The sequence below is a fragment of the Schumannella sp. GW821-FHT10F01 genome, from assembly GCF_058809295.1.
Genome location: NZ_JBXASM010000010.1, coordinates 57,067 through 111,635 on the forward strand (window position 1 = coordinate 57,067; position 54,569 = coordinate 111,635).

General features: G+C 73.6%; 54 protein-coding genes, 1 tRNA gene and 1 other RNA gene (1 of these 56 running past the window's edge). 29 read left to right on the forward strand and 27 right to left on the reverse strand.

Translation table 11 applies throughout. The features are described from left to right. Both AC1RSJ_RS12365 and AC1RSJ_RS12370 read right to left on the reverse strand, forming a co-directional pair. On the reverse strand, positions 1-498 hold the 5' portion of the coding sequence (locus AC1RSJ_RS12365; RefSeq protein ID WP_493118690.1) for a hypothetical protein. 252 nt of this gene lie to the left of the window's left edge; only the first 498 of its 750 coding nucleotides appear in the window; its start codon is at positions 496-498; its stop codon lies beyond the left edge, outside the window. 93 nt (positions 499-591) lie between these two features. Further along, positions 592-673, reverse strand: a tRNA-Leu gene (locus tag AC1RSJ_RS12370). 53 nt (positions 674-726) lie between these two features. Here AC1RSJ_RS12370 and AC1RSJ_RS12375 point away from each other — a divergent pair. Then, the gene (locus tag AC1RSJ_RS12375) at positions 727-1,626 is read left to right on the forward strand and encodes a DNA-3-methyladenine glycosylase family protein (protein WP_493118691.1); all 900 of its coding nucleotides are present in this window, start codon (positions 727-729) and stop codon (positions 1,624-1,626) included. A 12-nt stretch (positions 1,627-1,638) separates the two neighbouring features. Here the strand turns inward: AC1RSJ_RS12375 and AC1RSJ_RS12380 are convergent, their stop codons facing one another. Further along, the gene (locus AC1RSJ_RS12380) at positions 1,639-2,472 is read right to left on the reverse strand and encodes a helix-turn-helix transcriptional regulator (RefSeq protein WP_493118692.1); all 834 of its coding nucleotides are present in this window, start codon (positions 2,470-2,472) and stop codon (positions 1,639-1,641) included. 139 nt (positions 2,473-2,611) lie between these two features. On the opposite strand from AC1RSJ_RS12380, the gene AC1RSJ_RS12385 reads away from it, so the two are divergent. After that, positions 2,612-3,385 carry an SDR family NAD(P)-dependent oxidoreductase gene (locus AC1RSJ_RS12385; protein ID WP_493118693.1) on the forward strand — a complete coding sequence of 258 codons (774 nt, stop codon included), beginning with the start codon at positions 2,612-2,614 and terminating at the stop codon, positions 3,383-3,385. A 94-nt stretch (positions 3,386-3,479) separates the two neighbouring features. On the opposite strand, the gene AC1RSJ_RS12390 is transcribed toward AC1RSJ_RS12385, so the two are convergent. After that, on the reverse strand, positions 3,480-4,175 hold the full coding sequence (locus AC1RSJ_RS12390; RefSeq protein WP_493118694.1) for an alpha/beta fold hydrolase: 696 nt from the start codon (positions 4,173-4,175) through the stop codon (positions 3,480-3,482). A gap of 110 nt (positions 4,176-4,285) precedes the next feature. Between AC1RSJ_RS12390 and AC1RSJ_RS12395 the strand changes: the two genes are divergently transcribed. Genes AC1RSJ_RS12395 through AC1RSJ_RS12405 form a run of 3 tightly spaced genes read left to right on the forward strand, consistent with a single transcriptional unit; the run spans position 4,286 to position 7,310 of the window. Then, complete coding sequence (locus tag AC1RSJ_RS12395) at positions 4,286-5,518, forward strand: TadA family conjugal transfer-associated ATPase (RefSeq protein ID WP_493118695.1); 1,233 nt, start codon at positions 4,286-4,288, stop codon at positions 5,516-5,518. Next, on the forward strand, positions 5,515-6,375 hold the full coding sequence (locus tag AC1RSJ_RS12400) for a type II secretion system F family protein (protein ID WP_493118696.1): 861 nt from the start codon (positions 5,515-5,517) through the stop codon (positions 6,373-6,375). Before AC1RSJ_RS12395 ends, AC1RSJ_RS12400 begins: the two co-directional genes overlap by 4 nt. After that, positions 6,372-7,310 carry a type II secretion system F family protein gene (locus tag AC1RSJ_RS12405; RefSeq protein WP_493118770.1) on the forward strand — a complete coding sequence of 313 codons (939 nt, stop codon included), beginning with the start codon at positions 6,372-6,374 and terminating at the stop codon, positions 7,308-7,310. Before AC1RSJ_RS12400 ends, AC1RSJ_RS12405 begins: the two co-directional genes overlap by 4 nt. Here AC1RSJ_RS12405 and AC1RSJ_RS12410 read toward each other — a convergent pair. Next, positions 7,307-7,921 carry a hypothetical protein gene (locus tag AC1RSJ_RS12410; protein WP_493118697.1) on the reverse strand — a complete coding sequence of 205 codons (615 nt, stop codon included), beginning with the start codon at positions 7,919-7,921 and terminating at the stop codon, positions 7,307-7,309. The two genes, AC1RSJ_RS12405 and AC1RSJ_RS12410, sit on opposite strands and share 4 nt — an antisense overlap. A gap of 469 nt (positions 7,922-8,390) precedes the next feature. Between AC1RSJ_RS12410 and AC1RSJ_RS12415 the strand changes: the two genes are divergently transcribed. From AC1RSJ_RS12415 to AC1RSJ_RS12440, 6 genes are all read left to right on the forward strand, one after another. Then, entirely contained in the window at positions 8,391-9,395 is a 1,005-nt protein-coding gene (locus tag AC1RSJ_RS12415; RefSeq protein ID WP_493118698.1) for a glycosyltransferase, read from the forward strand. Continuing rightward, positions 9,392-10,414, forward strand: coding sequence for a glycosyltransferase (locus AC1RSJ_RS12420; RefSeq protein WP_493118699.1), 1,023 nt, complete (start codon positions 9,392-9,394; stop codon positions 10,412-10,414). The genes AC1RSJ_RS12415 and AC1RSJ_RS12420 overlap by 4 nt, the downstream gene beginning before the upstream one ends. A gap of 98 nt (positions 10,415-10,512) precedes the next feature. Continuing rightward, positions 10,513-10,710 (forward strand): hypothetical protein, encoded by a 198-nt coding sequence (locus tag AC1RSJ_RS12425; protein WP_493118700.1) that lies wholly within the window; start codon positions 10,513-10,515, stop codon positions 10,708-10,710. 2 nt (positions 10,711-10,712) lie between these two features. Then, entirely contained in the window at positions 10,713-11,132 is a 420-nt protein-coding gene (locus tag AC1RSJ_RS12430; RefSeq protein WP_493118701.1) for a TadE/TadG family type IV pilus assembly protein, read from the forward strand. After that, entirely contained in the window at positions 11,107-11,592 is a 486-nt protein-coding gene (locus AC1RSJ_RS12435) for a hypothetical protein (RefSeq protein WP_493118702.1), read from the forward strand. Before AC1RSJ_RS12430 ends, AC1RSJ_RS12435 begins: the two co-directional genes overlap by 26 nt. Continuing rightward, positions 11,589-12,038 carry a pilus assembly protein TadG-related protein gene (locus tag AC1RSJ_RS12440; protein ID WP_493118703.1) on the forward strand — a complete coding sequence of 150 codons (450 nt, stop codon included), beginning with the start codon at positions 11,589-11,591 and terminating at the stop codon, positions 12,036-12,038. The genes AC1RSJ_RS12435 and AC1RSJ_RS12440 overlap by 4 nt, the downstream gene beginning before the upstream one ends. A gap of 18 nt (positions 12,039-12,056) precedes the next feature. Here AC1RSJ_RS12440 and AC1RSJ_RS12445 read toward each other — a convergent pair whose 3' ends face one another. Both AC1RSJ_RS12445 and AC1RSJ_RS12450 read right to left on the reverse strand, forming a co-directional pair. Further along, on the reverse strand, positions 12,057-12,374 hold the full coding sequence (locus AC1RSJ_RS12445; protein WP_493118704.1) for a hypothetical protein: 318 nt from the start codon (positions 12,372-12,374) through the stop codon (positions 12,057-12,059). Positions 12,375-12,527: 153 nt separating this feature from the next. After that, positions 12,528-13,766 (reverse strand): MFS transporter, encoded by a 1,239-nt coding sequence (locus AC1RSJ_RS12450; protein ID WP_493118705.1) that lies wholly within the window; start codon positions 13,764-13,766, stop codon positions 12,528-12,530. Positions 13,767-13,885: 119 nt separating this feature from the next. Here AC1RSJ_RS12450 and prfB point away from each other — a divergent pair, with 119 nt between their 5' ends. Next, entirely contained in the window at positions 13,886-14,989 is a 1,104-nt protein-coding gene (gene prfB / locus AC1RSJ_RS12455) for a peptide chain release factor 2 (protein WP_493118706.1), read from the forward strand. Between the two features lie 177 nt (positions 14,990-15,166). On the opposite strand, the gene AC1RSJ_RS12460 is transcribed toward prfB, so the two are convergent. After that, on the reverse strand, positions 15,167-15,997 hold the full coding sequence (locus AC1RSJ_RS12460) for an SDR family oxidoreductase (RefSeq protein ID WP_493118707.1): 831 nt from the start codon (positions 15,995-15,997) through the stop codon (positions 15,167-15,169). 219 nt (positions 15,998-16,216) lie between these two features. Next, positions 16,217-16,642 carry a MarR family winged helix-turn-helix transcriptional regulator gene (locus AC1RSJ_RS12465; RefSeq protein ID WP_493118708.1) on the reverse strand — a complete coding sequence of 142 codons (426 nt, stop codon included), beginning with the start codon at positions 16,640-16,642 and terminating at the stop codon, positions 16,217-16,219. A 106-nt stretch (positions 16,643-16,748) separates the two neighbouring features. On the opposite strand from AC1RSJ_RS12465, the gene ftsE reads away from it, so the two are divergent. The 3 genes from ftsE (at position 16,749) to smpB (ending at position 19,241) form a co-directional block, all read left to right on the forward strand. Continuing rightward, positions 16,749-17,777: a cell division ATP-binding protein FtsE gene (gene ftsE / locus AC1RSJ_RS12470; protein ID WP_493118709.1), complete on the forward strand. Its 1,029-nt coding sequence runs from the start codon at positions 16,749-16,751 to the stop codon at positions 17,775-17,777. Further along, entirely contained in the window at positions 17,774-18,691 is a 918-nt protein-coding gene (gene ftsX / locus AC1RSJ_RS12475; protein WP_493118710.1) for a permease-like cell division protein FtsX, read from the forward strand. The genes ftsE and ftsX overlap by 4 nt, the downstream gene beginning before the upstream one ends. 70 nt (positions 18,692-18,761) lie before the next feature. Continuing rightward, entirely contained in the window at positions 18,762-19,241 is a 480-nt protein-coding gene (smpB, locus tag AC1RSJ_RS12480; protein ID WP_493118711.1) for an SsrA-binding protein SmpB, read from the forward strand. Between the two features lie 6 nt (positions 19,242-19,247). Here smpB and AC1RSJ_RS12485 read toward each other — a convergent pair whose 3' ends face one another. Then, positions 19,248-20,315 (reverse strand): LLM class F420-dependent oxidoreductase, encoded by a 1,068-nt coding sequence (locus AC1RSJ_RS12485; protein WP_493118712.1) that lies wholly within the window; start codon positions 20,313-20,315, stop codon positions 19,248-19,250. Positions 20,316-20,395: 80 nt separating this feature from the next. Between AC1RSJ_RS12485 and AC1RSJ_RS12490 the strand changes: the two genes are divergently transcribed. Then, positions 20,396-21,895 (forward strand): MFS transporter, encoded by a 1,500-nt coding sequence (locus AC1RSJ_RS12490; RefSeq protein WP_493118713.1) that lies wholly within the window; start codon positions 20,396-20,398, stop codon positions 21,893-21,895. A 70-nt stretch (positions 21,896-21,965) separates the two neighbouring features. Here the strand turns inward: AC1RSJ_RS12490 and AC1RSJ_RS12495 are convergent, their stop codons facing one another. After that, positions 21,966-22,628, reverse strand: a complete 663-nt coding sequence (locus tag AC1RSJ_RS12495; protein ID WP_493118714.1) for an SIMPL domain-containing protein — start codon at positions 22,626-22,628, stop codon at positions 21,966-21,968. Positions 22,629-22,763: 135 nt separating this feature from the next. Between AC1RSJ_RS12495 and msuE the strand changes: the two genes are divergently transcribed. Both msuE and ssrA read left to right on the forward strand, forming a co-directional pair. Continuing rightward, positions 22,764-23,354 carry an FMN reductase gene (gene msuE / locus AC1RSJ_RS12500; RefSeq protein ID WP_493118715.1) on the forward strand — a complete coding sequence of 197 codons (591 nt, stop codon included), beginning with the start codon at positions 22,764-22,766 and terminating at the stop codon, positions 23,352-23,354. A 125-nt stretch (positions 23,355-23,479) separates the two neighbouring features. Then, positions 23,480-23,849: a transfer-messenger RNA gene (ssrA, locus tag AC1RSJ_RS12505) on the forward strand. Between the two features lie 60 nt (positions 23,850-23,909). On the opposite strand, the gene AC1RSJ_RS12510 is transcribed toward ssrA, so the two are convergent. Beyond that, positions 23,910-24,419 (reverse strand): septum formation family protein, encoded by a 510-nt coding sequence (locus tag AC1RSJ_RS12510; protein WP_493118716.1) that lies wholly within the window; start codon positions 24,417-24,419, stop codon positions 23,910-23,912. Positions 24,420-24,556: 137 nt separating this feature from the next. Here AC1RSJ_RS12510 and AC1RSJ_RS12515 point away from each other — a divergent pair, with 137 nt between their 5' ends. After that, positions 24,557-25,168, forward strand: coding sequence for a CYTH domain-containing protein (locus AC1RSJ_RS12515; RefSeq protein WP_493118717.1), 612 nt, complete (start codon positions 24,557-24,559; stop codon positions 25,166-25,168). A 72-nt stretch (positions 25,169-25,240) separates the two neighbouring features. Here the strand turns inward: AC1RSJ_RS12515 and AC1RSJ_RS12520 are convergent, their stop codons facing one another. From AC1RSJ_RS12520 to AC1RSJ_RS12545, 6 genes are all read right to left on the reverse strand, one after another. Then, the gene (locus tag AC1RSJ_RS12520; RefSeq protein ID WP_493118718.1) at positions 25,241-26,515 is read right to left on the reverse strand and encodes a glycosyltransferase; all 1,275 of its coding nucleotides are present in this window, start codon (positions 26,513-26,515) and stop codon (positions 25,241-25,243) included. 66 nt (positions 26,516-26,581) lie between these two features. Next, positions 26,582-28,783 (reverse strand): glycoside hydrolase domain-containing protein, encoded by a 2,202-nt coding sequence (locus AC1RSJ_RS12525; RefSeq protein ID WP_493118719.1) that lies wholly within the window; start codon positions 28,781-28,783, stop codon positions 26,582-26,584. Between the two features lie 98 nt (positions 28,784-28,881). Beyond that, on the reverse strand, positions 28,882-29,700 hold the full coding sequence (locus tag AC1RSJ_RS12530) for an inositol monophosphatase family protein (RefSeq protein WP_493118720.1): 819 nt from the start codon (positions 29,698-29,700) through the stop codon (positions 28,882-28,884). Then, the gene (rsgA, locus tag AC1RSJ_RS12535; RefSeq protein WP_493118721.1) at positions 29,697-30,725 is read right to left on the reverse strand and encodes a ribosome small subunit-dependent GTPase A; all 1,029 of its coding nucleotides are present in this window, start codon (positions 30,723-30,725) and stop codon (positions 29,697-29,699) included. Before rsgA ends, AC1RSJ_RS12530 begins: the two co-directional genes overlap by 4 nt. A gap of 22 nt (positions 30,726-30,747) precedes the next feature. After that, entirely contained in the window at positions 30,748-32,121 is a 1,374-nt protein-coding gene (gene aroA / locus AC1RSJ_RS12540) for a 3-phosphoshikimate 1-carboxyvinyltransferase (RefSeq protein ID WP_493118722.1), read from the reverse strand. 43 nt (positions 32,122-32,164) lie between these two features. Further along, positions 32,165-33,358 (reverse strand): hypothetical protein, encoded by a 1,194-nt coding sequence (locus AC1RSJ_RS12545; RefSeq protein ID WP_493118723.1) that lies wholly within the window; start codon positions 33,356-33,358, stop codon positions 32,165-32,167. 189 nt (positions 33,359-33,547) lie between these two features. Between AC1RSJ_RS12545 and AC1RSJ_RS12550 the strand changes: the two genes are divergently transcribed. Beyond that, on the forward strand, positions 33,548-34,249 hold the full coding sequence (locus AC1RSJ_RS12550; RefSeq protein WP_493118724.1) for a sigma-70 family RNA polymerase sigma factor: 702 nt from the start codon (positions 33,548-33,550) through the stop codon (positions 34,247-34,249). A 51-nt stretch (positions 34,250-34,300) separates the two neighbouring features. Continuing rightward, positions 34,301-34,531 (forward strand): anti-sigma factor family protein, encoded by a 231-nt coding sequence (locus AC1RSJ_RS12555; RefSeq protein ID WP_493118725.1) that lies wholly within the window; start codon positions 34,301-34,303, stop codon positions 34,529-34,531. 24 nt (positions 34,532-34,555) lie between these two features. Here the strand turns inward: AC1RSJ_RS12555 and AC1RSJ_RS12560 are convergent, their stop codons facing one another. The 4 genes from AC1RSJ_RS12560 to AC1RSJ_RS12575 all read right to left on the reverse strand — a co-directional run bounded on the left by AC1RSJ_RS12560 (position 34,556) and on the right by AC1RSJ_RS12575 (position 42,072). Next, on the reverse strand, positions 34,556-35,599 hold the full coding sequence (locus tag AC1RSJ_RS12560) for a hypothetical protein (protein WP_493118726.1): 1,044 nt from the start codon (positions 35,597-35,599) through the stop codon (positions 34,556-34,558). After that, positions 35,596-36,858 carry a tetratricopeptide repeat protein gene (locus AC1RSJ_RS12565; protein ID WP_493118727.1) on the reverse strand — a complete coding sequence of 421 codons (1,263 nt, stop codon included), beginning with the start codon at positions 36,856-36,858 and terminating at the stop codon, positions 35,596-35,598. The genes AC1RSJ_RS12560 and AC1RSJ_RS12565 overlap by 4 nt, the downstream gene beginning before the upstream one ends. Positions 36,859-36,885: 27 nt before the next feature. Next, positions 36,886-38,163, reverse strand: a complete 1,278-nt coding sequence (locus tag AC1RSJ_RS12570) for an ATP-binding protein (RefSeq protein WP_493118728.1) — start codon at positions 38,161-38,163, stop codon at positions 36,886-36,888. A 69-nt stretch (positions 38,164-38,232) separates the two neighbouring features. Then, a complete protein-coding gene (locus AC1RSJ_RS12575) occupies positions 38,233-42,072 on the reverse strand; it encodes a multifunctional oxoglutarate decarboxylase/oxoglutarate dehydrogenase thiamine pyrophosphate-binding subunit/dihydrolipoyllysine-residue succinyltransferase subunit (protein WP_493118729.1) in 3,840 nt (1,279 codons plus the stop codon). Positions 42,073-42,233: 161 nt separating this feature from the next. Between AC1RSJ_RS12575 and guaB1 the strand changes: the two genes are divergently transcribed. The 5 genes from guaB1 (at position 42,234) to AC1RSJ_RS12600 (ending at position 47,765) form a co-directional block, all read left to right on the forward strand. Continuing rightward, the gene (gene guaB1 / locus AC1RSJ_RS12580) at positions 42,234-43,682 is read left to right on the forward strand and encodes a GMP reductase (RefSeq protein ID WP_493118730.1); all 1,449 of its coding nucleotides are present in this window, start codon (positions 42,234-42,236) and stop codon (positions 43,680-43,682) included. 32 nt (positions 43,683-43,714) lie between these two features. After that, complete coding sequence (locus AC1RSJ_RS12585; protein ID WP_493118731.1) at positions 43,715-44,521, forward strand: hypothetical protein; 807 nt, start codon at positions 43,715-43,717, stop codon at positions 44,519-44,521. 141 nt (positions 44,522-44,662) lie between these two features. Then, entirely contained in the window at positions 44,663-46,003 is a 1,341-nt protein-coding gene (locus AC1RSJ_RS12590; protein ID WP_493118732.1) for a hemolysin family protein, read from the forward strand. After that, positions 46,000-47,034, forward strand: a complete 1,035-nt coding sequence (locus AC1RSJ_RS12595; protein WP_493118733.1) for a hemolysin family protein — start codon at positions 46,000-46,002, stop codon at positions 47,032-47,034. The genes AC1RSJ_RS12590 and AC1RSJ_RS12595 overlap by 4 nt, the downstream gene beginning before the upstream one ends. A gap of 122 nt (positions 47,035-47,156) precedes the next feature. Then, on the forward strand, positions 47,157-47,765 hold the full coding sequence (locus AC1RSJ_RS12600) for a class I SAM-dependent methyltransferase (RefSeq protein ID WP_493118734.1): 609 nt from the start codon (positions 47,157-47,159) through the stop codon (positions 47,763-47,765). Between the two features lie 10 nt (positions 47,766-47,775). Here the strand turns inward: AC1RSJ_RS12600 and AC1RSJ_RS12605 are convergent, their stop codons facing one another. After that, the gene (locus AC1RSJ_RS12605; protein WP_493118735.1) at positions 47,776-48,936 is read right to left on the reverse strand and encodes an NADH:flavin oxidoreductase/NADH oxidase; all 1,161 of its coding nucleotides are present in this window, start codon (positions 48,934-48,936) and stop codon (positions 47,776-47,778) included. After that, positions 48,933-49,631, reverse strand: a complete 699-nt coding sequence (locus AC1RSJ_RS12610) for an HAD family hydrolase (RefSeq protein ID WP_493118736.1) — start codon at positions 49,629-49,631, stop codon at positions 48,933-48,935. The genes AC1RSJ_RS12605 and AC1RSJ_RS12610 overlap by 4 nt, the downstream gene beginning before the upstream one ends. A 22-nt stretch (positions 49,632-49,653) precedes the next feature. On the opposite strand from AC1RSJ_RS12610, the gene AC1RSJ_RS12615 reads away from it, so the two are divergent. Further along, the gene (locus AC1RSJ_RS12615; protein WP_493118737.1) at positions 49,654-50,475 is read left to right on the forward strand and encodes an ADP-dependent NAD(P)H-hydrate dehydratase; all 822 of its coding nucleotides are present in this window, start codon (positions 49,654-49,656) and stop codon (positions 50,473-50,475) included. Between the two features lie 5 nt (positions 50,476-50,480). Here AC1RSJ_RS12615 and AC1RSJ_RS12620 read toward each other — a convergent pair whose 3' ends face one another. Genes AC1RSJ_RS12620 through AC1RSJ_RS12630 form a run of 3 tightly spaced genes read right to left on the reverse strand, consistent with a single transcriptional unit; the run spans position 50,481 to position 52,911 of the window. Continuing rightward, positions 50,481-51,227 (reverse strand): amino acid ABC transporter ATP-binding protein, encoded by a 747-nt coding sequence (locus AC1RSJ_RS12620; RefSeq protein ID WP_493118738.1) that lies wholly within the window; start codon positions 51,225-51,227, stop codon positions 50,481-50,483. Further along, a complete protein-coding gene (locus tag AC1RSJ_RS12625) occupies positions 51,224-52,075 on the reverse strand; it encodes an amino acid ABC transporter permease (RefSeq protein ID WP_493118739.1) in 852 nt (283 codons plus the stop codon). The genes AC1RSJ_RS12620 and AC1RSJ_RS12625 overlap by 4 nt, the downstream gene beginning before the upstream one ends. After that, entirely contained in the window at positions 52,072-52,911 is an 840-nt protein-coding gene (locus tag AC1RSJ_RS12630) for an ABC transporter substrate-binding protein (RefSeq protein WP_493118740.1), read from the reverse strand. Before AC1RSJ_RS12630 ends, AC1RSJ_RS12625 begins: the two co-directional genes overlap by 4 nt. A 90-nt stretch (positions 52,912-53,001) precedes the next feature. Between AC1RSJ_RS12630 and AC1RSJ_RS12635 the strand changes: the two genes are divergently transcribed. Continuing rightward, entirely contained in the window at positions 53,002-54,246 is a 1,245-nt protein-coding gene (locus AC1RSJ_RS12635) for a glycosyltransferase family 87 protein (RefSeq protein WP_493118741.1), read from the forward strand. Next, complete coding sequence (locus AC1RSJ_RS12640) at positions 54,243-54,557, forward strand: thiamine-binding protein (RefSeq protein ID WP_493118742.1); 315 nt, start codon at positions 54,243-54,245, stop codon at positions 54,555-54,557. The genes AC1RSJ_RS12635 and AC1RSJ_RS12640 overlap by 4 nt, the downstream gene beginning before the upstream one ends. The last annotated feature ends 12 nt before the right edge of the window (positions 54,558-54,569 follow it).

A 54,569-nucleotide genomic window follows, 5' to 3' on the forward strand; every position in this document is an offset into this window, starting at 1 on the left:
GCCGACGGCGTAGGCCGAGCCGTAGCTGTAGGCGGGCGCGTAGGTGGCCGCGGGGGCGTACGGCGCCGCCGGGTTGCCGTACTGCGCGGTGCCGTAGCCGTAGGGCTGGGCGACGGCGCCGGTGTACGGGGGCGCCGCGGGTGCTGCGGGCTGCTGGGGTGCGCCGTAGGCGGGTGCTGCCGGCTGCTGGGGTGCGCCGTAGGCGGCTGCTGCGGGCTGCTGGGGCGCGCCGTAGCCGGGTGCTGCCGGCTGCTGGGGCGCGCCGTACTGCGGCGCGGCCTGGGTGGGCTCGACCGAGGCGAAGCCCGGCGCCGTCGGGATGGCGGGCACGTCGGGCGCGGACTGCGCGGACTGCGCGGGTGCAGCGAGTCCGGCGCCGGTGACGGCATCCGCGGACTCGGCCCAGGCCGTCCCGGTCCACCAGCGGTGCTGGCCGTCGGGTCCGGGGTACCAGCCCGGCTGGGCCGACCCGGCAGGGGCGTATCCGTACTCGCTCACAGTGCTCTCCCTCGGGTGGCGACGGTCGATCATCGCCGGGCTCGGCGTCGCCAGACGAGCCCCATTTCGGGGCGATGCGGCAGGGGCCGACGGTGCGGGAGAAGGGACTCGAACCCTCACGCCTCTCGGCACAGGAACCTAAATCCTGCGCGTCTGCCAGTTTCGCCACTCCCGCGAGCGGAACGAGTCTAGGGCGGGGCGTCGGCGGGGACGGGCAGGATCGGAGTCGTGCGCACCGAGCTCCCCGCCCCGTCCGGCCTCGACCTCGCCGGCGTGCTCGACTTCCTCCGGGTGCGAGCCGTCCCCGGCATCGAGGAGGTGGACGGCGACCGCTACCGGCGCACGCTGCGGGTCGGCGGCAAGGTGGCGATCGTCGAGATCCGGATCGCGGCGCAGGGCGGCGCTTCCGGGTCGGACCGGGTGATCGTGGAGTCGAGCTCCGACGATCCCGTGCTCCACGCGGAGCTCGAGCGCCGCGCGCGCCGGCTCCTCGACCTCGACTCCCCGGCGGCGGAGATCGACGCCCTGCTCGCCGCGCACCCCGCCACGGCGGCGGCGGTCGCGGCGCACCCCGGCATCCGCATCCCGGGCAGCCTCGACGGCGGTGAGACGCTGGTCCGCGCCATCGTCGGGCAGCAGATCTCGGTGGCCGCGGCGCAGCTGCACCTGCGCGAGCTGGCGGAAGCCGGCTCGGCGCTGCCCGAGGTGCGGGGCACGCTGACCCGCCTGTTCCCGACGCCGCGGCAGCTGCTCGCGGGCGGCGCGGAGCTGCTGCGGGGTCCGGAGTCTCGTCGCGCGACCCTGCGCGGTGCGGCGGCCGCGCTGGACTCGGGGGAGCTCGACCTCGATCTCATCCCTGAGGATCCCGCGGTGCTGCGGGCCCAGCTGATCGGGATGCGCGGCATCGGCCCGTGGACCGCCGACTACCTCGCGATGCGCATCCACGGCGCGCCCGACATCGTGCTGCCCGGCGACTCCGCCATCCGGCTCGGACTGCGGCGGCTCGGGGAGGAGGAGTCGGATCCGGCGGCCGTCGTCCGCTTCGCCGAGGCGTTCCGGCCGTGGCGGTCGTATCTCATGATGCAGCTCTGGCGGAGCGCGGCGGGCGGCACGGCGGCTCGGGGCTGAACGGGTCAGGGCTCAGCCCGCGCGCACCCCGAGCACGCCGAGCAGCTCGAGCTTGTCCGCATCCTCGGTGCCGGGCGTCGCCGTGAACACGAGCAGCCGCTGACCCTGTTCGTCGTCGACGAGGTTCTGGCAGTCGAGCGAGAGGATGCCGAGGTCGGGGTGCGCGATCCGCTTGCGGCGGGCGTGCTTGTACGACACCTCGTGGTCGCTCCACAGCTCGGCGAATTCGCGGCTCGTGGCGAGCAGCGCGTCGACGATCTCGGCCGCGCGGCCGGAACGGCCCGTCCGCGCGTACACGGCGCGGAGCTCCGAGACGAAGCTGCGGGCGTGGGTCGGCTGGTCCTCGACCGGGTAGACGTCGCGCGACGAAGGATCGTCGAACCAGCGGTAGACGGTCGAGCGCGAGAGCCCGGTGAAGCGCGTGTGGTCGCCGAGCAGCGCCGCGGCGCGCGGGGTCTGCACGAGCGCCTCGCCGACCTCGCTCATGACCTGCGCGGGGGTGTCCTGCAGCCGGTCGAGGATCCGCATCATGCCGGGGGAGACGTGATCGCTGCGCCGCACTCGCTCCGGCGCGCTGTGCCCGGCCAGGCGGAACAGGTGGTCGCGCTCGTCGAGGTTGAGGTGCAGGCCGCGCGCGATCGCCGCGATCATCTGCTCGGACGGCTGCGGTCCGCGCTGCTGCTCGAGCCGCGAGTAGTAGTCCGAGCTCATCCCGGTCAGCGCCGCCACCTCCTCGCGCCGGAGGCCGGACGTGCGCCGGCGCGGACCGCGGGTCAGCCCGACGTCCTCCGGCTGCAGCGACTCCCGCCGCGTGCGGAGGAAGTCGGCGAGCTGCTCACGATCCATGCGTCCATGGTGCGCGCCGCGCGGCCGGCGCATCAAGGGATCCCTGATCCGTGGATGAGCGCACCCTTCCCCGGCGGCCCGGGCGGCGGGAGCGTGGGGTCAGCGCCGCGGAGCGACCCGGCGTCGGAAGGACACGATCATGACCCTCGCACTCATCACCGGCGGCAACCGCGGACTCGGCCGCTCGGCGGCCCTCGCCCTCGCCGCGACCGGCACCGACATCGTCGTCACCTGGCGCTCGAGCGAGAAGGAGGCCGGCGGCGTCGTCGCGGAGCTCGAAGCCCTCGGCGTCCGTGCGGCCGCGCTGCGGCTGGACACCAGCGCCCCCGACACGTTCGACGGCTTCGTCGCGGCGCTGCGCGCGGTGCTCCGCGACACGTTCGAGCGCGACACCATCGACCAGCTCGTCAACAACGCCGGCGTCTCCGGCGACACCCCGCTCGGCTCGATCACGGGCGACGCGATCGACGCGCTGTACCTCGTGCACCTCAAGGGCGTCATCCTGCTCACCCAGGCGCTCGAGCCGCTCATCGCGGATGGCGGCCGCGTGCTCAACGTCTCGACGGGTCTGACCCAGAACCTCGTGAACCCGGCGTACTCGGTCTACGCGTCGATGAAGGGCGCGGTCGAGGTGTGGACGAAGTACCTCGCCAAGGACCTCGGCGACCGCGGCATCGCCGTCAACACCATCGCGCCCGGGGCGACCGCGACCGACTTCGGCGGCGGTGTCATCCGCGACAGCGAGGCGTACCAGCAGCGCATCCAGGCGACCAGCGCCATGGGCCGCGTCGGCCAGCCGGAGGACATCGGCGGCGCGATCGCCGCGATCCTCTCGCCCAGCGCCGCGTGGATCACCGGCCAGCGGATCGAGGCGTCCGGCGGCCAGGGCATGGGCCGCGGCGTGCGCGGCTGAGCCGGACGCCGACGCAGGACGCGCCGGGCAGGTCGGAGCCCGGATCCGGCCTGCCCGCGCGGTCGTCCCACGGGCGCTCGGCATCGCACGAGACCTAGCGCAGCGCCTGCACCAGCGCGGCGGCCAGCTCGCGCGGCTTGGTGAGCTGGGGCCAGTGGCCGGTCGGCACGTCGATCCACTCGACGTCGCGGGTCGCCGCGAGCTCGGCGAAGAACGGGGCTCCGCCGTCGAGGTACTGCCGGTACTCGGAGACGGGGCGCGAGGTCGCGATCACGGTGCTCGGCACGGCGTGCCGGCGCTCGTCGGTGTAGTGATTCGGGTCCGTGGCGACCCGCGCGGGCTCGGGCACGGCCATCTCGCGGAACCGGGCCCGCACGTCGTCGTCGACGTCGATGAGGTCCTCGTCGTCGAATGCGCCCCAGTCCGGCAGCGGCACCTCGCCGTCGACCTCGTCGAACCCGTCGTTGACGCAGCCGCCCTCGGATCCGGGCCACGAATCGACGTACACCGCACGGGCGACGCGGTCCGCGCGCGCGTCGACGGCGAGCCCCGCCGCCGCACCGCCGCCGGAGTGGCCGACGAGCGCGACCGGCTCGCCGGCGGCGTCGATCCAGTCGACGATGGCGGCCACGTGGGCGGCCATGCCGATCGACGCGCGATCGACCGCGTCGCGGGTGAGGCCGGGCAGCGTGATCGCGGTCACGTCGTGTCCGGCCGCCCGCAGGGCATCGGGGATGTCGCCCCAGGAGTCCGCATCGAGCCAGAAGCCGGGGATCAGGAGAACCTTCATGCCGCGACCGTAGAGCGGGCCACGGACATCGCGGATGGACTCCCGGGAAGCGCGGACCAGCCTGTGGAGAACTCGCCCGCGGCGTCGTCCGCGCCGCGCATCCTGTGCCGATGGACTCCCCGCTCGCCGCCATCACGGAGGGGGTGCGCGCCCGCGTCCGGCGAGACGGGGTCGACCTCGCGGGGGACCCGGGACTCGCGGGCCGGTACGCCAGGGACGAGGTGCGGCGCTGGACCGAGCGCGCGCTCGGCGGGTCCGTGCCGATGCTCGCCGACGAGGGCGGCACCACGCGGCAGGTCGTCGCCGCGCTGACCGGGTACGGCGTGCTGCAGCCGCTCCTCGACGATCCCGACATCGAGGAGGTGTGGATCAACGGCCCCGACGCGGTGTTCGCGGCGGCGGACGGCGTGAGCCGGCGGGTCGACCTCCGACTGGACGCCGGCGAGATCCGCCGGCTCGTCGAGCGGATGCTCACCAGCACGGGCCGGCGGGTCGATCTCAGCTCGCCGTTCGTCGACGCCTCGCTGCCCGATGGATCGCGACTCCACGTCGTCATCCCGGATGTGAGCCGCACCTGGGCGGTCAACATCCGCAAGTTCCGCAGGTCCATCCGCGATCTCGACGGGCTGGTGGCGCGGGGATCGCTCCCGTCCACCGCGGCGCGGTTCCTGGGGGAGTCCGTGCGGGCCGGCGTGAACGTGCTCGTGTCGGGAGCGACCCAGTCCGGCAAGACCACGCTGCTCGGCGCCCTGCTCGCCGCGGCGCCGGACCGCGAGCGGATCGTCACCGTCGAGGAGACGTTCGAACTCGACCTCGACGCGCCGGACGTCGTCGCGATGCAGTGCCGGCAGCCGAGCTTGGAGGGCACCGGCGAGGTGCCGCTCCGCCGGCTGATCAAGGAGGCCCTGCGGATGCGGCCGGACCGCGTCGTCGTCGGCGAGGTGCGTGAGGCGGAGGCGCTCGATCTGCTCATCGCTCTGAACTCCGGGCTTCCGGGGTCGTGCTCGATCCACGCGAACGGCGCGGCGGAGGCGCTCGTCAAGCTCGGCACGCTGCCGCTGCTGGCCGGGCGCAACATCGACGCCGGGTTCGTCCTCCCGACCATCGCCGCGACGATCGACCTCGTCGTGCACTGCGAGCTCCTCGGCGACGGTCGACGCCGGGTGTCGGAGATCGCGGCGCCGACGGGACGCGTGGTGGAGGGCGTCGTCGAATCGACGCCGCTGTTCGGGTCCGGGTCGGGTGAGCTGGCGTGGACGGGGGCGCTGCCCGCGCGCGCCGCCCGCTTCCGGCACGGCGGCGCGGATGCGCTGGCGACGCTCACCCCGGCGGCGTCGCCATGAGCGTGGCCATCGGACTGCTGCTCGGCGTCGGCGTGGTGCTCTGCCTCTCGCCGCTGCTCTGGCCGGCGTCCGCCGGCGCGGTGCCCGCTCGTCGATGGCCGGCGGCGCTGCGCGACCGGCTCGTGCAGGCGGGCCTCGGCGGTGTCCGTCCGGCCGTGCTCGTCGTGCTGAGCGTGCTCGCCGGGCTCGTCGCGGGCGCGGTCGGCTTCGTGCTGCTGCCCATCGGCGCGCTCGCGGGCGCGGCGGCCGTGGTCGGGGCGGCAGCCCCCGCCCTGCTGATCGCCTGGCGCGCGCGGGCGCGGCGCCGCGCGGCGCGGGTCGTCTGGCCCGACGTCGTCGAGCACCTGCTGTCCGCCGTCCGAGCGGGGTTGCCGCTCTCCGACGCCCTGGCGGATCTCGGCGAGGCCGGCCCGCGGCACGTGCGCCCCGCCGCGTCCGCCGCCGCTCGAGAGCTGGAGGCGACCGGCGACCTCGGCGTCGCGCTCGACGATCTCAAGGCGCGACTGGCGGATCCGGTCGCGGACCGGATCGTCGAGACGCTCAGGATGGCGCACGAGGTCGGCGGCACCGAGCTGCCGGCCGTGCTCCGGGCGCTCGCCGCCGACCTGCGTCGTGACGCCGCGCTCCGCGCCGAAGTGGAGTCCCGGCAGTCCTGGGTGCGCACCGCCGCGCGGCTCGGGGTGGCCGCGCCGTGGATCGTCCTGCTGCTGCTGAGCACCCGGCCCGAGGCGGTGCGCGCCTACGACAGCCCGCTCGGTCTCGCGATCCTCGGCGCCGGGGCGGCGGTGTCGTTCGCCGCCTATCGGATCATGATCGCGATCGGCCGCCTCCCCGAGGAGCGGCGGTGGTTCGCATGACCGTGCTCGCCGCCCTGGGCATCCCGCTCGGCGTCGCGCTGGGCGTCGGGCTGTGGCTGCTGGCGTCGCTGATCCCGAGGCTGCGTGCTCCGGGGCTCGCGGAGCGGGTCGCGCCCTACGTCCGCGACGTGTCGGCGGAGGCGCGGCGGATGACCGCCCGCAGTCCCGCCGACCCCGGTCCGCTCGTCGGAGCGCTCTGGGCGCCGCTCGCCTCGGCCCTGCACGCCGGGCTCGCCCGCGCCTCCGGCGGTGACGACTCGGTGCGGCGGCGGCTGCGCCAGGCCGGGTCGTCCGGCTCGGTCGCCGCGCTCCGATCTCGGCAGCTGCTCGGCGGGACGCTCGGGGCGCTGGCGGGCGCGATCGTGGCGGTGGTGATCTGGCGGACCGGCGCGGCGCCCGGGATCGTCGGTGCAGCGGCGATCCCGGTGCTCGCCGTCGCCGGCCTGCTGCTGCCGGATCGCCTGCTCAGCAGAGCCGCCTCGGCACGACTCAGGAGGATGACGGAGGAGCTCCCGACCGTGCTGGAGTTCCTCACCCTGAGCCTCGCGGCCGGGGAGGGCGCGGTCGACGCCCTCCGCCGCGTCGCCAGGACGGGCAGCGGCGAGCTCGCCCGCGAGATCGCGGCGGTCGTGGCGGCGTGCAACGCGGGTCGCCCGCTCGCCACCGCGCTCGGCGACTCGTCGCGCCTGCTCGGCCTCCCGGGCTGGACGCGCTGCGTCGATCAGGTCGTCACGGCGCTCGATCGAGGCACCCCGCTCGCCGAGGTGCTGCGCGCGCAGGCCCAGGACTCGCGGGATCAGGCGTCCCGCGACCTCATCGAGGCGGCCGGCCGCAAGGAGGTCGCCATGCTCGTGCCGCTGGTGTTCCTGATCCTGCCCGTGACGGTCCTGTTCGCGGTGTTCCCGGGGATCCTGGTGCTCCAGCTGGGGTTCTAGCTCCCAGCCACGGTGAACGAGTCGAGGTCGACCCCGTAGCGGATGCTCGCGGTCCCCGCCGAGCCCTCCGGGACGACGACGACGTCGCGGCCGAGTGCAGCTCCGATGGCTCGCACGAAGTCGCAGACCCGGTCGACGTCGTCTTGCGCGGCGAGTTCGCGGAGCTCGATGTCGGCGATGACCTCATCGAGATCGAACAGATTCACGACGATGTGCGGCGCGAGACGCAGACTCACCGTCGGACGCTCGCCGGACGATCCGGCGAGCTCGCGGATTCCCGTGCTCTCGAGCCCGAGCCGGTCAACGGCCTCGGCCACCGTCACCCAGTCCTCGCGCGATGTGCCGATCGCGATGATGTCGGGCAGAGTGAAGCCCGTCCACCGTCCGCAGACGCGGAGGAAGTCATCCCGTTCGATCGATTGCGGCGTGGATCGGTCCGGTGGCAGGTCCCCCTCTAGTGCCATCGGACACCGGCCGCGGAGATCTCCAGCTTCAGGCCGCGGGCGACCTCGCTCGAGGGCTTTCGAGCGCTTTCGTATCGGATGAGCTCGTACCTGCGACCACACTCCGCCCAGCCGACGCACGGGGCTCGGTTCGGCGCTTGATCCCACGGCACCTCGGATAGCCGTCGGAGCTCTGCCATGGCCTCGTCGCGAGCGCGGAACGGGCCGAGCTCATCGCCGTGAAGCCCGTCTTCGATCGTGAACATGTCTCTCACATCCTCCTCCCGCCGGGTGGACCGGGCGCACCTGGTTTCGGCGGGCCGCCATCCCGCACCACGGCGGTCCGGCGCCGACGGTCTCACAGGTGGGGGGCATAGCGTCCAGGACACAGCCCGCCGACTCGCGGGTGAACCGGACGGCTCATCGGAGCGCTGTTCCCCGAGAGATGCCGACCGGCAGACGTCTCGCAGCTCCGATGGCGTCCTCCTCGTCTCGGACGAGTGAGAGGTCCGTCGTGACCGGCTTCAGCTTCCTCAGCACCTATCCTCCGACGCGATGCGGGTTGGCGACCTTCACCGAGGCCCTCGCTACCGCCATCGCCAGGCCCGCGGAGCCGGACAACCGGATCGTCCGGATGATGGACGATCTCGCCCGCCCCGCGATCCCGTCGATCGGAAGCCGGTCCCGGATCGTCGCCGAGCTGGGATCGATGGACGAGGCGCCCGCTCCCGCGATCCGCCGCGCCGCGAGTGCCCTCAGCGGCTCGGACGTCGCCATCATCCAGCACGAGTACGGCATCTTCGGCGGCGAGGACGGGACGGACGTCGTGCGGGTGCTCGAGCACCTCGTCGTGCCGAGCATCGTCGTGCTCCACACGGTGCTCGACGCTCCGACCGCAGGTCAGCGGCGCGTACTGGAGCGTGTGATCGAGCTCGCCGACGCGGTCGTCGTCATGACGATGACGGCGCTGCGGCTCCTCGGGTCGCACTACGCGGTCGACGTCGGCAAGGTCAGTGTCATCCCGCATGGCGTACCGGAATGGACGGCGAGCCCGTCCCCGGCCGACGGTCCGCGGATCCTGCTGACCTGGGGCCTGATCGGTCCGGGCAAGGGGATCGAGCACGGCATCCGCGCGATGGCCGAACTCGGCGACCTCGATGTCCGCTACGTCGTCTGCGGTCAGACGCACCCGCGGGTGGTCGCGCACGAGGGTGAGCGCTATCGGGAGCGCCTGCAGTCGCTGATCGGCGAGCTCGGACTCGATCACCGCGTCGAGCTGCGCGACGACTATCTGGACACGACGCAGCTCGCCGCTCGCGTGAGCGCGGCCGACGCCGTGCTCCTGCCCTACGACTCCAGGACCCAGGTCACGTCCGGGGTCCTGGTCGAGGCGATCGCAGCCGGGAAGCCGGTCATCGCGACGGCATTCCCGCACGCCGTGGAGCTGCTCGGCTCCGGCGGAGGGATCGTGGTGCGCCACGAGGACCCGCGGGCGATCGCCGACGGCGTGCGGAACGTGCTGCGGGCCGCCGGGTCGCGATCGACACCGCCGCCGAACGCCGGCACGAGCTGGACCGAGATCGCGCCGCGCTATCGGGAGCTCGCCGTCGGCCTGATCCGCCACGCGGAGCTGACGGCGTGATCGGCACCGAGTTCCCGATCCGGCTCCCGTTCGCGCATCTCGCGACGATGACCGATCATCGCGGACTGTTCGAGCACGCGGAGCACGGAGTGCCGCGTCGCGGGCACGGCTACTGCCTCGACGACGTCGCGCGCGGCCTGGCGGTCGTCGTCGCGGCGAACGAGCTCGACGCGGCGCCCCTGCTCGAGACCTACCTGCGGTTCTGCGAGGCGGCCGTCGGCGCCGACGGCCGCGCGCACAACCGGCTGAGTCCCTGGGGCGCATGGACCGACGAGGTCGGCCTCGGCGACTGGTGGGGTCGTGCCGTCCGTGCGCTCGGTGCGGCGGTGCTCGGTGCAGCGGACGACGACGTGCGACAGCGCTCCCGCATCGCCTTCGACCGCGCGGCTCGTCGGCGGAGTCCGGACCTCCGCGCCATGGCCTCCGCCGCGATCGGAGCCGCCGACGTGCTCGCCGCCGACCCCGGTGCGGAGGCGGCGCGGCTGCTCCTGATCGACGGCGTCGCCGCCATCCCGCGGCCGTGCAGCCCGGCATGGCCGTGGCCGGAACCGCGCCTGCGCTACGGCAACGGCGTGATCCCGGAAGCGCTGCTGGCGGCGGGCGACGCGCTCGACGACGCCGAGCTCACCGCGCGCGGTCTGAGAGCGCTGACCTTCCTCGCCGGGATCGAGACGCGCGACGGACACCTCTCCCCGACCGGTCGCGACGGGCGCGGGCCCGATGAGACAGGTCCGCAGTTCGATCAGCAGCCGATCGAGGTCGCGGCGATCGCGGAGGCCGCCGCCCTGGCGCATCGGCTGGGTCACGGCGACCAGTGGGCGCGGGTGGTGGAGACGGCCTGGGCATGGTTCCTCGGCGACAACGACGCCGGCGTGCGCATGGTCGACCTGGAGACCGGCGCCGGATTCGACGGCCTGCGCTCCGACGCGCGCAACGAGAACCGCGGAGCGGAGTCGACCCTCGCCGCACACACCACCGTGCAGCTGCTCCGCGCGGTCGGAGCGATCGCGGTGCGCTGACCGGGCGCTCTGCGCTCCGCGACCCGCTCGCGGGACCTCCTGTGGACAACTCGCGCGGGCCCGGCCCCATCCGGCGCACGCTGTCCGCGGAGGTTCTCATGCGACTGCTCGATCGACTCCGCTCCATCGTCCGCGTGCCGCTGCGCGAGCGGCTCGCCGACGAGACCGGCGACGTGCCCGGCTGGGTGCTCGTGACCCTGATGACCTGCGGGCTCGTCATCGTGATCTGGGGTCTCGCGGGCCCGGCGCTGAGCCAGCTGTTCGAGAACGCGATCTCGCGGGTCACCGGCTTCTGACCGTGGACGGGCACGGCGCGGGCCGACGGAGTGCGCGCACTGCACTCGCGGACGAGGAGGGATCGGCGCCGGCGGAGTTCGCGCTGGTGTCTGCCCTGCTCGTGCTCGTCGTGCTCGCGGTCATCCAGCTCGCGCTCGCGCTGTACGTCCGGACGACGGTGCTGGATGCGGCGGCCGAAGGAGCGCGTCAGGCGGCACTCGCCGACGCGGAGCCGGGCGCGGGGGAGGTGCGCACGGCCGCGCTGCTCGACGCCGCGCTCGGAAGCGGGTACGAGCGCGACATCTCGGTCGCGCGGACCGACTGGCAGGGCCACACGGTGGTCGTGGTGACGGTGCGGGCGCCCCTGCCCGTCGTCGGCCTGCTCGGACCGGACCGCGGGCTGGAGGTGTCGGGTCATGCGGCCCTCGAGGGCCTGGGCTGAGGCGATCGCCGCGCTTCGCGTACGGCTGGCCGACGAGCGCGGATCCGCCTCGGTCGAGTTCCTGGCGGCCGGGCTCCTCCTCCTGCTGCCGGCGATCTATCTCGTGCTCGTCGTCGCCGCGGTCCACGGCGCGGCGCTCGCGACCGAGGGCGCGGCACGGCAGGGCGCGCGGGTGTTCGTCCGCGCGGACTCGGAGGCGGAGGCCCGCGCCCGCCTCGCCGACGCCGTCGCGGTCACGCTGGCGGACTACGGGGTCGACGCCGAGTCGGCGCGCGTCCGGGTCGTGTGCGCTCCGGACCCGCCCGACTGCCTGGGGCGCGGCGGCTCGGTGACCGTGCGCGTCGAGACGGTCGTGCCGCTGCCGCTCGTGCCTGCGGTGCTCGACGTCGACGCGCCCGCGTCGATCCCGATCGAGGCGTCGTCCAGCCAGCCGGTGTCGCGCTTCCGGAGCGGCGGATGACCACCTCGTCGGAACCGGGGCGGGCGCTGGACGACGACGGCTCGATCCTCCCGCTCGTCGCCGTCTTCGCGGCGCTGTGCCTCGCGCTGGTGCTCGTCGTCCTCGCGGCCGGATCGCTGAACATCGAGCGGAAGCGGCTGTACACGATCGCCGACGGCGCCGCGCTCGCCGGCGCGGAGTCGTTCCCGCTCGACCGCGCCCCGGATGCGCCGGGCGAGCTGCCCCGGCTCCGGGACGACGAGGTGGAGTCCGCGGCGCGCGGCTACCTCGCGGCGGCCGATCCGACGCGCATCGAGGAGCTGCAGCTGCTGTCGGCGACCACGCCGGACGGCCGCTCGGCGCAGGTGACGGTCGCCGGGGCGTGGCGCCCGCCGGTCCTCACGCTGGTGCTGCCGGAGGGCATCCGCCTGGAGGTGACGTCGACGGCGCGCGCCGTCCTGCGCTGAGGGAGCGCGCTCCGGGCCCTAGCCTCCGACGCCGGGGACCGGGCTCAGCAGCATCGTGATCCCCACGAGCGCCATGCCGGCGATGTTCATCACGATGCCGATGCGGATGCTGAACACCTTCTGCGGGTGCGCCTGCTCGAGCGGGAACGCGGGCACGGGGCACGCGGCCCAGATCAGCAGCGCGAGTCCGATGCCGGCGGCGACCACGCCGATCCAGAAGGCGAGTCCGAGGGCGGCGGGCAGCTGCGCGGGACGGAAGCCGGAGGCCAGCAGAGGGCCGAGGCCGAGCGCGGGCGCGATGGCGCCGGCGGCCACCCACGTGGTGCCGGTTCGCATGATGCGCCGGGTCTCGGTGAGGGGCTCGCGCAGATCGGCGGAGTCGTTCAGATGCTCAGGACCGGTGGACGATGAATCGATATACCCACTCACTCGATCGAGTGTGCGCCTGGTGATGCGTCAACGACAAGTGGGAACTGGCTGTGCGCCGGATCAGGCGCGCGAGCTGTGCTTCGGCAGGGAGACGCGCATGACGGCGGCGCCGCCGAGTCCGAGCGCGCCGAGCACCGCGGCGGCGATCGGCAGGCCGGCGAACGCGGTCACGCCGGACACCAGGAGCGGCGCCAGCGCGGCCCCCGAGTCGTTGCAGAACCGCCACGCGCCGAGGAACGGGGCGGGGTCGCGCGGATCCGCGAGGTCCGCTCCGATCGTCATGAGGATGCCGGAGCCGATCCCGTTCGCGAGCGAGAGGAACATCGCGATCACGACGAACCAGACCACGGGTCCGGGCAGCGCGGCGCTGAGGGCGAGCACGAGATGGCCGACGCCGAGGCCGATCATCGACGGGATGACGACCCAGAGCCGTCCGAAGCGGTCCATGATCTGACCGCCGAGGTAGAACAGGGCGAAGTCGACCGCGCCGGCGATGCCGATGATCACGGCGGTGTTCGTCTCGTGCAGCCCGATGCTCACCGCCCAGAGCGGCAGCACCACCTGCCGGCTCGCACGGAGCGCCGACACCATCGCCGAGCCGACGCCGACCGAGCCGAGGATGCGGCGGCTGCGCGCGATGGTCCGGAACAGCCCGCGCGCCTCGTCGCCGACCTCGACGGACCCGGTGGTCGGCTCCGGCTCGGCGCCGGCCCGTCGCAGCTGGGCTGCCGGGTCGGGCAGCACGATGAGCACGAGGGCGGTGAGCGCGCACGCGACGAGGTGGATCCAGAACGCGTAGGCGGCCGAGCCGGTGACCTCGATGAGGCCCGCGGTGAGGAACGGGCCGACCAGGTAGCCGAACCGGAAGGTGCCGCCGAGCGTCGACAGCGCGCGGGCCCGGTACTGCGCCGGCACGAAGCTCGTCATGAACGCGTGCCGGGCGAGTGCGAACGACGCGGTGGCGACGCCGACGAGCAGGATGCCCGCGCCGAGCATGACCGGGTTCGCCGCGAGCACGCAGAGCAGCAGGCCGAGCACCGCGACGCCGGCCGCGCCGATCATGGTGCGGCGCTCGCCGATGCGGGCCACCACGGCGCCGCTCGGGATGTCGCCGATCAGCTCGCCGACGAGCAGCATCGCCGCGATGACGCCGGACAGCGCGAGGTCGGCGCCCAGGCGGTGCGCCACGACGGGGATGATCGGGATGATCGCGCCCTCGCCGATCGAGAACAGCACCGTGGGCAGGAGGGCCGACACCATCACGGTCCGCCAGCGGAACGTCGGCGGAGTCGTGGTCATGTCACCGGTCACGCTACTCCTGGTATACCGCGCCGACGGCCGCACTCCCGCCCCGGCGGCCGCACGGTCGACCCGGCGTCGACCGGCCCCGGCGCGCCCCCGGGTAGGCTGGCCCGGCCATGATCTCGCCCGACTTCCCCGACCGCTTCGCGGCGCTCCGCTCGACCTTCGACGACATCCGCTCGGTGGTGGACGTGGACGGACTGCGGAAGCAGATCGCCGAGCTCGAGGAGCAGGCGGGCGCCCCTGACCTCTGGGACGACACCGAGAACGCGCAGAAGGTGACCAGCGCGCTGAGCCACCGCCAGGCGGATCTCAAGCGGGTCACCGACGTCGAGGGGCGCATCGACGACCTCGAGGTCGCGGCGGAGCTCGCCGCCGACGACGAGGAGATGGCGGCGGAGGCCGACCGCGAGCTCGCCTCGCTGACGAAGACGATCGGCGACCTCGAGGTGCAGACGCTCCTCGACGGCGAGTACGACGACCGCTCGGCGGTCGTCACCATCCGCTCCGGCGCCGGCGGCGACGACGCCACCGACTTCGCCGAGATGCTGATGCGGATGTACCTCCGCTGGGCCGAGAAGCACGGCTACCCGGCCAAGGTCATGGACACCTCCTACGCGGAGGGCGCCGGGATCAAATCCGCGACATTCGAGATCGACGCGCCCTACGCGTTCGGCACGCTCAGCGTCGAGGCCGGCACCCACCGCCTCGCGCGCATCAGCCCCTTCGGCGGCGCCGACAAGCGCCAGACGAGCTTCGCCGCAGTCGAGGTCATCCCCGTGATGGAGGAGGCGAAGGAGGTCGAGGTGCCGGAGAACGACATCCGCGTCGACGTCTTCCGCTCGTCGGGCCCCGGCGGTCAGAGCGTGAACACGACGGACTCGGCGGTGCGGATCACGCACCTGCCGACGGGCATCGTCGTGTCGATGCAGAACGAGAAGTCGCAGATCCAGAACCGCGCGGCCGCCATGCGCGTGCTGCAGACCCGCCTCATGCTGCTGCAGCGCGAGGAGGAGGCCGCGAAGAAGAAGGAGCTCGCCGGCACGATCACGGCGAGCTGGGGCGACCAGATGCGCTCGTACTTCCTCTACGGCCAGCAGCTCGTCAAGGACCTGCGCACCGGCTTCGAGGTCGGCAACCCGGCGACGGTGCTCGACGGCGAGCTCGACGGCTTCATCGCGGCCGGCATCCGCTGGCGCAAGCGCAAGGACGACGACTGAGCCTCGGCCCGTCGGGGCGTCAGTTCGGCGGCTAGGCCGGCTTGCCCCCGCGTCCTCCGGACTCGTCCGTTCCGCAGGACGCCGCGTTCCGCAGGACGCCACGGTTCTGCAGGACTTCGCGGCCCGTCATCGCGTGAACGGGCCGCGAAGCTCCTGCAGAACGGCGAGGCGGTCCGGTCAGTCGCGCGTGCCGCCGGCGGCGACGGACACCGCGTCCCACTGCTCCCACTCCGCGATGCGGCTCGCGTAGTCCGCCTTCGCCATGTCGAGCGGGTGCGCACCGAGGAAGAGGCGCAGCGGCGGCTCGTCGCTGTCGACCACCGCGAGGATCGCGGCCGAGGTGTCGGACGGGTCGTAGCCGCCCATCCCGCCGCGGGCGCGCTGACGGCGCTCGCGGGCCTCGTCGTAGGCGGCGACCGGCTCCGCGTGCTTCGCGCTCGCGCCGCCCCAGTCGGTGGTGAAGCCGCCGGGCTCGATGATCGTGACCGCGATCCCGAACTCGGCGACCTCCTGGGCGAGCGCCTGCGAGAAGCCCTCGAGCGCCCACTTCGAGGCGTTGTAGATGCCGATGTTCGCGAACGCGCTGATGCCGCCGATCGACGACACCTGCAGGATGTGCCCCGAGCCCTGCGCGCGCAGGATCGGCAGCGCGGCCTGGGTCACCCAGAGGGCGCCGAAGACGTTCGTCTCGAACTGGTCGCGCGCCTCGGCCTCGCTGAGCTCCTCGATCATGCCGAACTGGCCGTAGCCCGCGTTGTTGACGACGACGTCGAGTCGCCCGAAATGCTCGGCGGCCTGCTGCACGGCGGCGAAGTCCGCGGCGCGGTCGGCGACGTCGAGGCGGATGGGGAGGAAGGCGTCGCCGTACTGCTCGACGAGCGGCTGGACGCTGGCGAGGTCGCGGGCGGTGCCGGCGACGCGCTCGCCGCGGGCGAGCGCGGCCTCCGCCCACTCTCGGCCGAAGCCGCGGGACGTTCCGGTGATGAACCAGGTTCGGGGGTCTGTCATGGTCGCGACGCTACGACCGCGGGGGAGCGGTGCGCCGGTCCGGAGCGGATCGCACAGCGTTCCTTCAGAAAACGGAGGCCGCCTCCGTTCACCGCCTCGGCGTTTCGCACAGACGTTGGCGAAAACCAGGGCCGGACGCGAAAACCAGGACGGGGCGCGAAACGCGGACCGCGCATGGACCGCGCGCGAGACCGCCGTCCGCGCCCAGGGGCGCGACCCTCAGTCCTCCGGCGGCTGCGGCAGCGAGACCGTCTCGGCCAGGAGCGCGGAGGCGAGGTCGCCGCCGTCCTCGCCGGTGAAGAGCTCGTCGTCGAGGCGCGCGAGGGCGGTGTCGATCGCGCTGAGCGCCCGTCCACCGCGCTCGGTGGCGGAGAGCAGCGGCGCGTGCCCGCCGGCCGGCACGACCTCGCGCACGAGCCCGTGCTCGACGAGTGCGCGCACGAGGGTCCGCACGCCGTGGATGTCGACGCCGGCCCGGCGAGCGAGCTCGCCATGCGAGACCCCCGGGGTCGCCGCGATGGCGCGCAGCACGTCGTGCTTGCGCACCGTGAGGCCGTGCGGGTCGAACGCGCGCGCCAGCTCGAGCTCGGCGCGGCGGGCTCGGCGCAACAGGGCCAGGGTCGGGCTCGGGCGGGCGTCGGTCACCCGCCGATTCTGCCAGCGCGTGCCCCGGACGGGGACCCTGCGAGTCCCGGCGCGCGGGGGTGTCGCGCCCGGGATCCCCGGATCCCGCGCCTAGCCTGGTCGAGCCATGATCCGCTTCGACTCGGTCACCAAGACCTACCGCGGCACCCAGCGTCCCGCCCTCGACGGCATCGACCTCGAGATCCTCAAGGGGGAGTTCGTCTTCCTCGTCGGCCAGTCCGGCTCCGGGAAGTCCAGCTTCCTCCGCCTGGTCCTGAAGGAGGACAAGCCGACGCAGGGCCGCATCCACGTGCTCGGCCAGACCCTCAACACGCTCTCGTCGCGCAAGGTGCCGTACTTCCGGCGCAACCTCGGCGTCGTGTTCCAGGACTTCCGTCTGCTCAACAACAAGACGGTCTACGACAACGTCGCCTTCACCCTCCAGGTGATCGGCAAGAGCAAGGGCTTCATCCAGGAGGCCGTGCCCGACGTGCTGAAGCTGGTCGGCCTGGCCGGCAAGCAGCACCGGATGCCGCACGAGCTCTCCGGCGGCGAGCAGCAGCGCGTCGCCATCGCCCGCGCCGTCGTCAACAAGCCCGCCGTGCTGCTCGCGGACGAGCCGACCGGCAACCTCGACCCCGCCACGAGCGCCGGCATCATGGCGCTGCTGTCGGCGATCAACGCGAACGGCACGACCGTGGTCATGGCCACGCACGACGCCGGGATCGTCGACCAGATGCAGCGCCGCGTGATCGAGCTGGTCTCCGGCCGCATCGTGCGCGACGAGCGCGGCGGCGGCTACCAGACCTCCGCGATCCCGATCCAGGCGGCCGAGCAGGTGCTCGAGCAGAGCGGACGCGTCGTCGAGGAGCCCGCCGAGCTGCGCCCGACGCCCGTCCGCACCCAGCCGGTGCGCACACCGGCGGCCTCCGCAGCCCGCGACGAGGCCGCGGCATCGGCGCCCGCCGCGGCCGCGCCCGCGGCAGCGGCATCCGCGCCCGCAGCCCCCGCCACAGCCGCACCGGCCGCGCCCGCCGCATCCGCCCCCGAGCCGGAGGCCCCGCGTACCGCGGCGGCCGCGCTCGCCGACGCGGTGAGCCGGGCGACGACGTCGCTGCCGGTCGTGCGCGGACGCGACGGGGAGGACGGACGATGAGGCTCGGACTGGTCCTGGCCGAGGTCGGGCAGGGGCTCCGCCGCAACTTCTCGATGGTCGTCTCCGTCGTGCTGGTGACGTTCATCTCGCTGACCTTCGTCGGCGCCGCGATGCTCATGCAGCTGCAGATCACGCAGATGAAGGGCTACTGGTACGACCGTGCGCAGGTGGCCGTCTACCTCTGCACGAACCTGTCACAGAGCAAGACCTGCGCGGCGACGGAGGCCACGGACGAGCAGATCGCGGCCGTGAAGCAGAAGCTCGACGGCGCGGATCTCAAGGGCTACATCAAGAACGCCGAGTTCGAGAACCACCAGCAGGCGTACGACAAGTTCAAGGAGCAGTTCTCCGACTCGAGCGTCTCGTCGCTCGTGACGCCGGACCTGCTGCCGCAGACGTTCTGGATCAACCTCAAGGACCCGGACCGCTCGGCCGTGATCAGCGAGTCGCTGGCTGGGCAGCCCGGCGTCGACGAGGTGGTCGATCAGCGCTCGTACCTGCAGCCGATCTTCGACGCCCTCAACGCCGCGAGCTACACGGCGATCGGCATCGCCGTGCTCATGCTCGTGGCCGCCGTGCTGCTCATCGCCACGACGATCCGCCTCAGCGCGTTCTCCCGACGGCGGGAGCTCGGCATCATGCGGCTCGTCGGCGCGTCGAACCGGTTCATCGAGACGCCGTTCGTGATCGAGGGGGTGATCGCCTCGCTCATCGGATCGGTGCTGGCCGGCACCGCCGTCTGGGTGCTGGTCCGCTTCTTCGTGCGTGGCTACCTCGCCGAGACCCTGCCGCTCGGCACGTCGCTCATCGGCACGCGCGACGCGCTGCTGGTGATCCCCGTGCTGGTCGTGATGGGGGCGGTCCTGGCCGCGCTCTCGGCGAGCTTCGCCATCCGCCGCTACCTCAAGGTCTGACCTGGGCTAGTCTGGTGGGCTGCGTCCGATCGCCGGGCGCTCGGTCAGCCGCGGTTCGAGGGAGGCGCACATGCCCAAGGAGCAGGGTCAGCGCGTGGTCGCGTCGAACCGGCGCGCGCGCCACGACTACACGATCGAGGACACCTACGAGGCCGGCCTGGTGCTGACCGGCACGGAGGTGAAGTCGCTGCGCGAGGGACGCGCGTCGCTCGTCGACGGCTACGCGTTCATCGACGACCGCGACGAGATGTGGCTCGACGCCGTGCACATCCCCGAGTGGGGCAGCGGCTCGTGGACGAACCACGCGACGCGCCGCAAGCGCAAGCTGCTGCTGCACCGCGCCCAGATCGTGAAGATCAGCCACAAGACCAAGCAGGGCGGCTACACGCTCGTGCCGCTCTCGATCTACTTCAGCGAGGGCCGGGCGAAGGTGGAGCTCGCGGTCGCGAAGGGCAAGCGGGAGTACGACAAGCGCCAGGCGCTCCGCGAGCGGCAGGACCGCCGCGAGGCCGAGCGCGCCATGTCGACGCGCTCGCACATCGGCGAGTAGCCGCGCTCAGGCGTCGAGCAGGCGCCGCACGACCCCGAGGTGGTCGAGTCGCTCGGCACGGGTCGCGGCCAGCGGCTCCACCAGCAGCGTGGTGACGCCGGCCGCGCGGTAGGCCGCGATCCGCTCGGCGACGTGCGCCTCCGAGCCGATGAGCGCCGTGCCGTGCACGAAGTCGTCCGGCAGCGCCGCCGCGGCCTCCTCCTTGCGCCCGGTCAGGTAGAGCTCCTGCACGGTCTCGGCGGCGTCGCCCGCGCCGTAGCGCACCGCGAGGTCGTTGTAGAAGTTCGCGCCGCGCGCGCCCATGCCGCCGACGTACAGCGCGAGGTGCGCGCGGTGGCGGGCGAGCGCCTGCTCGGCGTCGCCGTCGAGCAGGAGCGGTGCTGAGGCCTGCACGTCGAGCGGGCCGAGCTCCGGCGCGCGGCGCTCGAGCCCGGCGGCGAGGGCGTCGCCCCAGGCGTCGGCCGCGCGCTCGGGCCAGTAGAACAGCGGGATCCAGCCCTCGGCGAGCTCCGCGGCCTGCGCGACCGCCTTCGGAGCCAGCGCGGCGACGGCGATCGGGATGCGCTCGCGCCGGGGGCGGGTGATGATCTTCAGCGGCTTGCCGAGACCGGTGCCGACGTCGGCCGGCAGCGGGATGCGGAACTCGGTGCCGTCGTGCACGAGAGGCTCGCGCCGCCAGACCTGGCGGCAGATCTCGATGGTCTCGCGCATGGCCGCGAGGGGGCGGCGGTAGGGCACCCCGTGGAAGCCCTCGATCACCTGCGGACCGGAGGCGCCGAGGCCGAGCTCGAACCGCCCGCGGGAGACGTCGTCGAGCCCGACGGCGGTCATCGCGAGCAGGGCGGGCGTGCGGCTGTAGAGGGGGAGGATGCCGGCGGCGAGCGTCATCCGCTCGGTCACGGCGGCGAGATAGCCGAGCCGGCTGACGGCGTCGGCCGAGTAGGCCTCGGAGACGGAGACGAGGTCGACGCCGATCCGCTCGGCCTCGACGGCCTCGGCGGCCGCCTCGTGGAGGTCGGCGGAGTACTCGATCGGGATGCCGAGGCGCGTCGCTGCGCCGGGTGCGGAAGCCATGCGTCCACGGTAGCGGCGCCGCTGGGCGCGGGCTGTGTGCTCCCGGCCCTCGCCGCGGGGCGCCTCCTAGGCTGGGAGGGATGACGGAGACGGCGGAGCGCGGCGGCGAGGACCCGACCGAGGCGACCGCACCCGCATCCGACCGGGGAGCGGGCACCGGATCGGGCCGCGACTCCCGCTGGTCGGCGTTCGCCGTCGCGGTGTCGGTAGCGGCCCTCACGATCCTCGACCTGTCGAAGGTCAACGTCGGCCTGCCCTCCATCGAGAAGGCCCTCCACGCGGGCCCGACGGCCCTCCAGCTCACCGTCGCCGGCTACGCGCTCGCGTTCGGCCTCGTGCTCGTGCCGGCCGGCCGCATCGGCGACCTCTACTCGCGACGGGCGATGTTCCTCATCGGCCTCGCGGGGTTCGGCGCGACGAGCCTGCTCTGCGCGCTCGCGCCGAACGCGGAGACGCTCGTGATCGGCCGCGTGCTGCAGGGTGTCGCGGCGGGCATCCAGATGCCGCAGGTGCTCGGCCTCGTGCAGCAGCTGTTCACCGGCTCGGAGCGCGGACGGGCCTTCGGCCTGTTCGGCGCGATCATCGGCCTCTCGACCGCGTTCGGCCCGACCCTCGGCGGGCTGCTCATCGCGGTCGGTGGGCCGACGGACGGCTGGCGGCTGCTGTTCTGGATGAACGTGCCGCTCGCGGCGATCCTCTGGGTGATCGCGTTCCGTCTGCTGCCCCGAGGGCAGCGGCGCGAGCGCGGTTCGGCCTCGCTCGATCCGATCGGCATCCTGCTGCTCGCGCTGTCGGTGCTCGCGCTCATGCTCCCGTTCGTGCTGACCACGGGCCGCGGCGATCCGCCGCAGCGCTGGTTCGCGCTGCTCGCGTTCGCGGGGCTGTTCGCGCTCTTCGTAGTGTGGGAGCGCCGCTACCGCGCCCGCGGCCGGACGCCGGTGGTCGACTTCCAGCTGCTGCGCGACGGCGGCTTCCGCAACGGCGCGCTCGTCGCGACCGTCTACTTCGCGGCGCTCCCGGCGACGTTCCTGTGCCAGACGCTGTTCCTGCAGGAGGGGCTCGGGCTCGAGCCGGTGTTCGCCGGGATGGTCACGATCCCGTTCGCGCTCTCGAGCGCCTTCTCGGCGTGGTGGAGCGGGCGGCTCGTCGGCCGCCTCGGCCGGCCGCTCGTCATCGGCGGCCTGGTCGTCGTGACGGCCGGGCTGGGCCTCAACCTGCTGCTGGCGGAGATCCTCCCGGCCGAGGCGGCGCCGTACGGCATGGCGGCCGCGATGCTGTTCGCGGGCTTCGGCGCCGGCGCGGTCATCTCGCCGAACCAGACCCTGACCCTCGCGGACGTGCCGGTGGAGGAGGGCGGCGTCGCCGGCTCGATCGCCCAGCTCGGCCAGCGCGTCGGCACCGCGATCGGCCTGTCCGCCGCGACCGCGGCGTTCTACGCCGTGGTCGCCTCGACGTCCGATCCCGGGCTCACCGAGTTCCACGACGCGTTCCGCGCGGCCGCCGCGGTCGTCGCCGCGTTCCTGCTGCTCGCGATCGGGTTCGCGGTCGCGGACCAGGTCGGGCGGCGCCGCTCGCGCTGATCCGATCCGGTGCCGCTCGGTCCGGCGTGCTCAGCCCGGACAGCGGCGGCTCAGATCGGACCGGCCCGGTTCAGGACGCGACGAAGCGGGCGTCGACCGCGGCGCGGATGCGGATGTCGTCCGGCGTGAACGCCAGCCCGCCGCCCGACGGGCTCGCGGCCATCGCGAACCGGGGAGCGGGGTCGCCGCCCGGGGCGCCGGGGTCGCCGAGCATCCCCGGATCGGCGATCGCGATCGCCCTGACGGAGGTGAGCCCGATGCTGTGGGCGTAGACCGTGGCCTTGTCGACCGCGTCGCGCACCGCGCGGGAGCGCACCTCCGCCGTGATCGACGTGCGCGTGGCGTCGGTCAGCTCCCAGGCGATGCCCTCGACCTGCACGCCCTCGCGCGAGGCGACCCGATCGATCCAGGCGGCCAGCTCGTCGAAGTCGGCGAAGCGAACCCGCACGCCCACGCTGGCGTGGTGCACGGGTGGGAGACGGCGGCCGCGGTCGTCGACCGGCTGCTCGGTCCAGACGGAGATGCGGTCGGACGACCAGGAGACGATGGGGCCGGCCGCGGCATCGAGGTGCTCGGCGACGTCGACGCCGATCTCGGTGGCGGCGGCGCCGACGACGGCGACCAGCTCCGCCCGCTCCGGCCCGTCGCCGGTGACCGAGAGCGTCGCGGTCGCGCGCTCCGGCGGCACGCGGGTCTCGTGGTCGCCTCGGACGGTGATCACGGTGTCGGCCACGGCGCGACCGTAGCGCGGCGCACCGAGTGCTGTCGAGATGCCGGGAGCGGCATGCGGCCTCCTCCCGGCATCCGCGCGGCGTAACCCGGGGTCACGGTGTTTGGACGGTCGGCTCGGGAAGCGCAGGATCGACGCATGACCGATACGCCCCGCCGTCCGCTCCGGGTCGTCGCCGTGAGCGGCAGCCCGACCCGGCCCTCCCGCACGACGGCGCTCGTCTCCGAGGTCGCCGAGCGGCTGGCCCGCGGCATCGAGGGCGAGGTGACGCTGCTCGAGCTCGCGCCGCTGCTGCCGGAGCTCGGCCAGGGGGTGTTCCGCCCGCAGATCGGCGAGGCGGCGCAGCGGGCGCTCGAGACCGTGGAGGCCGCGGACGTGCTCGTGGTCGGCTCGCCGGCCTACCGCGCCACCTACACGGGCCTGTTCAAGCTGTTCTTCGACCACGTCGGCCAGTACGCGCTCATCGACAAGCCGGTCATCCTCACGGCCACCGGCGGCAGCGATCGCCACGCCCTGCTCGTGGAGCACCAGATGCGTCCGCTGTTCGGCTTCTTCCAGGCGCATACGCTCCCGCTCGGCATCTACGCCGGCGAGCCCGACTTCGATGACTACCAGGTCAGCTCCGAGGAGCTCAGCTCGCGCATCGACCTCTCGATCCGCCGCGCGCTCCCGATGATCGCGGCCACGACCTCCGACAGCCTCGAGTTCGCGCGGCCGGACGCGTTCTGACCGGTTCTGTCCTATAGTGGAGGGCTGTCCTCCGGGACGGCTGCCGTCGCAGGACGGCTTGGCAACTCCACAGCGCGTGACATGACCCGCCTCCCGTCCATCAGGACGCGGAGCGCTCGTCGCATGGGGATGATCGGTTTCGACATTGCCTGTTCGACGGCGAGAAGCGGGCCGAGGACGCCGGGTTATCTCGTTAACGCTCCTGGCAATCCATAGGTGCCAATTCCAAGCGCACCGACTTCGCTCTCGCTGCCTAAGCAGAGTCGATAGTCCGTCAGTCCGGGCTCGCCTCCGTCCCGGATCCTGGCGTCATCTAGGAGGCTCGCTGCGATGCTGCGTCTCAGGGCATCGCGGGACTTTCTCTGAGGCTGGGCCCGTCGACCTAGGTGCTCGTGACGAAGGTCGGGGCCGAGCAGAACGCTCTCACGAGCTACGCCCGTAGAAGGCGCAGTCTCTCAGCAGTGGACGGGGGTTCGATTCCCCCCATCTCCACCCAGAGGGTGCTCCGGCACCGGTCGTGTCACGCGCTGCGGAGACCACAGCACTCGGCAGCCGCTACAGCTGCGCGCCCGCGATCGACGTGCTCAGTCGGCTGTAGTCCCACGCGTAGGCGTAGCACGCGACGATGTGGTCGCCGGCGCGCCAGCCGGTCTGGTCGGGCACGTAGTACCAGTAGTCGAGGGTCGACTTCTCGAACTCGAGCTGGTCGTACTGCTCCAGGGCCGTGAGGCAGTGCACACGCGCGTACTTGTCGACCGCGATGTCGCCGGGATAGTCGTCGCCGCCAACCGTGAGCAGTGCGTAGAGCTCGGCGTCGTGGCTGTCGTCGCAGTCGACGACGTCGACGGTGTAGTCGTCGTCGACCTCGCGGTAGCAGTCGCCCACCTGCAGGTAGCCGATCTCCGTGTTGCCGGCCCCGCTGCCGTCGGACGAGGTCGTCGGGTCGGACGGATCCCCGCCCGCGAGCCGGCGGGCGAGGTCGCGGCCGGCATCGCCGATCGCGGTGCAGCCGGCGAGCGAGAGCACGAGCACGCCGGCGACGGCGAGGCGGGCGAGGGTGCGCATAGCGGCCTCCGGTTCGGGCAGGAGAGCTGGGGTCGGCTCAGCATAGAATCGGCGTCCGCCGGGCGGAAGGTGCGACCCGCCTCCATTCCGGGGGGATCGGGTTGCGGTGCGCGGCCCCGGACCGGGAGCCTGGACGGATGCCATCCGCCATCGAGATCGAGCGCAAGTACGACGTCGACGACGCGGCGGTGATCGCGACGCCGGACTGGCTGGACGCGGACGCCCCCGAGACCGTGGAGCTCGCGGCCGTCTACCTCGACACCGCGGATGGGGCGTTGGCGCGGTCGGCGATCGCGCTGCGGCGGCGCACCGGCGGGCACGACGCCGGCTGGCATCTGAAGCTGCCGGCGCGGCTCGGCCGCGAGGAGGTCACGGCGCCGCTGTCGGACTCCGTCCCCGCCGAGCTCCTCGACCGGGTCCGGGCGATCATCGGCGGGGCCCCGCTGACCGAGCTCGCCCGGCTCGAGACCCGCCGCACGATCACGGTGCTCCGCGACGGCACGGGCGCGGCGCTCGTCGAGCTCGCCGATGACCGGGTGCGGGCGTCGGACGTGCGCGGCGGGGTCGTCCGCTCCTGGCGGGAGTGGGAGGCGGAGCTGCTGCCCGGCGCCCCCGACGACGAGCGGGAGGCGGCGGCGCTGCTCGACGGCGTCGAGGCGGCGCTGCTCGCCGCCGGCGCGGTCGTGTCCCCGTCCGGATCGAAGCTGGCGCGCGCGCTCGGTGCGGACTCGCTCGGCACGGTCGGCTGAGCTCCGGCGCGCCCGCTCGAGCCCCGGCGCGGCCCGAGCACCGACCGGCGGCGGCGCAGTCCCGTGCGGGCCTCAGCGGGCGCCGACCACCTCGCCGAGGCGCTCGAACATGCGGTCGAAGACCGCCTCGCGATCGAACTGCAACGCGAAGTCGCGCGCCGCAGCGGCCGAGGCCGCCCGCTCGGCCGGCGACAGCGAGAGGGCCCGGTCGAGCGCCGCGGTGATGGCCGCCGGCTCGTCGACCGGCACGATCAGCGCGTGCTCGCCGACCGCCTCGCCGATGCCGCCCGTCAGGGTGGTGATGACGGGACCGCCGCCGGCGAGCATCTTCTCGGCGAGCGCGATGCCGAAGGTCTCCACGAACTCCGGTCGCGGCTTCGACGGCAGCGCGTAGGCGGCGCAGCCGGCCATCAGCGCGGGCTTCTCCGCGTCGCCGACGTCGTCGAGGAAGCGGATGCGGTCCGCCGCCTCCGACGTGGCGGCGTACGCCCGGAGGTTCTCGGCCTCCGGTCCGCGCCCGGCGATCACGAGCTGCAGGCCGCGCGCCGCGTGGCTCGCCGCGAAGCCGTCGATGAGGTCGTCGACGCCCTTCGGCTTCGTGAGCCGCGACAGGAACAGCACGTAGCCCTCGCGCTCGAGTCCGCGCGCCGCCATGGCGGCCGCGACGTCGTCGTCCGTCACCTCGACGTAGACGGAGCTGTCGATCGCCGGGTAGGAGACCGCCACGCGCTCCTCGCACTGCGCCGCGAACCGCGTGCCGCGGAGCTCGTCGAGCTCGGCGGCGGCCGACACGATGAGGTCCTTCGTGTACTGCGACACGGCGACGCAGAGGTCCTGGCTCAGGTACGCCGTGAGGATCTGCGCGGCGGCGCCGAAGTCGCCGCGCTCGACGCACGAGCGCACCACGTTCGTGACGTCCGATCCGACCGCCTCCGCGATCGTCGTGACGTCGACGGGCAGGCCGGTGCCGTGCGCGACCCGGACGGCCTCCGCCACCGCGAGCGTGTGCGGGCTGAGGTAGAGCGACAGGCAGACGGTCGGCACGCCGTCGGTGAAGAGCTCGACGAGACGGCCGATCATGCCGGCGAGGTAGCGGCCGTCGGGGATCTTGTAGTCGCCGACCGGCTCGGGTCGCTCCACCTCGATGCCGGCGGAGTAGGGCAGCACGGTCTCGAGGGGCTTGAGCGGCAGGCCGGTCTCCTCGAGGCGCTCGATCGGCCAGGTGACGATGCGCACCTCGTCGAAGCCGCGCGTGAGCGCCACCTCGGCCAGGTTGCGCGCCTCGACGGAGTGCCCGCAGATCACGGGGTCGGCACGGACGACGATGACGAGTCGGCGGTCGGTCATGGGGATCCTCCGGTGGTGGGACGGCGGTCGGTGGTCGGCAGGGGCGGGTCGGCGGCGGCGGGTCGGTCAGGCGGGATCGGATGCGGACGGCGGGCGGACGTCCGCTCCCCATCCGCTCGGGGCGTCGGCGAGCTCGAACTCGAGCTCCCCGCCGCGGGCGACCTCGGCGGCGGTCAGCCAGGTGCGGTCGAGCGGCACGCCGTCGAGCTCGACGGCGGCGACGTACTGCGGCGTCTCGCCGCGGCCGGGGGAGCGGAACCCGCGGGTGCCGATCCGGAGGCCGTCGTCGCCCAGCCGGAGCATCGAGCCGGGCACCGCGGGCGGACCGAGCAGGAAGAGGCTCTGGCCGGCCACCGGGAACAGGCCGAGGGTCGCCCAGACGTACCAGGAGCTGAGCCCGCCGGAGTCGTCGTTGCCCGGGAGGCCGCCGCGGCCGGTGCCGAACTGCTGGTGCACGGCGGCGGCGACGATCTCGGCGGTGCGGTCCGGGCGGCCGGCCCAGTGGTATGCCCAGGGCGCCTCCATGTCCGGCTCGTTGTTCAGGCCCTCGAAGCGCCCGAGCGCGTAGCCCGCGGCCATCTCCTCGGAGCCCGGGCGGAGGCCGGGCTGCACCACCGGCGGGGCGCCGACGCCGAAGAAGGCGTCGAGCTGCCGGGTGAACGCCTCGTCGCCGCCGGAGAGCCCGACGCGCGCGCGCATGTCGTGCAGCAGGCGGAACGAGTAGTTGTGCTTCGAGCCCTCGTAGAAGTCGCTGTCCTTGAGCAGCCCGGTCGCGGGGTCGAAGGCGTTCGGCCAGCGATCCGCGAGGCCGGTGAGCTCCTCGGCGAGGGCACGGTCGCCGACGTGCCGCGCGACGGCGGCCGTGCACCAGTAGCCGGCCGCGATGTCGAGCGTGTGCGAGACCGGCTGGGCCAGCCCGCGGGTCAGGTAGTCCTCACCGTAGGTGCGCCGCAGATCCGCGGCCATGTGCACGAGTGCCCACTCCCAGTCGATGCCGGGGAGCCCGAGCCGGCAGAGGTCGGCGAGGAAGGTGTGGGCGAGGGCGCTGCCCTGGCGCGAGAAGCGGTCGCTGCCGCGCGCCATCCGGTAGCCGATCGGGAAGTTGCCCTCCTCCTCGCAGATCGTGAGCAGCGCGTTGGCGAGCTCGACCGCGCGCTCCGGGTAGAGCATCGTGAGCAGCGGCAGCTGGGTGCGGTAGATGTCCCACATCGTCGAGATGTCGAACGCGAACGGCCCCGGCGACGGCCAGAACGGGCTCTCGCCGGGCGCGAGGCACGGCTTGATCAGCGAGTGGTACAGCGCCGTGGCAAAGACCGTCTCCTGCTCGGTGAAGTCCGTCTCGATGGCCACCGCGCCGAGGTGCTTGCGCCAGGTCTTCCGGGTGCGGTCGCGACGGATCTCGTACCGCGCGGGCCCGGTGCCCACGTCGTGGTGGAGGTTCTCGCGGGCCGTCTCGGTGTCGCGGAGCGAGAAGCCGATCCGCACCTCGACGGTCTGGCCGGCGCGGCTCGGCCCCGCCCACATGAGGCCGAACGGCCGCAGCGTCGTCGGCCGGATGTGGTCGAAGTCGAGCCGCGTGCCGCCGGGCATGAGCCGGCGGTCGTACCAGAGCATCTGGCGCCAGCCCTCGGCGTCGCACTCGACGTGGATGGAGAGCGGCGCGCCCTCGACGACGACCTGGCCCTGCGCCACACCGGGCGAGAGGGAGGCGAGGTGCGCACGGAGCGGGATGGTCGCCGAATAGGGGATGACGAGCCCGCCGGTCGACAGGTCGATCACGACGCGCGCGTTCGGATGGTCGGGGAACGTGTAGCGGTGCACCGCGCTCTTCGGCCCGACCGTGAGCTCGGCCGCGATGCCCGAGTCGAGCTCCGCGGCGTAGCGGCCCGGCTCGGCCCGCTCGTCGAGCAGGCGCCAGGTGCGCCCGAGCACGTCGAGCGGCTCGATCATCGGCGTCACGCGCACGTAGTTGTAGTACTTGCGGATGGCGCCGGTGCCGGACTGCTGGAAGTGCGTGAACCCGGAGGCGATCGCCTCCTCGTGCAGCTCGGGCGGCAGGCCCTCGGTCGAGAGGTCGTACCGGCCGTAGCCGGTCGGATAGGCGCCGGAGTACGCACAGGCGGAGACCATGCCCATCGGGAAGGTCGCACCGGGATGCGTGTTGCCGACCTGCGGCTTCGGCCACCACCACGTCGCGGCCAGCCCGCTGCGGGCGGGCAGGTCCGTCGCCTCCGTCCCGATGAACGGATCGACCTGCTCGACCTGCATGCAGGCGACGCTAGGGGCGCCGTGTTGCCGCGGTGTTGCGAGCGGATGACGATCCGCCGGGACCTCCGCCCGGGCTCGCCGACGCGATCGTCGCGCGGCTAGCGCGAGACGATGGCGCGGACCGCGGCGTGCAGCGCGCCGTTCGTCGCGAGCAGGCTGCCGGCCGTGAGCGGGTCCTCGCCGTCGACGCCGGTGATCTCGCCGCCGGCCTCGCGCACGATCGGGATCAGCGCTGCCGCGTCCCATGGCTTGAGGTCGAACTCGGCGGCGACGTCGACGACGCCCTCCGCGACGAGCATGTACGACCAGAGGTCGCCGAAGGCGCGGGTGCGCCACACGGCGCGGTTCAGCGCCACGAGCTCGTCGAGGCGCCCGGCCTGGTCCCAGCCCTGCAGCGAGTTGTAGCTGATCGAGGTCTCGGCCAGGTCAGAGGTGCCGCTGACGGCGAGGCGGCGCGGAGCCGCATCCTGCTCCGTGCCGGCGGTGCCGTCCTGCGACATCCACGCGCCGTGTCCGGTGGCGGCCCACCAGCGGCGGCCGAGGGCGGGGGCGCTGACGACGCCGACCTGCGGCACGCCGTCGACGGCGAGCGCGATCAGCGTGCCCCAGATCGGCAGGCCCTTCATGAAGTTCGCCGTGCCGTCGATCGGGTCGATGATCCACTGCCGCCCGGGCGCGCCCGCGGCCTGGTCGGAGCCGAACTCCTCGCCGAGGATGCCGTCGCCGGGCCGGGCGGCGGCCAGCGCGTCCCGGAGCACGCGCTCCACGCGCTGGTCGGCATCGGTCACGTGCGTCCGGTCCGCCTTGAGGCTCACGTCGAGGTCGGCGGCGCGGTAGCGGTCGAGCGAGATGAGGTCGGCTTCGCCGGCCAGGGCCAGGGCGAGGGAGAGGTCGTCGGCCGGGCTGTGGTCGGTCATGACCTCAGGCTAGCGAGCAGGCGGCGCAGGGAGTCGACGCGGTCCGCGGGCAGCCGGCCCTCCTCGACCGCCTCGTCGAGGGCGCAGTCCGGCGCGTCGACGAGGTGGGTGCACCCGCGCGGGCACTCCTCGGCGACGGCGGCGAGGTCGGCGAACCCGGCCAGCACGCTCTCCGGCCGCACGTGCCCGAGCCCGAACGAGCGCACGCCCGGGGTGTCGATGATCCAGCCGCCGCCCGGCAGCCGCAGCGAGACGGTCGACGACGAGGTGTGGCGCCCGCGGCCGGTGACGGCGTTGACGTGCCCGATCGCCCGGTCGGCGCCGGGCACGAGCGCGTTGACGAGCGTCGACTTGCCGACGCCGGAATGGCCGACGGCGACGGTGGTGCGTCCCGCGAGCACGGGCACCAGCTCGTCGAGCGGCGGGTGCTCACGGTCGCTCGTGAAGACCGGGATGTCGAGGCCGGCGAAGTTCGCGAGGAACGGCGCGGGGTCGGCGAGATCCGTCTTCGTCACCACGAGGAGCGGCGCGATGCCGACGTCGTACGCCGCCACGAGGTAGCGGTCGACGAGGCGGGGACGCGGCTCGGGATCCGCGGCGGCGATCACGACCAGCAGCTGGTCGGCGTTGGCCACGACCACACGCTCGACCTCGTCGGAGTCGTCGGCCGAGCGCCGCAGCAGGTTGCGGCGCTCGCGGATGCGCACGATCCGTCCCAGCGTGCCGTCGTCGCCGGTCGTGTCGCCGACGACGTCGACCTGGTCGCCCGACACGATCGCGTCTCGGCGCAGCTCGGAGGCGCGCTTCGTGATCGCCTCGCGCTCGTCCGGCCCGTCCTCGTCGATGAGGACCGTGTACCGGCCGCGGTCGACGCCGATGACCCGGCCGATCGCGGCGTCCGCGTGCTGCGGACGCTGCTTCGTGCGCGGACGGTTGCCCTTCGGGTTCGGGCGCACGTGCACGTCGCGCTCGTCCCAGGCCTCGAAGCCCTCGTCGTCATCGTCGTCGGGCGGGAGCCAGCTCATGCGCGCGCGGCCATGGGCGGGGTCACGATCCGATCGCCGGCACGGCGTCGGCCCAGAGCCTCGTGAACTCGGGCAGCGTCTTCGCGGTCGTGCCGATGTCCTCGACCTCGACGCCCGGAACCGCGAGCCCGACGATCGCGCCGGCGGTCGCCATCCGGTGGTCGGCGTAGCTGTGCCAGGAGCCGGCATGCAGGGGAGCGGGGCGGATCTCGAGCCCGTCGTCGGTCTCCGTGACGTCGCCGCCGAGCTTCGTCAGCTCGGTCGCGAGCGCGGCGAGGCGGTCGGTCTCGTGGCCGCGGAGGTGGCCGATGCCCGTGATGCGGCTCGGGCCGTCGGCCAGCGCCGCGAGCGCGACGATCGCGGGAGCGAGCTCGCCGCCGGTCGAGAGGTCGAGATCCACTCCCGGGATGCTCGCGCCGCCGCGGAGCCCGATACCGCCGTCGACGACCAGCGCGTCGCCGTCGCGGCGCACCGCGGCGCCGAACAGCGGCAGCAGGTCGGCGAGGTCGGCGCCGACCTGCGTCGTCGTCTCGGGCCAGCCCTCGATCGCCACCTCGCCGCCGGCCACGATCGCGGCGATGAGGAACGGCGCCGCGTTCGACAGGTCGGGCTCGATGGCCACCTCGCCGCCGCCGATCGGGGCGGCCGGCACGATCCAGACCCCGGGCTCCGGCGACTCGACGACCACGCCGCGCGCCGCGAGGCAGGCGATCGTCATCTCGATGTGCGGCAGGCTCGGCAGGCGCTCGCCGGCGTGCCGCAGCGTCAGGCCCTCCTCGAAGCGCGGCGCGGCGAGCAGCAGCCCGGAGACGAACTGGCTCGACGCCGAGGCGTCGATCTCGAGCTCGCCGCCGCGCACCGATCCGGTGCCGTAGAGGCCGAACGGCAGCGCGCCGCGGCCGTCGTCGGAGATGTCGACCCCGAGCGCGCGCAGCGCGTCGATCATCGTGCGCATCGGACGCCGGCGGGCGCCCTCGTCGCCGTCGAACTGCACCGGTCCGAGCGCCAGGGCCGCGACGGGCGGCAGGAAGCGCATGACCGTGCCGGCCAGTCCGCAGTCGATGGAGCGGCCGCCGAGCAGCTCGCCCGGCGTCACGAGCAGGTCGGGCCCGTAGTCCCCGGAGGCGGGGCGCTCGACGACGTCGACGCCGAGTCCGCGCAGCGCCTCGATCATCAGGGCCGAGTCGCGGGAGTGCAGCGGCGCGCGCAGCAGCGTCGGCGCGTCAGCCAGTGCCGAGAGCACGAGCTCGCGGTTCGTGAGGCTCTTCGAGCCGGGCAGCCGCAGCCGGGCCGCGAGGGGGCCGCGCGCCGTCGGCGCGGGCCAGAGCGGGGCCGCCGAGGGCGCCTGCACGTCGCGCAGGGTCTCGTCGGGGCCGGAGTAGCGCTGGAAGACCATCGCGCTCAGGGTATCGCCCGCGGATGCCGCGATCCCCGCGCGGTCAGTTCGCTCCGCCCAGGCGCCACCACACCCAGGCGGCGAAGACGGCGGCGACGACGAGGCCGCCGGCGATCATGGCGGCGAACTGCCCCGTCGTCGTGCCCGCTCCGACGCTCCGCCGGCGCAGCTCGGCGCCGAGGAGCCGCCGGACCTCCAGCTCTGCGGGGCGGGCGGCCGCAGCGACGACGGCTCCGGCCATCCCTCCGACGGAGACCGTCACGAGCGCGGTGAGGAGCGCGGCGGGCGCGGGATCGGGCACGAGCGCGGAGGCGAGCAGCGTGGCTCCCGAGATCGTCGCGAGCAGGCCGGCGGCGACCGGCAGCCGCTCCCGGACGACGAGGTACGCGACCACGGCAGCACGCGCGGGCCCGAGCCGGAGCACCGCGAAGGCGGCGACGGCGACGAGGATCGGCACGACGATGACCGCCACCGTGATGCGCGCCGCCTGCCACTGCCCGAGCCAGGCCAGGGTCAGGAGCGGGAGGAACGTTCCGATGCTCACCCGCAGCATCGCCCCGGAGGCCGCTCGTGCCATGCCGGCGACGGTGTCCGGCGTCGACCCGAGCGCCGCGGCCGCCTCCGCGTAGCCGCGCAGCGCGAGGATGTTCGCGCCACGCTCGCGGTCGGCGTCCGCGAGGCCGACGTGCGCCCGGGGGTCGTCGGGACGCGCGCCGAGCACTCGAGCACGGTACTTCCGAGCTCGTCTCGCATCGCCGAGGAGGCTCCAGACGAGCGCTTCGGCGTCGTCGAGCTCGCCCGGGGCGGCATGTCGCTTCGCCGTCTGCAGGGTGCGGAGCCCGCGGCCGTATCGTCCCTGCGTGGCGGCCTGGATCGCCGCGAGCTCGGCAAGCGCCGCAGCGTCGTCGGGCCGGAGGTCGACCCGCCGCTGCGCCAGCCGGATGGCGGTGCGGCCGTCGGCGGCGCCGAGCCGGGCCCAGACAGCGGTGGACAGCGCCTCGTCCTGATCGGGCTCGAGCGCGAGTGCTCGGTCCGAGAACCGCACCGCCTCCCGGTGGTCGCCGCACGCCGTCTGCGCCGCGGCCGCCGTCGTCAACGCCGACACGTCGTCCGGGTTCGCGGCGAGGTGGGGGCCGAGCTCGCGCAGCGCGTCCTGCGGGCGCCTCAGCGCCAGGTACTGACGAGCACGGAGGACGGTGTCGGCGAGTGCGGGCTGCGGGGGCTCGCGATGGTCCATCCCGTCAGGCTAGGAAGATCGAGCACCGCTCGCGTCCCCGCGTCCGAGGGACTCCCATCGGAATACCCTGCCGCGCGCGCCGGTTGCCCATGGTGACCGCCGCGGACGGCGGTCCCCGGGGCACCGGGCGAGCAGAGCGGGAGAGGAGCAGGCGTGAACGCGATCGTGGCGGAACTAGAATCACCGGCGATGCCGACCACCGACACCCCCTCCGTCCCCGACGACCCGACCGGCTCCGCGCCGGTCGAGGCCGACGGCGTCGACCTCGACTACGACGTCGACGACACCCACCGCAGCGACCTGCCGCCGGACGAGCTCCGACGGCTGTTCGAGGAGCAGGCGCTGCCGTTCATGGACCAGCTGTACGCCGCCGCGCTCCGCATGACGCGGAACCCCTCGGATGCCGGCGACCTCGTGCAGGAGACGTTCGTCAAGGCGTTCAGCGCCTTCGCCCAGTTCAAGCAGGGCACGAATCTCAAGGCGTGGCTGTACCGCATCCTCACGAACAGCTACATCAACAGCTACCGCAAGAGCCAGCGGCAGCCGTACCAGAACGCGATCGACGACCTCGAGGACTGGCAGCTCGGCAGCGCGGAGTCGCTGACCCAGCACCGCACGACGCGATCCGCCGAGGCGGAGGCGATCGACCACCTCCCCGACAGCGACGTCAAGGACGCCCTCCAGTCGATCCCCGAGGACTTCCGGATGGCGGTGTACCTCGCCGACGTGGAGGGCTTCGCCTACCAGGAGATCGCGGACATCATGAAGACCCCGGTCGGCACCGTCATGAGCCGACTGCACCGCGGACGCCGCCTGCTGCGCGAGCGCCTCGCGGACTACGCCCGCGACCGCGGCTTCGCGGTCGCGGATTCCACCCCGCGTGAGCGATGAGGCCCGCGCGTGACTGAGAACGAGATTTCCGGACCCGATCAGGAGAGAGTGATGACCGACTGCGGCTGCGACAAGGCGAAGGCCGAGCTCGAGGAGTTCCTGCACCGCGAGCTCAGCGACGAGGACTTCCGCGACGTCGAGGAGCACCTCGCGAACTGCGCCGACTGCACCTCCGAGGTGCACGTGGGCCTCACGATCACCCAGCGCATCCAGAAGGCGTGCCAGGAGAAGGCGCCCGACGACCTGCGCTCGCAGATCATCGCCCGCCTCGAGCGGGTCTGACCCGAGCGCTCGCGACCCTGGCGGTCAGGGCTCCCGCCGCCGCAGCGACGCGGTGTGCACGGCGCCGATGACGAACCCGGCGAGCGAGAGCACCCGGACGAGGTCGTAGAGCAGCCTGGCGATCGGCTCCGGCACGAACGCCGCCACCACGATGACGGCGACGCTGACCGCCATGAACGCGGTCCAGACGACGAGCGATCGGCTCGTACGGGCGAACAGCCGCACGATGCCCCGGGTCGCGGGGCCGAGGCGCCGTCGGGTGTAGACGACCGCCACGATTGACAGCACCACCAGGATCCCCGCGCAGACGAGGCGCACCGGCTGGGACAGCGCCCCCGCCAGGAGGTCGCTGTCGCGGGGGCCGACGGCGGTGGCGACGATCACGATCGCGACCTGCACGACCCAGAGCCCGCGCTGCACGGCCAGGCCGAGGTTGTGCGCCGCCGCCCGTCCGAGCTCGCCGTCGACCGTCAGCGCGGCGAACTCGCGGGCGGCGCGGATGACCCCGCCGCCGCGCAGCTCCACGATCGCCAGGTCGTGGCGAGCCTCGCGGCTCGCGGGATCGAGGCGCAGCGCCTCCTCGAACTCCCGTCGTGCTGCCGCCTGCTCGTGCCGGGCGAGGTGCACGGCGCCGAGGCGGAGCCGCACGGCCGGCTGATCCGGGGCGAGGCGGACGGCCTCCCGCGCGGCGCCGAGCGTCTCGTCGTCGTGCCGCCCGCCGCGCAGCTCGATGCCGGCCAGGTCGCACAGCGCCGCCCAGTCGCCCGGAGCCAGCGCGCAGCGGCGGAGGGCGGCCTCCCGTGCACCCGCCGAGTCGCCGATCCCGGAGCGCGCCCATGAGAGCACGCCGAGCAGCGTGAGGTCGTCCGGATCCGCGGCCAGCGGCCGCGCCACGAGCCGGAGGGCCTCGGGGTGGTCGTCCTCGAGCTCGGCGGCCCAGGCGGCGAGGCCGAGGGCCGTCAGGTCGTCGGGATCCTCGGCGAGTCGGCGCCGCAGCAGCTCCCGCGCCTGGTGCGGGCGCGCCTCCTCGAGCAGGAGCCGCGCACGGTCCACATCGTCGGCGCTCATCGGGCGTCGCCCGCCTCGGCCGCCAGCCGCTGATCCGCGGATCGGCGGCGCAGGTCCCACGCGACGAAGCCGATCGCGAACGGCACGAAGCCGGCGATCGCGACAGCGGCCGCGAGCAGCATCCCGGGCGCGACGAGCACCATCGCCACGATCGCGAGGGCGTAGCCGCGGCGACGGCTGGCGCCGAGCACCCGGCCGAGGAAGCCGGCGAACACGAGCGCCGTGGCCGCGCAGTCGGCCGCCATGACGAGCAGGATCGGTCCCGCCGGATCGCCGGCGGCCGCGCCGACCACGATCCCGGCGACGGCGAGCGGCACCGCGGCCCCGGCGAAGCCGAGCGCGAGGGTCACGTAGGGGCCGTCGCCGAATCGCGCGCGGAGGATGCGGCGCGCCACGCCGCCGATGCGCTGCTCGGCGCGCCGTGCGGCGAGCACGATCGCGCCGAGCCCGCCGGCGAGCAGCACGAGCTGCAGCGCCGCACCGGTCCAGGGCCGCGACGGCGCCGGCAGGACGAGTCCGAACAGCCCAGCCGCGAGCGGAGCGGCGGCCAGCAGCGCCACGCAGGTGACGAGCAGGATGACGACCGGGCGCACGAGCACCGTCCCGGAGGCGGCCTCCAGGTGGGCCTCGGTGGTGCCGTCGCCGGGCGCGGCGCCCTGCATGCGCGCGAGCTCGGCCGCGGCCTCCGCCGCGCGTCCGCCCTGCGTCTGGATCGTCGTCAGCCCGCGCCGGGCGTCCTCGTCGAGCGGATCGATCGCGAGCGCGGCGCGGTAGTGCCCGACCGCCTGCTCGCGGCGCCGCTGCTGCATCCGGACGTCGGCGATCGCGGTGTGCGAGGCGGGGGAGTCGGCGTCGATCCGGAGCGCCTCGAGCGCGGCCGCCTCCGCCTCGTCGACCGACCCGGCGCCGAGGGCGATGTCCGCCAGCGCCCGGAGCGCCCAGGGCTGGTCGGACGCGAGCGCGAGCATCCGCCGCGCGCTCTCGAGGGCGGCGGCGGGGCGCCGCCGGGTGCGGGCCGAGAGCCACCAGGCGACCGGGTCGTCCGGGCCGAGCAGCACGGCGCGGTCGGCGAGGCGCCGCGCCTCGACGTCGCCGCCGGGCCGGTCGGCGTCGAGCAGCGCCTGCGCGACGATGCGGATCGCCTCGCGGTCGTCCGGGTGCTGCGCCATCCACGGCCCCGCGATCTCGAGCGCGCGCTCGGGTCGTCCGGCGTCGAGCCAGGCGCGGGCGAGCGCGAGCGGGGCCGCCTCGTCGCTCACCGTCGCGCCCTCGTCATCGCGTCCGGCTCAGAGCCGCTTCGAGCGCTTGAGGAACGCGCGGAGGTCGGCGAAGGTGCCGTCGTCCTCGCCGAACAGCACGACGTTGCGCGCCGAGTCGAGCCACGGGCCGGTGGACGGCGTGACCTGGGCCAGCGCGCCGACCAGGTCCGGCATCCCGATCATCCGGGCCGTGCCGGTCTGCACGCTGTCGAGCAGCGCCGCCTCGCTCGCGAGCTCGCAGACGTACGCGATGTCGGCACCCGAGAGCCCATCTGACCGCGCCGCGAGTCTCGCCAGGTCGATGCCCTCCACCGGGCGCCCGGCGAGGTGGTGCCGGAAGATCGCCTCGCGCGCCGGCTCGTCGGGCGGCAGCACGAGCACCGTGCGGTCGAGCCGCCCGGGGCGCCGGAGCGCCGGGTCGACGTCCCACGGCTGGTTGGTGGCGGCGAGCACGAACACGCCGTCGTTGTCTGACGAGATGCCGTCGAGCTCCTCGAGCAGCGCCACCACGACGCTGCGGAGCCCGCTGCCCCGGCTCAGCGAGCGGCGCTGTCCGATCGCGTCGAGCTCGTCGAGGAAGACGACGCACGGGGCCTTCCGGCGCGCGAGCTGGAACAGCTCGTGCACGTTCTTCTCGCTCTCGCCGAGGTAGCGATCGAGGATGTCGCTGAGCCCGACCGAGAGGAACGACGCGCCGAGCTCGCCGGCCACCGCCCGCGCGATGAACGTCTTGCCGCAGCCGGGCGGACCGTACATGAGCAGCCCGCCGCGGAGGCTCTTGCCGTACAGCGCGCGGAGCTCCGGGTTCTTCAGCGGCGCGAGGAACGCCGACTCGAGCCGCGCCTTCACGGTCTGCATGCCGCCGACGTCGGCGAGCACGACGGAGGAGCGCTCGGCCTCCCGGTCGTCGAACAGCGGGCCGTCGCCGGAGTCGGGACGCACGAACATCGGCTTCGCGATGCCCTCGACCTGGGCCTCCGCCGCGGTCCAGTCGAACGAGCCGGGTGCGGCCGGGGTCTCGGGGGCGAGCGGCGCGAGCGGAGCCTCTGCCGCGTGCGGCGCATCCGACGCCAGGGGCGCCTCCGGCACCGGCCCGGCCTCGGGCCGGGGCGCCAGGGCGGCGCTGATGAGCCGGCGCGCGCGGTCGTCGGACGGCGTCAGCGCGAGCACGGCGCTCGCCTCCGCGACGGCCCCGTCGGCATCCCCGCGCTGCAGCAGCAGCTCGCCGAGGTGCAGCCGCAGCTCGGCGTCGCCGGGCGCCGCCTCGACGGCCCGGCGGAGGGAGGCGAGGAGGGCGTCGTCCATGAGCCGAGCCTAGATCGCGTTCCGCCGCGCCGTCAGGGCGTGGGCCGGGGGTTCAGGAGCGTCCGGCGGTCAGAGCGACAGCGCGGCGTCGAGGATCGCGGCCTGCTCCGCCGCGGACCGCTTCGTCGAGCCCGCCGCCGGGGAGGCGGAGGCGCGGCGCGAGATCACGCGGATCGGGCGGTCGAGCTGCGTGGCGATGTCCGAGTTCACGAACGGCCAGGCGCCCTGGTTCTCGGGCTCGTCCTGCACCCATACGACCTCGGCGTCCGGGTACTTCGCCAGCTCGGCCTGCAGCTCCTGCACCGGGGCCGGGTAGAACTGCTCGAGCCGCACGAGCGCGATCGACTCGCGGCCGCCCCGCTTCTCCAGCTCGCCGAGCAGGTCGTAGTGGATCTTGCCGGCGTGCACGAGCACGCGCTTCACCGTGCTGGCGTCGGTCACGGAGGGGTCGCCGAGCACGGCCTCGAAGCGCCCCGACGTGAAGTCGGCGACGTCGCTCGTGGCGCCGCGCAGCCGCAGCATCGACTTCGGCGTGAAGACGATGAGCGGACGACGCGGACGCGCGTAGGCCTGGCGGCGCAGCAGGTGGAAGTACGACGCGGGCGTCGACGGCCGCGCGATCGTCATGTTGTTCTCGGCCGCGAGCTGGAGGTAGCGCTCGATGCGGGCGGACGAGTGGTCCGGCCCCTGGCCCTCGTAGCCGTGGGGGAGCAGCAGCACGACGCTCGAGCGCTGGTTCCACTTCTGCTCCGCCGCGGAGATGAACTCGTCGATGACGGTCTGGGCGCCGTTGGCGAAGTCGCCGAACTGCGCCTCCCAGAGCACGAGGGCGTCCGCGCGCTCCACCGAGTAGCCGTACTCGAAGCCCATCGCCGCGTACTCGCTGAGCAGCGAGTCGTAGATCCAGAGCTTCGCCTGGTTCTCGGCCAGGTTCGCGATCGGGATCCACTCCTGGCCGTTCTCGCGGTCGTGGAGCACGGCGTGCCGGGAGACGAAGGTGCCGCGGCGGGCGTCCTGGCCGGCGAGGCGCACCGGCGTGCCCTCCACCAGCAGGGAGCCGAACGCGATGAGCTCGCCGAAGCCCCAGTCGATGGCGCCGGTGCGGCTCATCTCGGTGCGCTTGCGCATCAGCTGCTGCAGCTTCGGGTGCACGGCGAACCCGGCGGGCGGGTTCGACATCGCGTCGCCGACCAGCTGCACGACCGACTCGTCGACGCCGGTGGAGACCGGCTCGCCGACGGCGTCGTCCTGCTGGGCCTGCGGGCGCTCGAGGTCGGACACGGCGCCCGCGTCGCCGACGACCGGCATGGTGCCGGTCTGGGCGGCGTGGGTCTCCCCGAACGCGCGCTCGAGGCGGTCCTGGAAGTCCTGGTGCGCCGCGTCGTACTCGTCCTGCGTGATGTCGCCGCGGCCGACGAGGGCCTCGGTGTACAGCGTCCGGACGCTGCGCTTGGCCTCGATGAGGTTGTACATCAGCGGCTGGGTCATCGACGGGTCGTCGCCCTCGTTGTGACCACGGCGGCGGTAGCAGACGAGGTCGAGCACGACGTCGCGCTTGAACTGCTGGCGGTAGTCGAAGGCGAGCGCCGCGACGCGGACCACGGCCTCCGGGTCGTCGCCGTTCACGTGCAGGATCGGCGCCTGGATGGTCTTCGCCACGTCGGTCGAGTAGACCGAGCTGCGGCCCTCGCTCGGCGGCGTCGTGAAGCCGACCTGGTTGTTGATGACGAGGTGGATGGTGCCGCCGGTGCGGTAGGCGCGCAGCTGCGACATCTGCAGCGTCTCGACCACCACGCCCTGGCCGGCCATCGAGGCGTCGCCGTGCACCACGATGGGCAGCACGCCGTAGCGGCCGTCGTTGCGGCGGTCCTGCTTCGCGCGGACGATGCCCTCGAGCACGCCGTCGACGGCCTCCAGGTGCGACGGGTTCGCCGCGAGGTAGACGGGGATCTGCTCGCCGGACGCGGCGGTGAAGTTGCCCTCGGTGCCGAGGTGGTACTTCACGTCGCCGGAGCCCTGCACGGTCTTCGGGTCCTGGGTGCCCTCGAACTCGCGGAAGATCTGGCCGTAGGTCTTGCCGGCGATGTTCGTGAGCACGTTGAGGCGGCCGCGGTGCGCCATCCCGATGGCGACCTCGTCGAGGCCGGCCTCCGCGGCGCCCTGCAGGATCTCGTCGAGCAGCGGGATGGTCGACTCGCCGCCCTCGAGGCTGAAGCGCTTCTGGCCGACGTACTTCGTCTGCAGGAAGGTCTCGAAGGCCTCGGCCTCGTTGAGCTTCGACAGGATGCGGAGCTGCTCGTCGTGCCCGGGCTTCTCGTACGGGCGCTCCAGGCGCTCCTGGAACCAGGCGCGCTGGTCCGGGTCCTGGATGTGCATGTACTCGACGCCGATGGTGCGGCAGTAGGAGTCGCGGAGCACGCCGAGGATGTCGCGCAGCAGCGCGGCGCGCTTGCCGCCGAAGCCGCCGGTGACGAACTCCCGGTCGAGATCCCAGAACGTGAGCCCGTGGGTCGAGATCTCGAGGTCGGGGTGCGAGCGCTGGCGGTACTCGAGCGGGTCGATGTCGGCCATGAGGTGGCCGCGCACGCGGAAGGAGTTGATGAGCTCCTGCACCCGGCTGGTCTTGCCGACGCGGGTCGAGAGGTCGACGTTGATGTCCTCGGCCCAGTGGATCGGGTCGTAGGGGATGCGCAGGGCCGAGAACAGGTCCTCGTAGAAGCCGTCGCCGCCGATGAGCTTGGTGTGCACGCGCTTGAGGAACTCGCCGGAGCCGGCGCCCTGGATGACGCGGTGGTCGTACGTGCTCGTCAGGGTGATCGTCTTGCCGATGCCGAGCTCGACGAGCGTCTTCGCGGCGGAGCCCTGGAACGCGGCGGGGTACTCGAGCGCGCCGGCGCCGATGATCGTGCCCTGGCCGCGCATCAGGCGCGGCACCGAGTGCTCGGTGCCGATGCCGCCCGGGTTGGTCAGCGAGATCGTGACGCCCTGGAAGTCGGCGGCGGTGAGCTTGTTCGCGCGGGCGCGGGCGACGACGTCCTCGTAGGCGGCGAGGAACTCGCTGAAGCCCATCGTGTCGGCGCGCTTGATGCCCGGCACCATGAGCGAGCGGGTGCCGTCCGGCTTCGGCAGGTCGATCGCGATGCCGAGGTTGATGTGCGCCGGCGCGACCACGACCGGCTTGCCGTCGCGCTCGTCGTAGAACACGTTCTGGCTCGGGAACTCCTGCAGCGTGCGCACCATCGCCCAGGCGATGAGGTGCGTGAACGACACCTTGCCGCCGCGGGCGCGGCGCAGGTGGTTGTTGATGACGATGCGGTTGTCGATCATCAGCTTCGCCGGGATCGTGCGCACGCTCGTGGCGGTCGGCACGCTGAGCGAGGCGTCCATGTTCGTGGCGAGGGTCTTGGCCATGCCGCGCAGCGGCGTGACGACGTCCTCGCGGTCGGCGACGACCGGGTTGCTGGAGGTCTGCGGCGCCTCGGCCGGGATCGGCTGCGGCTTCGCCTGCACGCCCGTGGTGCGCGCGACGGGCGCGGCGCCGGTGGGGGTCGGCTGCTCGGCGGCGGGCGCTGCCGGGGCGGGCGCGTCGGCGACGGCATCCGGGATCTGGGCCTCGCCGCCCTGCTGGGACTCGGCCGGCGGCTGCTCAGCCGAGGGGGCTTCAGCGGCGGGGACCTCAGCGGCCGGGGCCCCCTGGGCCTGCTGCACCGGGATGGCGGTGGTCGGGGTGGGGTCGGTCACCTGCGCGGCACCGCGCTGCCGGGCCTCGAGGATCGGCCACCAGCTCTTGTCGACGCTCTCGCGGTCCTCGAGGAACCGCTCGTAGAGCTCGTCGACGAGCCACTCGTTGGCTCCGAATCCGTTGGAGGAGTCGCCCTCCGAGTTGACACCGGTCACCTGGCTCGTCACGGCCGACCGCCCACCTTCGATTGCTGTTCTGCCTCGGGAATCTCGACGCTGCCAGCGGCGGCCGCGCCGCGATCAAGCCTAACCGCATCGCGCTGGGAGCGCCGTCGCCGTTCCGGGGATCCGCCCGGGAATCGCGCCCCCGTGCCGGATACCGTGGGGGCATGCGGTTCACCGGCCAGCTCCCCGCCCACGACCTCACCTACTCGGACGTCTTCCTGGTGCCCTCGAGGTCGGATGTCGGCAGCCGTCTCGCCGTCGACCTCGCCCCCGGCGACGGCACCGGCGCGACCATCCCGATCGTCGCGGCGAACATGAACTCGGTCACGGGACCGCGCCTCGCGGCGACCCTCGCGCGCCGCGGCGGCATCGCCGTGCTGCCGCAGGACCTGCCGCTGCAGGATCTCGACGCCGCCATCCGCTGGGTCAAGGACCAGCCGGTCGCGTTCGACGGCGTGCTGCGGCTGCCGGGCGACGCCACCGCCCAGGACGCGCTCGCCCAGCTGCCGCCGTCGGCCGGCTGGGGCGTGCTCGTCGTCGACGGCGCCGGCGAGGAGATCGGGGCGGTGCCCGCCGAGCGCCTCGCCTCGGTCGTGCCCGACGCGCGCCTCGGCGACCTCGTGCACGGCACCGTGCTCGGGCTCGACGCGGACGACCTCGACGACCCGTCCGCGCCGCACCGCGCCTTCGACCTGCTCGCGGAGGCGGGGGTCGAGTGGGCGCTCATCCGCCGGCACGGCCGCGTGATCGGCTCGCTCGGCCGCCGCGGCGCGCTGCGCTCGACGCTCTACTCCCCGGCCGTGGACGCGAGCGGGCGCCTCCGCGTCGCCGCCGCGATCGGCATCAACGGCGACCCGGCCGGCAAGGCGAAGGCGCTCGTCGCGGCCGGCGTCGACGTGCTCGTCATGGACACCGCCCACGGCCACCAGGAGTCGATGCTCCGCGCCATCCGCGAGGTCGCGGCGCTGAAGCTGCCGGTGCCGATCGCCGCCGGCAACATCGTCACCGCCGAGGGCGTGCGCGACCTGGTCGAGGCCGGCGCCGACATCCTCAAGGTGGGCGTCGGACCGGGCGCCATGTGCACGACGCGCATGATGACCGCGGTCGGCCGCCCGCAGTTCAGCGCCGTGCTCGAGACGGCGGAGGCTGCGCGCGAGGCAGGCGCGCACGTCTGGGCGGACGGCGGCGTGCGCTACCCGCGCGACGTCGCCCTCGCGCTGGCCGCCGGCGCCGCCTCCGTCATGATCGGATCCTGGTTCGCCGGCACGATCGAGGCACCCGGGGAGCTCGAGTCCGACGCGGACGGCCGCGTCTTCAAGCAGAGCTGGGGGATGGCGTCCACGAAAGCCGTGCATGCGCGCTTCGGCCGCCTCGACGCGTACCAGCTCGCCCGCAAGGAGCTCTTCGCGGAGGGCATCTCGAGCTCGCGGATCTACCTCGACCCGCTGCGTCCGTCGGTCGAGGACCTGCTCGACATGATCACCTCGGGCGTGCGCTCGTCCTTCACCTACGCGGGCGCCGCCGACCTGGCGACCTTCCACGAGCGCGCGGTCGTCGGGTTCCAGTCGGCGGCCGGCTACGAGGAGGGCAAGGCGCTCCCGGTCTCCTGGTGATCGGAATGCGCCGTCCGGCATAGCCTGCCTTCGTGATCATCGACACGCTCGGCCCGATGCGGCTCGGGGTGGAGGAGACGGATGCGGCGATCTCCGTGCCGACGCCGCCGCGCCCGCCCGGCGTCGCGTTCCCCGCCCGCCGGCTGCGGGTGAACGGACGCGACGCGTTCGATCTGGCGATCTGGTGCGGCACCTGCCCGGCGATCTTCGAGCGCCGCGCGGAGGCGCCGACCTCGTCAGTCGGCGTTGCGAACGCGCAGCTCGCCGCTGGGCTGGATTCGATCGATCCCGGCGTGCTGAGCACCTACGGCGGCCTCGTCGCGCGCTCCGACTTCACGGTGCTGCTCGAGGACGTCAGACCGCGGCTCGTCCATCCCGGCGATGACGACGACTACTTCCGACGCGAGCAGCCTGCGGTGTGGGGCGTCGATCCGGTGACGGGACTGCCCGAGGACCCCGGGACGCCGTACTACCGGACGTTCGAGACCGCCGTCGATCGGGATGCCCACCTCTTCGAGATGCTCGTGCCGCTGGTCCCGCCGTCCTGGAACGACCCGGCCACCGTCCACGCGTACGAGGGCCGCGACGGCGCGACCGCGGTCGCCTACTCGATCCTGGACGTGCTGCAACCGGCGGTCGATCGGGGCCCGGACCACGCCGCGCACTGGGTTCTCACCCACTTCCTGCTCGACGGGCACCACAAGGTCGAGGCCGCTGCGCGCGCTGGACACTCCGTCCGACTGCTCTCGCTGGTCGATCGAGGCATCAGCATCGCGAGCGACGACGACCTCGACCGACTGCCCGAGCTGCTGTCGCGTCCGCGACTCCGACGCGGCTGACCGCGCCCCGCTCCTGGTATCCGCCCAGTTCGGCCCGCGGCGCTCCCGCTAGACTCGCCGCATAATGGACGACCCCCCGTCTCAGACGAGCGCCCCCTGCCATAGACCCGTGCCGGACCGACACGGACGGAGGGCGAGCTGATGGGCTACGAGTGGCTGCTGCTGCTCGCCGGCCTCGTCCTCACCGTCGGAACCGGCTTCTTCGTGGCGAGCGAGTTCTCGCTCGTCAACCTCGACCGCGCCGAGCTGGAGTCGCGGAAGGACAAGGGCGAGACCGGCCTGGGCCCGGTCATCTCCGCCCTGCGCCACACCTCGACGCACCTCTCGAGCGCGCAGCTCGGCATCACGCTGACGACGCTGCTCACCGGCTTCACGCTCGAGCCGGCGTTCGCGCACTGGCTCGAGCCCGTCGTCGCGGCGATCGGGCTGGCGGAGGCGGCGCAGGACGTCATCTCGTCCGTCGTCGCCGTGCTCGTCGCCACGCTGCTCTCGATGATCCTCGGCGAGCTGATCCCGAAGAACCTCGCGCTGTCGGTGACGCGGCAGACGGCGAAGATCGTCGCGCCGTTCCAGCTCGGCTTCAGCCTCGTCTTCAAGCCGTTCGTCGCGCTGCTCAACAACACCGCGAACGCGATCCTCCGCGCGATCGGCGTCGAGCCGCGCGAGGAGCTCAGCTCCGCTCGCACGGCGGAGGAGCTCTACAGCCTCGTCCGCCGGTCCGCCCGTGAGGGCTCGCTCGACCGCGACACCGCGACACTGCTCGCGCGCACGCTCGTGTTCGCGGACCACGACGCGTCGGAGGCGATGACCCCGCGTCCGCGCGTCACCAGCATCGACCGCACCGGCAGCGCGCAGGACGTCATCGACCTCGCGCGCCGCACCGGCTTCTCGCGGTTCCCCGTGCTCGACGACGACATCGACGACGTCGTGGGCGTCGTGCATCTCAAGCAGGCCGTCTCCGTGCCGCGCGAGCGCCGCGAGCAGGTGCCGGTCTCGGCGCTGCAGACGGAGGCGCTCCGCGTGCCCGAGACCATGAAGCTCGACACGCTGCTCGGCGAGCTCCGCGGGCAGGGCTACCAGCTCGCGATCGTCGTCGACGAGTACGGCGGCACGGCCGGCGTCGTCACGCTCGAGGACCTCGTCGAGGAGCTCGTCGGCGAGGTGTCCGACGAGCACGACCGCTCCCGCGCCGACGTGGTGCGCAGCCGCGGCTGGCTCACGTTCCCCGGCGCGCTGCGCCCGGACGAGCTGCTCGAGCGGGCGGGCGTCACCGTGCCGGAGGACGGCCCCTACGAGACCGTCGCCGGGTTCGTGCTCAGCGAGCTCGGACGCCTCGCCGTCCCCGGCGACGAGGTCTCGACCGACGCCGGCACCTTCCGCGTCGAGCGGATGGACGGCCGCCGCATCGACCGCATCCGCTTCACGCCGCGGCCGTCCGACGACGCCGCGGCGGAGACCACGACCGAGGAGGCCGCCCGATGAGCGACGTCTGGGGCATCGTCTGGCTGGTCGTGCTGCTCATCGTCAACGCGTTCTTCGTCGGCGCCGAGTTCGCGGTCATCTCGGCCCGCCGGTCGCAGATCGAGCCGCGCGCCGAGGCCGGGTCGCGCTCCGCGCGCACCGCGCTGTACGCGATGGAGCACGCCACGCTCATGCTCGCGACGAGCCAGCTCGGCATCACCGTGTGCTCGCTGCTGATCCTCAACGTGTCCGAGCCCGCCATCCACCACCTCCTCGAGGGCCCGCTGCACCTCACCGGCCTGCCGGAGGAGGCGATCGTGCCGATCGCGTTCGCGATCACGCTGATCATCGTGTCGTTCCTGCACGTGGTGTTCGGCGAGATGGTGCCGAAGAACCTCTCGTTCTCGGTGCCGGACCGCGCCGTGCTGCTGCTCGCGCCGCCGCTGGTCGCCGTGTCGATGGTGTTCCGCCCGGTGATCGTCGCGCTGAACGCGGTCGCCAACGGCGCGCTGCGACTGCTGCGCGTCGAGCCGAAGAACGAGGCGACGAGCGCGTTCACGCTCGACGAGGTGTCCACGATCGTCGCCACCTCGACTCGGGAGGGCGTGCTCACCGACACGACCGGCACGCTGAGCAACGCGTTCGAGTTCACGGAGAAGAAGGTGCGCGACGTCGCGATCGCGGTGCCGGATCTCGTGACGCTGCCGGAGGCCGCCTCGCCGGCCGAGGTGGAGCGCGCGGTCGCGCAGAACGGCTTCAGCCGCTACGTCCTCGTCGACGAGGAGGGCGAGCCGACCGGCTACGTGCACCTCAAGGACGTCATCGACCTCGACGACGACGAGTTCGACGACCCGGTGCCGCCGAAGCGCATCCGCCAGCTGATCTCGCTGTTCCGCGACACCGACCTCGAGGACGCGCTCGCGATCATGCGGCGATCCGGCCTGCACGTCGCGCGCGCGTTCGACGAGAACGGCGCGACCCGCGGCGTCGTCTTCCTCGAGGACATCATCGAGGAGCTCGTCGGCGAGGTGCAGGACGCCACCCGGCGCTAGCCGGCTGCGGCCCCGCCCGGCGCCCGTGCGTCGCTGGCCGTCCTGACGACCGACCGCGCTAGCCTGAGCGGCAGACGCGATCGCGCCCGTCCTCGGGCGTGCGACACGAGACCGGAGGCCCCGTGACCGACGACAGCGACACCTCGCCCGCCACCGCCGTCGAGGCGTACGCCGAGCGGCTGCGCAAGCTCGACCAGTCGCCGATCCGGCGCCTGTTCAACGTGCAGGCCCCGTACCGCTGGAACATCCGCCGGCTCGGGCTCGGCCGGGTGCTCGACGTCGGATCGGGGATCGGCCGCAACCTCGCCCACATCGGCCAGGGCGTCGGCGTCGACCACAACAAGTACTCCATCGACATCTCGCGCGAGCGCGGGCTGACGGCGTACACCGCCGACGAGTTCTTCGAGTCGCCGGATGCGGTGCTCGGGTCGTTCGACTCGATGCTGCTCGCGCACGTCGCCGAGCACATGCCCACGGAGGGCACCGAGGAGCTCCTGAAGATCTACGCGCCCTACGTGAAGCCGGGCGGCCTGCTCTGCCTGATCTGCCCGCAGGAGGCCGGCTACAAGACGGATGCCACGCACGTGCGCTTCGTCGACGAGGACGGCCTGCGCGACCTCGGCCGCACCATCGGAGCGGAGCCGATCCGCCAGTACTCGTTCCCGTTCCCGCGGCCCGCCGGCAAGGTGTTCCCGTACAACGAGTTCGTCTACGTGGGCCGCCTGCCCTAGTCCGAGGCGGTCACCAGGCGGCGCCGTCGCGCGGGATGGCGCGGCGGTACTGCGCCGGCCAGCGCTGCTGCGTCGCGAGCGGGGTCGCGTCGGCGCCGAGCTCGCGCGCCGCGCGGAGCACCCAGTGCGGGTCGCGCATCATGGCGCGGCCGAGGAGCACCGCATCCACCGTGCCGCCGGCCAGCAGCTCGGCCACCTGGCGCGGCTCGACGAGCAGCCCGACCGCGGCGGTGTCGACCTCCGCGTCCTCGGCGATCCGCTCCGCGAACGGCACCTGGTAGCCGGGGCCGACGGGGATGCGCACGCCCGGCACCAGTCCGCCGCTCGACACGTCGAACAGGTCGGCGCCCGCCTCGCGCGCCCAGCCGGCGACGATCGAGGTCTGCGCGACGTCCCAGCCGCCGTCCGCCCAGTCGGTCGCCGAGAACCGGACCAGCAGCGGGATGCCCTCGCCGACCTCCGCCCGAACGGCGCGGACGATCTCGAGCAGGAGGCGCGCCCGGTTCTCGAGCGTGCCGCCGTAGGCGTCGTCGCGGCGGTTCGACAGCGGGGAGAGGAACTGGTGCAGCAGGTAGCCGTGGGCGGCGTGCAGCTCGAGCAGCTCGAAGCCCGCCTCGAGCGCCCGGCGCGCCGCGGCCCGGAACGCGTCGACGAGCGCCGGCAGCTCGTCGACCGCGAGCGCACGGGGCGCGGCGAAGCCCTCGAACGGGATCGCCGACGGGCCGACCGTCTCCCAGCCGCCGTCGGCGGGCGGCAGCGTGCCCTCCGGGCGGATCCACGCGGCGTCCTCGTCCCACTCGCGCGCCACGGAGGCCTTGCGGCCCGCGTGCGCGAGCTGGAGGCCGGGCACGGCGCCCTGCTCGCGGAGGAAGCGGGTGATCGGACGCCAGGCCGCGACCTGCGCGTCGTTCCAGATCCCGGTGTCGCGAGGCGAGATCCGCCCCTCCGGCACGACGGCGGTCGCCTCCGCGATGACCAGCCCCGCGCCGCCGCGGGCGAACGAGCCGAGATGCACGAGGTGCCAGTCGACCGGCACGCCGTCCTCGGCGAGCACCGAGTACTGGCAGAGCGCCGGCACCCACGCACGATTGCGGATCTCGACGTCGCGGATCCGGATCGGGTCGAACAGCGAGACCCCGCGGCGCGCGGCGCCTCCAGTGCCCGCGCTCACGCGTCGTGACCGGCGTCGAGCTCGTCGCCCGCGTCGAGCCCGCCGGCGCCGTGCGGCACGGGCGGTCCGGCCAGCCCGAGCAGGAAGTCCCGCAGCCCGTCCGGCCCCGTGTAGTGGTGCCCCGTGATCCCGAGCGCCTCGGCGCCGGCCACGTTCTCGGCCTTGTTGTCGACGAAGATCATCGCGGCGGGCTCGATGCCGAGCCGCTCGGCGACGATCTCGTAGATCCGCGCCCCCGGCTTCAGCTCGTCGAGCTCGGCGCTGATGAACACCTGCTCCATCCACGTGCCCAGCGGCGAGTGGCGCAGCGGATCGGCGAAGTCGAACCCCGCGTTCGACAGGATGGCGATCCGCGTGCCGCCGTCGTGCAGCCGCGCGATGAGCTCGACGGTCGGGCGCTCGACGGAGAACCAGCTGCGGAAGTCCGCCGCCCAGAGCTCGTGCAGCCGGGCCGCATCCCAGTCCGCGCCCGTCTCGTCGCCGATGATCCGCCAGTACTCGTCGGGCAGGATCGTGCCGCGGTCGAGGTCGTGCCGGTGCGCCCAGTAGGCGGCCCAGAAGGCCTCCGCGTCGAAGGCCGGGGCGCCGTCGCGGGCGACCGCGACGAGCGCCGCGCGATCGGCTTCGCTCGGCGTGAGGCTGATGACCTCCCCGTAGTCGAAGACGACGACCCGGCCGGGGATGGTGATGCTCACCGGGCCAAACTATCCTGCAGCGATGACCGGTACCGGCGAGCTGACCCCCGATGACGCGGCGCGCTGGATCGCGCTGCCGTCGGACGACGACGACAAGTACTCGCGGGGCGTCGTCGGCTTCGTGACGGGCTCGGCGCGCTATCCCGGCGCCGCGGTGCTCGGCGTCGACGCGGCCCTCCACACCGGCGTCGGCATGGTGCGCTACCTCGGTCCGGGGCGCCCGTCGCGGCTGGTGCTGCAGCGTCGTCCGGAGACCGTGACCGCCGACGGGCGCGTGCAGGCCTGGGTGATCGGGTCGGGGCAGGATGCCGACCGCGATCGCGAGACGGCGGCGCGCATCGCGTCCGCGCTCGAGCAGGACGTGGCGGTCGTGCTCGACGGCGGGGGACTCGACCTGCGGACGCGGGCGTCCGGACCCGTTCTGCTGACCCCCCACGCCGGCGAGCTGGCCCGCCTGCTCGGCACGGAGAAGGGCGACATCCTCGGCGACCCGCGTACGGCGGCCCTCGACGCCGCCGCACGACTGGACGCGGTGGTGCTGCTGAAGGGCGCCGTCACCCACGTCGCGGCGCCCGACGGCACCCTGGCGACGGCCGCCTCCGCGACCCCGTGGCTCGCCACCGCGGGCGCCGGCGACGCCCTCGCCGGCGTGCTCGGGGCGCTGGTCGCGACGCACGCCGACGAGATCGCCGCGGACGCCTCGGTGCTGGTGCCGATCGCGGCCTCCGGTGCGGTCGTGCACGGGCTGGCGGCCCGTCGGGCGAGCGCAGGGGGACCCTTCACGATCCTCGACCTCGTCGCGGCGCTCCCGGCTACGATCGCCGAGCTGGTCGCGCGGCGCTGACCGCGTCAGCCGCTGAGTCGCGACAGGAACGCGCGCGTGCGCTCGTGCCGCGGCGCGCCGAGCACCTGCTCGGGCGGCCCGTCCTCGACGATCCGCCCGCCGTCGAGGAAGACGACCCGGTGCGCGACGTCGCGCGCGAACGCCATCTCGTGCGTTGCCATGAGGATCGTGCGGCCCTGAACGGCGAGCTCGCGCACGAGCCCGAGCACCTCGCCGACCAGCTCCGGATCGAGCGCGCTCGTGATCTCGTCGAGGAGCAGCACCTCGGGATCGGAGGCGACCGCCCGGGCGATCGCCACACGCTGCTGCTGGCCGCCGGAGAGCCGATCCGGATGCTGCCGGGCGAAGGCCGCGAGGCCGACGCGGTCGAGGGCGCGCATCGCCTGCTCCTCGGCCTGGGCCCGCGGGAGCCGTCGCACCTTGCGGGCCTGCAGCGTCACGTTGTCGATCACGCTGAGGTGCGGGAACAGGTTGAAGTGCTGGAACACGACGCCGAACCGCGCCCGCACCGGATCGGGCCGCACGCGCGGGTCGCTGATGTCCTCGCCGCGCAGCCGGATGCGGCCGTCGTCGATGCGCTCCAGCAGGTTCGCGCAGCGCAGCAGGGTCGACTTGCCGGATCCGCTCGGCCCGATCAGCGCGACGACCTCGTGCTCGCCCACGTCGAGCGACACCCCGTCGAGCACGGTCGTCGTGCCGTAGGACTTGCGCACGTCCTCGAGGCGGAGCACCGACGACGACGGGTCGGTCACGCGATCACCCCGATCCGCTCGCGGCGGCGCAGCCGTGCCGTGTACCAGTCGACGAACCGGATGCACGGGATGCCCAGCAGCACGAACAGCACGCCGGCGACGACGTAGGGCGTGTAGTCGAACAGCAGGTTCGCCTCGCTCTGGGCGGCGCGGACGGCATCCACGGCGCCGAGCACCGAGACGAGGCCGACGTCCTTCTGCAGCGACACGAAGTCGTTCATCAGCGCCGGCGTGACGTTGCGGAGCGCCTGGGGGAGCAGCACGTGCCGCAGCGTCTGGCCGCGGCCGAGGCCGAGCGAGCGGGCCGCCATCACCTGCGACGGGTTCACCGACTCGAGCCCCGCGCGCAGCACCTCGGCGACGTACGACGAGTAGGTCAGGGTCAGCGCGGCGATGCCGAGCAGCTCGACCGGGATCCGGCCCGGCACGATCCCGAGCGCCGGCACGCCGAACCCGATCAGGTACAGCACGATGATGAGCGGCAGGCTGCGGAAGGTGTCGGTGTAGGCGGTCGCCAGCGCGCGGAGCGGGAAGAACACCGCGCCCCGGAGCGTCCGGATCGCCGCCACGAGCGTGCCGAGCACGGCGACCGCGAGGCTCGTGACGAGCAGGATGCGCAGGTTCGTGACGAAGCCCGCCGCGACGCGCGGCCACGCCTGCACCCAGCTGTCGGGGTTGAAGAACGACACCTGCACGGCCGCCCAGCCGGGCGTGGAGATCAGCAGCCACCAGACGAGCGCCGCGAAGACGACGGTCGAGAGCGCGGCGACCAGCACCGACCGGACGCTCTGACGGCGCCGGTAGGAGCGGCGGCCGAGCTCGACCTCGCTGATCTCGGCCGCGGTCACTTCAGGACGGGCGCCCCGGAGTCGCCGGACATCCAGGTCGCCTCCAGCTCGTCGAGGGTGCCGTCGCTGCGGAGCGCGTCGACCGCCTTCGTGACCTTCGCGGTGAGCGGGGAGTCCTTGGCGAGCAGGAAGCCCCACTTCTCGCCGCCGGAGCTCGACGGGAGCTGCCCCACGACCTCGCCGTCGTCGAGCTCGGCGGAGGCGAGGTAGAGCGCGGTCGGGAAGTCCACGACGATCGCGTCCACCTGGCCGGCCTTGAGGGCCGCGACCGCGTCGTCGTTCGAGTTGAAGATCTGCGTCTGCTGCGTCGGCGCGATCTCCTGCTCGATGAGGCTCGCGCTCGTGGTGCCCGTGGCGACGCCGAACAGCACGTCCTTGAGATCGGCGAGGGAGGTCGCGCCGGAGGCCGGCGTGCCCTTGACCGTCAGCACGGCCTGCGTCGCGACGTAGTACGGCGAGGAGAAGTCGACCTTCTTCGCGCGGGTGGCGTCGATCGAGTACTGCTGGATGTTGAGGTCGAAGTCCTTGGGACCCGGCGCGATCGCCTTCTCGAAGTCGGTGCGCACCCAGACGACGTCCTTCTTCGCGAAGCCGAGCTGCTCGGCGACCGCGTAGGCGACGGCGGCCTCGTAGCCCTTGCCGGACTGGGGCTTGTCGTCGATGACGTACGGAGGGTACGCCGGGTCGCCCGTGGCGATGGTGAGCTTGCCCTGCGTCACGTAGTCGCCGCCCGAGGCGGCGCCGGTGCCGCCGGAGCACGCGGCGAGGGCGAGAGCGAGGGCCGCCGCGGCGGCGGTGGCGAGCGCGCGACGGCGCGAGAGCACGGTCCGGGTCATGGCATCATCATGGCGCACACCGGAATGCCGATCGCGCGCGGCGTCATCCGGTGACATCGACCGGCGCGGCAGGACGCCTACCCTGGACAGGTGCGGCGCGCCTCTCTGCTCTGGATCCCGTTCGCCGCCGTGCACCTGTGGCTGATCGCGATGAACCTCGCGGGCCCGGGACAGCCCCTCGGCGACGTGCAGTGGGTGTACCCGTACTGGATCGCGGAGGGCATCGCGGGGCGCTGGCCCGGCCTCGGCGCGCCCTTCGTCTACCCGGTCGGCGCCCTGCTGCCGATCGTGCTGCCGCACCTCCTGGTGCCGCAGGCGTATCCGGTCGGCTGGCTCGTCATGGTGTCGCTGCTGAACGCGGCGGCGTTCCGCATCCTGCTGGGCCACGGCACGGACCGCCGGCGGGTGGTCGTCGCGGCCGGCTGGATCGCCTACCTCCTCGCCCTCGGCCCGATCGCGCTCGGCCGCATCGACAGCGTCACCGTGCCGCTCGGGCTGGCGGCCGTCGTGCTGCTGACCCGGCATCCGCGGATCGCGGCGGGGCTGCTCACCGCGGGCGCCTGGATCAAGGTGTGGCCGGCCGCGCTCGTCGCCGTCCTGCTCGTCGCGGACTCGCGTCGCCGCGCGATCCTGCTCACGGCCCTCGGCACCTCGGCGGTCATCGTCGCGGTGGCCGAGATCCTCGGCAGCGGCGGGAACGTGCTCAGCTTCATCACCCAGCAGGCCGGACGCGGGCTGCAGGTCGAGGCGCCGGCGGCCGCCCCGTTCATGCTCGCCGCCGCAGCGGGCGGGCCCTGGTCGCTCTACTACGACACCGTGCTGCTCACGTACCAGCTGCGCGGCGACGGCGTCGCCACGGTCGCGGCCGTGCTCACGCCGGTGCTCGTCGCGGTCGTCGCGGTGCTGCTGCTCATCGCGGTGCTCGGCCTCCGCCGCGGAGCGGACGCGACGCGGATGCTGCCCTGGCTCGCCCTCGCGGTGGTGGTCGCGCTGCTCGTGACGAACAAGGTCGGCTCGCCGCAGTTCGTCTCGTGGATCGCGGTGCCGATCGCGCTCGGGATGCTGCGGCTCGGCGTGCGCCGCCCCGGCGGCTTCACGGTGCCGGCCGTCGTCGCGCTCGTGCTCGCGCTGCTGACGCAGGGCGTCTACCCGCTGTTCTACGACGCCGTGATCGGGCTGAACCCGATCGGCGTCACGGTGCTCGTCCTCCGCAACCTCGCCGAGGTGGCGCTGCTCGCGATCGCGGTCGCCGGGCTGGTGCGCACCGCCGCCATCCGTCCGGCACCCGCGACCGCGGGCGCCGCCGCCCCGCTCCCGGAAGGAGCCACCCCATGATCGTCGCCTTCAGCGTCGCCCCGTCCGGCGGACCGTCAGCAGCGGAGGACGGCTCGGTGCACGACGCCGTCGCCGCCGCGGTCCGCGTCGTCCGCGAGTCCGGGCTGCCGAACCGCACCTCGTCGATGTTCACCGAGCTCGAGGGGGAGTGGGACGAGGTCTTCGCCGTCGTCAAGGCGGCGACCGAGGCGGTCGCCGCCTACGGCACCCGCGTCTCGCTCGTGCTCAAGGCCGACCTCCGGCCCGGCCACAGGGGCGAGCTCGATGGCAAGGTCGAGCGGCTCGAGGCCGCGCTCGGCGACCTGGCCTAGCGCCCGATCCCG

Excerpts from the sequence above, each read along its gene's own strand:
- AC1RSJ_RS12555 (WP_493118725.1), top strand. The coding sequence starts at position 34,301 with ATGACCGACTGCGGCTGCGACAAGGCGAAGGCCGAGCTCGAGGAGTTC.
- smpB (WP_493118711.1), top strand. The coding sequence starts at position 18,762 with ATGCCCAAGGAGCAGGGTCAGCGCGTGGTCGCGTCGAACCGGCGCGCG.
- AC1RSJ_RS12545 (WP_493118723.1), bottom strand. The coding sequence starts at position 33,358 with ATGGACCATCGCGAGCCCCCGCAGCCCGCACTCGCCGACACCGTCCTC.
- AC1RSJ_RS12380 (WP_493118692.1), bottom strand. The coding sequence starts at position 2,472 with ATGGATCGTGAGCAGCTCGCCGACTTCCTCCGCACGCGGCGGGAGTCG.
- AC1RSJ_RS12550 (WP_493118724.1), top strand. The coding sequence starts at position 33,548 with ATGCCGACCACCGACACCCCCTCCGTCCCCGACGACCCGACCGGCTCC.
- AC1RSJ_RS12460 (WP_493118707.1), bottom strand. The coding sequence starts at position 15,997 with ATGACAGACCCCCGAACCTGGTTCATCACCGGAACGTCCCGCGGCTTC.
- AC1RSJ_RS12570 (WP_493118728.1), bottom strand. The coding sequence starts at position 38,163 with ATGGACGACGCCCTCCTCGCCTCCCTCCGCCGGGCCGTCGAGGCGGCG.
- AC1RSJ_RS12530 (WP_493118720.1), bottom strand. The coding sequence starts at position 29,700 with ATGACCGACCACAGCCCGGCCGACGACCTCTCCCTCGCCCTGGCCCTG.
- AC1RSJ_RS12515 (WP_493118717.1), top strand. The coding sequence starts at position 24,557 with ATGCCATCCGCCATCGAGATCGAGCGCAAGTACGACGTCGACGACGCG.
- AC1RSJ_RS12450 (WP_493118705.1), bottom strand. The coding sequence starts at position 13,766 with ATGACCACGACTCCGCCGACGTTCCGCTGGCGGACCGTGATGGTGTCG.
- rsgA (WP_493118721.1), bottom strand. The coding sequence starts at position 30,725 with ATGAGCTGGCTCCCGCCCGACGACGATGACGACGAGGGCTTCGAGGCC.
- AC1RSJ_RS12440 (WP_493118703.1), top strand. The coding sequence starts at position 11,589 with ATGACCACCTCGTCGGAACCGGGGCGGGCGCTGGACGACGACGGCTCG.
- AC1RSJ_RS12640 (WP_493118742.1), top strand. The coding sequence starts at position 54,243 with ATGATCGTCGCCTTCAGCGTCGCCCCGTCCGGCGGACCGTCAGCAGCG.
- AC1RSJ_RS12390 (WP_493118694.1), bottom strand. The coding sequence starts at position 4,175 with ATGAAGGTTCTCCTGATCCCCGGCTTCTGGCTCGATGCGGACTCCTGG.
- AC1RSJ_RS12595 (WP_493118733.1), top strand. The coding sequence starts at position 46,000 with ATGAGCGACGTCTGGGGCATCGTCTGGCTGGTCGTGCTGCTCATCGTC.
- AC1RSJ_RS12435 (WP_493118702.1), top strand. The coding sequence starts at position 11,107 with ATGCGGCCCTCGAGGGCCTGGGCTGAGGCGATCGCCGCGCTTCGCGTA.
- AC1RSJ_RS12590 (WP_493118732.1), top strand. The coding sequence starts at position 44,663 with ATGGGCTACGAGTGGCTGCTGCTGCTCGCCGGCCTCGTCCTCACCGTC.
- AC1RSJ_RS12490 (WP_493118713.1), top strand. The coding sequence starts at position 20,396 with ATGACGGAGACGGCGGAGCGCGGCGGCGAGGACCCGACCGAGGCGACC.
- aroA (WP_493118722.1), bottom strand. The coding sequence starts at position 32,121 with ATGGTCTTCCAGCGCTACTCCGGCCCCGACGAGACCCTGCGCGACGTG.
- AC1RSJ_RS12445 (WP_493118704.1), bottom strand. The coding sequence starts at position 12,374 with ATGCGAACCGGCACCACGTGGGTGGCCGCCGGCGCCATCGCGCCCGCG.
- AC1RSJ_RS12510 (WP_493118716.1), bottom strand. The coding sequence starts at position 24,419 with ATGCGCACCCTCGCCCGCCTCGCCGTCGCCGGCGTGCTCGTGCTCTCG.
- AC1RSJ_RS12520 (WP_493118718.1), bottom strand. The coding sequence starts at position 26,515 with ATGACCGACCGCCGACTCGTCATCGTCGTCCGTGCCGACCCCGTGATC.
- AC1RSJ_RS12400 (WP_493118696.1), top strand. The coding sequence starts at position 5,515 with ATGAGCGTGGCCATCGGACTGCTGCTCGGCGTCGGCGTGGTGCTCTGC.
- AC1RSJ_RS12615 (WP_493118737.1), top strand. The coding sequence starts at position 49,654 with ATGACCGGTACCGGCGAGCTGACCCCCGATGACGCGGCGCGCTGGATC.
- AC1RSJ_RS12485 (WP_493118712.1), bottom strand. The coding sequence starts at position 20,315 with ATGGCTTCCGCACCCGGCGCAGCGACGCGCCTCGGCATCCCGATCGAG.
- ftsE (WP_493118709.1), top strand. The coding sequence starts at position 16,749 with ATGATCCGCTTCGACTCGGTCACCAAGACCTACCGCGGCACCCAGCGT.
- AC1RSJ_RS12395 (WP_493118695.1), top strand. The coding sequence starts at position 4,286 with ATGGACTCCCCGCTCGCCGCCATCACGGAGGGGGTGCGCGCCCGCGTC.
- AC1RSJ_RS12525 (WP_493118719.1), bottom strand. The coding sequence starts at position 28,783 with ATGCAGGTCGAGCAGGTCGATCCGTTCATCGGGACGGAGGCGACGGAC.
- AC1RSJ_RS12560 (WP_493118726.1), bottom strand. The coding sequence starts at position 35,599 with ATGAGCGCCGACGATGTGGACCGTGCGCGGCTCCTGCTCGAGGAGGCG.
- AC1RSJ_RS12405 (WP_493118770.1), top strand. The coding sequence starts at position 6,372 with ATGACCGTGCTCGCCGCCCTGGGCATCCCGCTCGGCGTCGCGCTGGGC.
- guaB1 (WP_493118730.1), top strand. The coding sequence starts at position 42,234 with ATGCGGTTCACCGGCCAGCTCCCCGCCCACGACCTCACCTACTCGGAC.
- AC1RSJ_RS12385 (WP_493118693.1), top strand. The coding sequence starts at position 2,612 with ATGACCCTCGCACTCATCACCGGCGGCAACCGCGGACTCGGCCGCTCG.
- msuE (WP_493118715.1), top strand. The coding sequence starts at position 22,764 with ATGACCGATACGCCCCGCCGTCCGCTCCGGGTCGTCGCCGTGAGCGGC.
- AC1RSJ_RS12630 (WP_493118740.1), bottom strand. The coding sequence starts at position 52,911 with ATGACCCGGACCGTGCTCTCGCGCCGTCGCGCGCTCGCCACCGCCGCC.
- ftsX (WP_493118710.1), top strand. The coding sequence starts at position 17,774 with ATGAGGCTCGGACTGGTCCTGGCCGAGGTCGGGCAGGGGCTCCGCCGC.
- AC1RSJ_RS12425 (WP_493118700.1), top strand. The coding sequence starts at position 10,513 with ATGCGACTGCTCGATCGACTCCGCTCCATCGTCCGCGTGCCGCTGCGC.
- AC1RSJ_RS12415 (WP_493118698.1), top strand. The coding sequence starts at position 8,391 with ATGGACGATCTCGCCCGCCCCGCGATCCCGTCGATCGGAAGCCGGTCC.
- prfB (WP_493118706.1), top strand. The coding sequence starts at position 13,886 with ATGATCTCGCCCGACTTCCCCGACCGCTTCGCGGCGCTCCGCTCGACC.